The organism is Shinella zoogloeoides, from assembly GCF_030733845.1.
GTDB classification, from domain to species: domain Bacteria; phylum Pseudomonadota; class Alphaproteobacteria; order Rhizobiales; family Rhizobiaceae; genus Shinella; species Shinella zoogloeoides_C.
The window spans coordinates 3,618,013-3,674,912 of record NZ_CP132311.1; the positions used below are offsets into that span (position 1 = coordinate 3,618,013).

Sequence of the window (56,900 nt, forward strand, 5' to 3'; positions counted from 1 at the left end):
AAGACACGATCGCTCTGCTGCGCGATCTCCATTTCGATACCGAGCAGGTCCATGGTCGACGGAATGATGGACAGGTTCGGTACGGCGGTCTCAAGCGCCGTATCGGCAACACTATGGCTGCCGATCAGGAGATCATAGGACGACAGCTCGCGATTGCGGCGGTCGATTCCAAGGCCCGTGCTGGCATTGCCCTGCGGATCGAGATCGACGATCAGGACGCGCTCGCCGATTGCCGCAAGCGCCGTCGCCAAGTTGATCGCGGTCGTCGTCTTGCCGACGCCGCCCTTCTGGTTCGCGATGGTGATGATCCGGTTCTTTTCGCCTATCATGGACGCCGCCAGTCTAAGGTTTGTGCGAAAGGTTCGACACTTCGAGCACGACGGAATCCGGCTCGACGATGCTGGCATGTTTTACCAGATCGAATCTCCACCGACCAAGCGCTTTATCGACCTCGCGCTGGTAATCCCGGCCTTTATGAAGGAAAAAGCGTAAATTCCCGTTGCGCTGCACCCACGGCAGGCCGAATTGCATTAGCAGATCGAGGTCTGCCAGCGCCCGCGCCGAGATGGCGTCACAAGATTTTATCGCTTCGGGTGCGTCTTCGATTCGGATTGGATGAATGGACGCCCTGGCACCCGTCTCGAGGATGGCCGTCCGCAAAAATGCGGCTTTCTTGTTGTTGCTTTCGACAAGATGAACCCAGCCGTCCCCGATACCAGCCAGCAGAATGCCCGTCACGATGCCTGGAAATCCACCACCACTACCCAGATCAACCCATATACGGGGCCCGGAATACAGCGCATAGATCTGCGCGCTATCGACAACGTGACGGTTCCAGGTTTCTGAAAGCGTCGAAGGCGCGACGAGATTGATGGTTTTCGCCCATTTCTGGAAGAGCGAGACAAAACTGTTCAGTCGGTCCAGAGTTTCACGTGAAACATTCAGGCCGTTCAATTCGCGAGGTAGGGAATTCATGCACTTTCCGCTCGATTGCCCACATCGGTGGGAATACGCTTGAGATAGGCCAGAAGAAGGGTGAGCGCCGCCGGCGTCATGCCATCGACGCGCGCTGCCTGGGCGAGATTGGATGGGCGCGCCGCCGCCAGCTTCTGGCGAAGTTCGATGGAGAGACCGGGCAGCGCGCTGAAATCGAAGCCATCCGGAATCCATCGCTCCTCTTCGCGCCGAGCCTCGGCAATATCCGATTCCTGCCGGTTCATATAAACCGCATAACCGGCTTCGATCTCAATCGCATCGCGAACCCGGCGGGAGAAAGGCCGGAGTTCGTCCGGCCAGACATCAACCAGACGCGCAAAATCAATGTCCGGGTAGGCGAGCAGGTCATAGCCGCTTCGCCGCACGCCATCCTGATTGATCCGGATGCCATGACCAACCGCCTCATTCGGAGACAGCTTGAGCGTGTTAAGCCGATCACGCGCCTCTTTCATCTCTCCCGACCAAGCGTCAAACCGCTGTACCCGTTCAGTACCAACAATGCCGAGCCGCATTCCCAGCGGCGTCAGCCGCACATCCGCGTTGTCGGCGCGGAGAGACAGCCGGTACTCAGCGCGGGAGGTGAACATCCGGTAGGGTTCGGTAACCCCGCGGGAGGTCAGGTCATCGATCATCACGCCGATATAGCTATCCGTGCGGCTGAAGATATGGCCATCGACGCCGGCAGAAAGCCGCGCTGCATTCAGGCCGGCAACCAGACCCTGGGCTGCAGCCTCTTCATAGCCGGTCGTGCCATTGATCTGGCCCGCGAGAAAGAGGCCGGGCTGACGTTTAACTTCCAACGTGGCGGAGAGCTCGCGCGGATCGACATGATCATATTCGATCGCATAGCCCGGCTGTATGATGCGGACGTTCTCCAGCCCCGGAATGGTGCGGATGAAAGCGTCCTGCACATCAGCGGGCAGGGAGGTCGAGATTCCGTTCGGGTAGACGGTAGAATCGTCAAGACCTTCCGGCTCCAGGAAAATCTGGTGGCCGTCCCGTTCACCGAACTTGACGATCTTGTCTTCAATGGAGGGGCAGTAGCGCGGACCGACACCTTCGATCTGCCCGGAATACATGGCGGACTTTCCGATATTCTCCTCAATAATGCGGTGAGTAGCCGGCGTGGTCCGGGTGACGCCGCATTCGATCTGCGGTGTGGAAATGCGGTCCGTCATAAAGGAAAACGGCACCGGATCCTCATCCGCGGCTTGCCGCCCGACCGCATTCCAACCGATCGTCTGCCCATCCAATCGTGCCGGCGTGCCGGTCTTCAAACGCGCAAGCCGAAGCCCCAAGCGCTCGAATGTGAGCGACAATCCGAGGGACGGTTCTTCTCCGACACGGCCGGCAGGTATCTTTTCGTTACCGATATGAATTAGTCCGCGCAGGAATGTACCTGTTGTTATGACGACCGCGCGGCAAGAAAGACGGCGCCCATCCTTCATGGAAACGCCCGCAACATGTCCGTCTCGAATATCGAGATCGAAAGCATCGCCCTCAATTACATCGAGATCGGGGATCGCTGCGATCTCCGCCTGCATGGCTTCGCGATAGAGCTTTCGGTCAGCCTGTGTGCGCGGACCGCGGACAGCAGGACCCTTCCGACGATTGAGCAAACGAAACTGGATGCCGGCACGATCCGCGACACGGCCCATAAGACCATCCAGCGCGTCGACCTCGCGGACAAGATGGCCCTTGCCGAGCCCGCCAATTGCCGGGTTGCAGGACATGACCCCGATGGTGGCCGCCTTATGCGTCAACAACGCCGTGCGCGCGCCGGATCGGGCAGCGGAAGACGCTGCTTCGACACCGGCATGGCCACCGCCCACCACCACAACATCATATGTGTTCATTGCATTCATATCGCACCTACCTGTTTCACGTGAAACGCCTGAAGCGACTCGCACACGTTGCAGTGTTTCACGTGAATCATTTGCCTATGCAGAATTCCGAAAAAATGACGTCGAGAAGATTTTCGACATCGACGCGTCCAGTCACACGCCCGAGCGACTGACCGGCAAGCCGAAGGTATTCAGCCTGGATATCAAGCCCATTGGTCGCCTCAATAGCACGACGGATATTTTCCCTGGCCGTCGACAAATTGAGGATATGGCGTTGCCGGGTCGGTAATGCCAGCGCACTGCCGGCCTCAAGGTTGGGAAGATGGCGGCCAATGGCATCCAGCAGGTCGGATACCCCGTCGCCCGATTTTACCGAGATCGTAACATCTGCACCATCCTCAGGCCAAGGTGTTTTCACTTGGTCTGACTTGGTCCTCACGCGAAGCGTCTGGCCGTCATAGATCCCGTCCAATGAAGTCCATTGCGCATCCTCCGACAGCAGCAAGAGAAGGTGCGCATCGCTCATAGAGAGATGAGTCCGGCGGATTCCCTCCCGTTCGACAATGTCCTCTGTCGCCCGCAGTCCCGCCGTATCATAAAGGCGAACCGCGAAACCGGACAGATCGAGATCGACATGCAGAACGTCACGTGTCGTGCCCGGTATATCCGTCACGATGGCGACGTCACGCTTCGCCAGATGGTTCAGCAAGCTCGATTTCCCGGCATTCGGCGGTCCGGCGATAACAACCTTCAGGCCATCACGCACGATCTCGCCAGTGCGCGCATCGGCAACGTGGTTAAGAATTTCCTGCTCCAGCGCATGCATATCGCGCCAGATTGATGACGCGACGGAACCGGGCACGTCGTCTTCGTCGGCAAAATCCAGCTCTGCCTCGATCATCGCGCGTGCATGGGTCAATCGTTTCGCCCACGACTCGTAGAGCAATGACAATCCGCCCGAGGCATGTTCCGCCGCGAGGCGCCGCTGCATTTCCGTCTCCGCAGCGATAAGATCCGCCAGGCCTTCCACCTCAACGAGATCCATGCGACCGTTGAGGAAGGCGCGTCGCGAAAATTCTCCCGCCTCTGCCGGCCGCAGACCTTCCATGGATTCAAGCGCGGCGAGTACGGCTTTCACGGTGGCCCGACCGCCGTGAATCTGGAGTTCGGCGCAGTCCTCGCCGGTAAACGAGTTAGGGCCGGGAAAAACGAGAATCAGGCCTTCATCGAGTTTGTTACCATTACGATTCCGAATCGATAGTAGGGACGCGCGGCGCACCGGGGGTATGCGCCCGCACAACTCCTCGACGGCCTGCAGGCTTCTTGCGCCGCTCAAACGGATGACGGCAACCCCGGAAGGAAGGCCGCCGCTCGACAAAGCGAAGATTGTATCCGTTGCACTCATTCCATCCATTCCGGTTACGAATCGAAGTCTTCGTTTCGGAGAAGAATCGAATATTTCATTCTTGAACGAAAAATGGCCCCGTCTTGCGGCGGGACCATGTCTTAAAACGGAAAAGCACCGCGATCAGGTGTTCATCGATTCGAAGAAGTCGCCGTTGTTCTTGGTCTGCTTCAGCTTGTCGATCAGGAATTCGATCGCATCCGTGGTGCCCATGGGGGCGAGGATGCGGCGAAGAACAAAGATCTTCTGGAGATCCTGGCGCGGTACGAGGAGGTCTTCCTTGCGCGTGCCGGACTTGAGGATGTCCATGGCCGGGAAGATGCGCTTGTCGGCAACCTTTCGGTCGAGCACGATTTCCGAGTTGCCGGTGCCCTTGAACTCTTCGAAGATGACTTCGTCCATGCGGCTGCCGGTATCGATCAGGGCCGTCGCGATGATCGTCAGCGAGCCGCCTTCCTCGATATTGCGCGCCGCGCCGAAGAAGCGCTTCGGGCGCTGCAGGGCGTTTGCGTCGACACCGCCGGTCAGGACCTTGCCCGAGGACGGAACGACCGTGTTGTAGGCGCGACCGAGACGCGTGATCGAATCAAGCAGGATGACGACGTCGCGGCCGTGCTCGACAAGGCGCTTGGCCTTCTCGATGACCATTTCGGCGACCTGCACGTGGCGCGTAGCCGGTTCGTCGAAGGTCGAGGAAACCACTTCGCCCTTCACCGACCGCTGCATATCCGTCACTTCTTCCGGACGCTCATCGATCAGGAGGACGATGAGATAACATTCCGGATGGTTCGCGGTGATCGAATGGGCGATGTTCTGGAGCAGAACCGTCTTACCCGTGCGCGGCGGCGCGACGATCAGGCCGCGCTGGCCCTTGCCGAGCGGCGCGACGAGATCGATGACGCGCGGCGACAAATCCTTTGAAGTCGGGATTTCCAGTTCCATCTTGAAGCGCTCATTGGGATAGAGCGGCGTCAGGTTGTCGAAATGGACCTTGTGGCGGATCTTTTCCGGGTCGTCGAAATTGATCGTGTTGACCTTGAGAAGCGCGAAATAGCGTTCGCCTTCCTTGGGGCCGCGGATCGGGCCTTCAACAGTATCGCCGGTCTTCAGCGAGAAGCGGCGAATCTGCGAGGGGGAGATGTAGATATCGTCCGGGCCCGGCAGGTAATTCGCATTGGCCGAGCGCAAGAAGCCGAAGCCGTCCTGCAGCACTTCCACGACGCCCTCGCCGATGATTTCCACATCCTGCTCGGCCAGCATCTTCAGGATGGCAAACATCAGCTCCTGTTTGCGCATCGTGCTCGCGTTCTCGACCTCGAGCGATTCGGCGAAAGCCAGGAGGTCGGTCGGAGTCTTGTTCTTGAGGTCTTGTAGCTTCATTTCGGCCATGAATGGTCCATGCTGCGGGTCTTAGGATGGGAAAAGGCGTGCGGGTCAGGGAGGAACTGCGGGGGGTTCATGCAGTTCACTGAACGAATACACATGCCACGAAAGATGAGATGGGGCGGAAAATAGCGTTTCAGGCGCTGCCCCGCAAGGGGGCCTTGCAATTTCGTTCGATTTGTCGCGGCCGCTCAGAACGGCTTGACCACGACCATCACGACGATGAGGATCATCAGCAGCGCCGGCGCCTCGTTCCAGATGCGCCATTGCCGCCCAGTTTTCACGTTGAGATCCTCGGCAAAGGCCTTCACCGCCCGGCCATAGAACTGGTGCACGCCCGTCAGCAGCACGACGAAGGCGAGTTTGGCATGCAGCCAACCACCCTGGAAACCATAGACGGACCAGGCGAGATAGAGGCCGAGCAGCCAGGAAAGACCCATGGCCGGCTGCATGATCGTGCGGTAGAGGCGCTGCTCCATCACCTTGAAGGTCTCCGACTGGGCGGACCCGGCCGGCGCATCCGTGTGGTAGACGAAGAGCCGCGGCAGGTAGAGCAGCCCGGCCATCCAGGAGATGACGGCGACGATGTGGAGCGCCTTGATCCAGAGATAGAGATCATCCGGCGGGTAAAGAACCAGGAGGATCGCGATGAGGGCGAAGACGGCGAGGGCGACGGCGGCGCGCCGCCGCGCCCGGCGCCCCGCGCTCTCGCCCGTCTGCATCTCGCTCACCGGTTTTCCCCGCGCACTCGCGCCACCAGCCGCGTGACGTTTTCCGGGTCGGCCTGCGGCGTGATGCCATGGCCGAGATTGAAGATCAGCGGGCCGTTGCCGAGCACCTGCAGGATGGCATCGATACCCTCGTCGAGCGCCGCACCGCCGGCGACCACCCGCATCGGATCGAGATTGCCCTGCACCGGCCCTTCCTTCTGCAACTCGGCGGCAAAGGAGAGCGGCACAGACCAGTCGAGGCCGATGGCATCCGCGCCGGTTTCCTGGCGGTAGCTCTTCAAAAGCAGCCCGGCGCCTTTCGCGAACGCGATGATCTTCGCCTGCGGCCGTCGCTCTTTGACCGAGCGGATAATCCGGCGCACGGGACGGACAGCGTACTCGGCAAATTCCTTCTCCCCGAGCACACCTGCCCAAGAATCGAAGATCTGCACCGCATCGGCGCCGGCATCGATCTGTGCCACGAGGTAATCGGCGGAAAGCTCGGCCAGCACATCGAGCAGATACGCGAAGGCTTCCGGCTCCCGATAGGCAAAAAGCCGCGCGGGCGCCTGGTCCGGCGTACCGTGGCCGGCGATCATGTAGGTGGCAACCGTCCAGGGCGCCCCACAGAAGCCGAGCAGCGCCGTTTCCTCCGGCAGGGCCTGCCGGATGCGCCCGACCGCCTCTATGACCGGCTGGAGGTGTTTTGCGACGCCGTCCCCCTTCAGTGCCCGAATGCCATCCGGATCGATCGGGTCCATCCGGGGTCCATGCCCCTCTTCAAAGCGGACATTACGCTTCAAGGCATCGGGAATGACCAGGATATCGGAAAACAGGATCGCCGCATCGAAGCCATAGCGGCGGATCGGCTGGAGCGTGACCTCGGTTGCAAGGTCCGGCGCGTAACAGAGATCGAGGAAACTTCCGGCCGCTGCGCGCGTTGCCCTGTATTCCGGCAGGTATCGTCCAGCCTGACGCATCAGCCAGATCGGAGGAGGCGAAACCGTCTTGCCGTTGAGGACATCGACGATCTTCCGGTTTTTCGCAGCCAAAACGGGGTTCTCCTAATAAAGAAATAATCTCTTTTAAGAAGGTTTCTATTTCTTAGAGTCGGTGACTATCAAGGATTAAATCCTTTCCACAAAAACCCTGCGGCGCCGTGGGCGGGCAGGAAAATCGGAACCGAAAAGCGTCGTTTCGTTCGAGGAGACGGGAAAAGCGGATTCCCCGTTTGGAATCAAAAGGATTCGCGATACCGCCAAAAGCCCTTTTCTGTGGGTGGCCTGTGGACAAGCGCGACACTATGCCATGTCCATGAGTCTTTTCCACATGCGCGCCGAATTCGCCTCCCGCTGTTCGCCATTTGTGGAAAAGTCGGCATCTATCCTCTTGCCACCGACCCCCCGCCGTTCTTAGCTCACACTTGTCCCTGGCCATCAACAGGGGGCGGAGGATATTGTGGAAAGCACCAGAAACTACTTCCATCTGCACCTGATTTCGGACTCGACGGGCGAGACTCTGATCGCGGCGGGCCGCGCGGCGGCGGCGCAGTTCCAGTCCTCGCAGGCGCTGGAACATGTCTATCCGCTGGTCCGCAATCGCAAGCAGCTCATGCCCGTGCTCGACGCGATCGACGGCGCGCCGGGCATCGTGCTTTATACGGTCGTCGACCGCGAGCTTTCGGAAATCATCGACCAGCGCTGCCGGGAGATGGGCGTGCCCTGCGTTTCGGTGCTGGAACCCGTCATCGATCTCTTCCAGTCCTATCTCGGCGCGCCGTCGCGTCGCCGGGTGGGGGCCCAGCATGCGATGAACGCGGAATATTTCGCGCGCATCGACGCCCTGAACTTCACGATGGATCACGACGACGGGCAATTGCCGGCCGATCTCGAGGAGGCGCATGTCATCCTCGTCGGCATCAGCCGCACCTCCAAGACGCCGACCAGCATCTATCTCGCCAATCGTGGCATCAAGACCGCGAATGTGCCGATCGTGCTCGGCGTGCCGCTGCCGGAACGGCTGTCGGCGGCGGTCAAGCCTCTCATCGTAGGCCTCATCGCGACGACCGACCGGATCGCCCAGGTGCGGCAGAACCGGGTGCTTGGGCAGACGCAGGATTTTCGCGGCGACGATTATATAGACCGCGCGCAGATTTCCGAGGAGCTGAAATATGCGCGCGCGCTGTGCGCACGTCACAACTGGCCGATCATCGATGTCACGCGCCGTTCGATCGAGGAAACGGCCGCCGCCATCGTTGCCCTTCGTCCCAAGCTCCGTTAACCCGAAAGGGAACAGGAGATTTCCATGACGCCGCCCTTGATCCTCGCCTCGCAAAGTCCCTTTCGTCGCATGCTGATGGAAAATGCGGGATTGCCATTCCGGGCGCAGGCCGCCGAGATCGACGAGCGCGCGGTGGAAACCGAACTTGCCGCCGGCAATCCGACGCCGCAGCAGGTCGCTGAAGCGCTGGCGATCGAGAAGGCGCGCAATGTTGCCGGCCGCAATCCCGGCGCGCTTGTCATCGGTTCGGACCAGACGCTCTCGCTGGAAGGCCGCGTGTTTCACAAGCCGGCCGACATGGCGGAAGCCAAGGCGCACCTGACAGCCATGGCCGGCCGCACCCATTCGCTGAACTGCGGCATCGCGCTCGTCCGCGATGGCGAGACGCTCTGGAACAATGTTTCCGTCGCCCACCTGACGATGCGGCCTCTGTCGGAACAGTTCATCGACCGTCATCTGGCGCGCGTCGGGACGCGGGTGCTGGCGAGCGTCGGCGCCTATCAGCTCGAGGGCGAAGGCGTGCAGCTCTTCGAGCGCATAGACGGCGATTATTTCACCATTCTCGGCCTGCCGCTGCTGCCGCTGCTGGCTAAACTTCGCGATCTCGGTGCCATCGATGCATGATTCACGTGAAACATCCGCCCGCCATGCCTTCGTCACCGGCTATCCGGTGAAGCATTCCCGTTCGCCGCTGATTCATGGCTACTGGCTGGAAGCACTTGGATTGGCTGGGTCTTACACACGGCAGGAAATTTCCCCTGAGAATTTCGCCGGCTTCATTTCTCGGTTGAAAAGCGGCGAATCCGGCTTCATCGGCGGCAATGTCACCATTCCGCACAAGGAAACGGCGTTCAGGCTCGCCGATCGGCCGGACGCACTCAGCGAAGAACTCGGCGCATCCAACACGCTCTGGCTGGAAGACGGCGCGCTGTGCGCCACCAATACGGACGGCTACGGCTTTCTCGCCAATCTCGACGCGGCGGCACCGGGCTGGGACAAAACGGATCGCGCCGTCGTGCTCGGGGCAGGGGGCGCGAGCCGCGCGATCATCCAGGCGGTGCGTGACCGCGGTGTCGGCGAAATCCATGTGGTGAACCGTACCCTCGGCCGGGCGCAGGAGCTTGCCGACCGCTTCGGGCCGAAGGTGCATGCCCATGGGCTGGCGGCGCTGGCGGAGGTTTCGAAAGGGGCAGGGCTTTTCGTCAACACGACGTCGCTCGGCATGGACGGCGAGCCGGCGCCCGATTTCGATTTCTCGCCGCTGGCCGCTGGCGCGGTGGTAACCGATATCGTTTATGTGCCGCTCGTCACGCCGATCCTGCGTCAGGCGGCGGAGCAGGGCTTCGCCACCGTCGATGGGCTCGGCATGCTGCTGCACCAGGCAGCGCCGGGTTTTGAAAAATGGTTCGGCACGCGGCCGGTCGTCGATGCGCACCTGCGCAACCTCATTCTCGCGGACATGGAGAAACATCGATGATCGTGCTCGGCCTTACCGGATCAATCGGAACGGGCAAGTCGACGACGGCCGCCATGTTCCATGATCTCGGCGTGCCGGTTCACGATGCCGATGCGACGGTGCACGATCTCTACCGTCGGGAAGCGGTGGCGCCGGTGAAGGCGCGTTTTCCGCAAGCCGTGCGGGACGGCGCCATCGACCGCAAGGCGCTGTCCGCCATCCTCGCCCAGTCCCCCGAACGGTTCGGCGAACTGGAGACGATCATCCATCCTCTCGTGCGGGCGCGTGAGATGGCCTTTCTCGATGCGGAGCGGCAGAACGGTTCGGCCCTGGTCCTGCTCGACATCCCGCTGCTCTACGAGACGGGCGGCGAGGCGCGGGTGGACAAAGTCGTCGTCGTCACCTGCGATCCCGAGACGCAAAGGCGGCGGGTGCTCGCCCGGCCGGGCATGACGGAGGAGAAATTCGCGCTCATCCTGTCGCGCCAGATGCCTGATGCGGAAAAGCGGCGGCGGGCGGATTTCGTCATCGATACGGGCAAGGGGCTTGAAGCGGCGCGCAAACAGGTGGAAGAGGTGATCGACATCTTGAAGGGACGGGGCGGCTGATGCGCGAAATCATCTTCGATACGGAAACGACCGGCCTCGACAACAAGCTCGACCGCGTCATCGAAATCGGCGGCGTGGAGCTGGACAACCATTTTCCGACCGGCCGAGTCCTGCACCTCTATATCAATCCCGGCGACCGCAAGGTCCATCCGGATGCGATGGCCGTGCACGGCATCACGGATGAGTCCCTGAAGGACAAGCCGCCCTTCGCCGATGTGGCGAACCAGATCCTCGAATTTTTCGGCAATGCCCGCTGGGTGGCGCATAACGCCAACTTCGACATGGGCTTCATGAATGCCGAGTTCGACCGCCTCGGCCTGCCGCCGATCGCGTCGGATCAGGTGACGGACACGTTGGCGCTCGCCCGCCGCAAGCATCCGATGGGGCCGAATTCGCTCGATGCGCTGTGCCGGCGCTACGGCATCGACAATTCGCACCGCACGAAACACGGCGCGCTCCTCGACTCCGAACTGCTCGCCGAAGTCTATATCGAGATGATCGGCGGCCGCCAGGCGGCGCTCGGCCTCGGCACGGCGGAGAGCGGCCGCAACACGCTGGTCGAGGCGGAGGACGAAGTCATCCTGCCGCTCGGCGTGCGGCCGAAACCGCTTGCCCCCCGGCTGTCCGAAGAGGACCGGGCCGCCCATGCCGCCATGGTGGCGAAGATGGGCGGCAAGGCGATCTGGGCGAAATACGGCGATTGAATCCGGCGCACTGAAAATCGCCCAAAGAAAATGCCCGGTCACGACGTGCCGGGCATTTTGCATTCGGAAGATTGTCAGGCCTCAGTTGGCCTGGACCTTCGCCTTGACCTGCTCCTCGGCCATGCGCTGGGCAAACATCTGGGCGAAATCGATCGGGTCGATCATCAGCGGCGGGAAGCCGCCGTTGCGGGTGGCGTCGGAGATGATCTGACGGGCGAAGGGGAAGAGCAGGCGCGGGCACTCGATGAAGAGGACCGGCAGCATGTGCTCCTGCGGGAAGCCCGTGACGCGGAAGACGCCGCCATAGGCAAGCTCTGCATTGAAGAGGACCTTGTCGCCGTCCTTGGCTTCCGCATTCAGCGAGAGGATGACGTCGAAGTCATTCTCGGCGAGCGGATTGGCATTGACGTTGACGCTGATATTGATCGCCGGCGCCTTGTCGCGGGCCTGCAGCGACCGCGGCGCACCCGGATTTTCGAAGGAGAAGTCCTTCACGTACTGCGCCAGAATATTGAGCGAAGGGCTCGCGGCGTTGTTCTCGGTTGCTGCATCGGTCATGCTGTTATCCTCGGGGACTTGGAAAAGTCAGGCCATCTAACATTTCGGCAGAAGCCTTACAACCCTGGGCCCTCAGGCCCGGCCGTCGCGATGGAAGTCGTCTTCGTCGAGGTCGATCGTGCGCTGCGGGCCGGTCTCGGGCCGGCCGCCGGGGCGCATTCCGCCGATATCGACCACAACGACGTTGCGCATCAGCCGGTTCCAGAGAAAAGAGCGGACGGGCGGCAAAAACAGCGCAAGGCCGAGGATATCGGTCAGGAAGCCGGGAATGAGCAGCAGGATGCCCGCAATGAGGATCATCGCCGCGTCGAGCAGTTCCTTGCCGGGCGCGCGGCCCGTCTCGCCCGATTGCCGCAGCCGGGCAAGCACGCCGAAACCCTGGATGCGCATCAGCACGATACCGGCGATGGCCGAAAGCACGACCAGCGACAGCGTGGGCAGCAGGCCGATCCGCCGCCCGACGAGGATGAAACAGGCGATTTCCGCCAGCGGCAGCAGCAGGACGAAGAGGGGGATAAGGAGTCTGGGCATGGTTTTCTCTGTCGAACGGATTCTGGCGGGCGGAGACCTCCGGCGACGGTTCCGCGCATCTTCGCCGCATTCACGTCATCGCCATTTGAATGATGCGTCTTTGCGGACTATATGGGAAAGGAACAAAAAACAGAAACCGGCAGCGGATCGATAATGGGCTCATTCGACTTTGTAACGATTTTCTTCCTTGTGGCTGCGGTGGTCATCTTCCTGCAATTGCGCAGTGTGCTTGGCCGGCGCACCGGCAGCGAGCGTCCGCCGTTCGATCCCTATTCCAAGCGGGAAGCCGCAGGCGAGGTCGATTCGGCCGACCGCGGCAAGGTCGTGACGCTGCCGCGGCGCGACGGCACCGATGAGGACGAAAATCCCTACGCCGCCATCGACAGCTTCGCCGCGCCGGGAACGCCCCTCAACGATCAGCTGCGCACGGTCGCCAAGGTCGACGCGTCCTTCAACCCGAAGGAATTCGTCAACGGCGCCCGCATGGCCTACGAGATGATCGTCGTCGCCTTTGCCGATGGCGACCGCAAGACGCTGAAGAACCTCCTCTCCCGGGAGGTCTACGAGGGTTTTGACGCGGCCATCTCCGAACGCGAGAGCAAGGGCGAGGTCGTCCGTTCCAGCTTCGTCGGCATCGAGAAGGCCGATATCGTCGGCGCCGAGGTCAAGGACAGCGAAGCGAACGTGACGGTGCGCATCGTCAGCCAGCTGATCTCCGCCACCTATGACAAGGCCGGCGCGCTGGTCGATGGCGATGCGGATACGGTGGCCGAGGTCAACGACCTCTGGACCTTCGCCCGCGACATCCGCTCGCGCGATCCGAACTGGAAGCTGATCGCCACCGAATCGGAAGGCTGAGCGAGGCAAGCCCATGGATTACCGCCTGGTTCCGGCCCGGTTTTCGGCCCTTGCCGGCTGGGAGGAGGATGATCCGACACCCCTGATGGCGGCGATGTGCCGCTGTCGCGATCACATCCGCACCGTCAAACCCTACAAGACAGGCTCGCTCGGCATCACCGCCGGCGAGCTTTTGACGCTTCTGGATGCGGCGGAAGAGGAAAAACCCGAAGGCGCGGCCGCGGTGCGCGCTTTCTTCGAGACGCATTGCGTGCCCTTCCGCATCGAGAAGGCGGATGGCTCCCCCGGTTTCGTCACGGCATTCTACGAGCCGGAAGTGGCCGTGAAGGCCGAGCCGGATGCGGACTATCGCTTTGCCTTCTACCGCCGGCCGAAGGGTCTGGTCGACATCGACGACGCCAACCGCCCCGCCGGTTTTCCAGAGGGCTACGCCTTCGGGCTGCAGAAGGACGGCGCGGTCGTCGAGCATCCCGACCGCGGCGAGATCGAACGGGGCTATCTCGCCGGCCGCGGGCTGGAGATCGCCTATGCGCGCTCGAAGGTCGACGTGTTCTTCGCCCATATCCAGGGCGCGGCCCGGCTGGTCTATCCCGACGGATCGATGAAGCGCATTACCTATGCCGCAAAATCCGGGCATCCCTTCTCGCCGATCGGCAAGCTGCTGATCGACCGCGGTGCGATCGATGCCGCAACCGTCTCCATGGCCTCGATCCGCGACTGGCTGGCCCGGCATGAAGACCAGGTGGACGAAGTGCTCTGGCACAACCGCTCCTTCATCTTCTTCAAGGAAGCGACGGTCGATGATCCCTCGCTCGGCCCGATCGCCGCCGCCAAGGTGCCGCTGGTCGCCGGTCGCTCGCTGGCGGTCGACCGGACGATCCACACCTTCGGCCTGCCCTTCTTTATTGCGAGCGGCAGCCTCACCCACATGGACGGCGGAAAACCCTTCCGTCGGCTGATGCTGGCGCTCGATACCGGCACGGCCATCGTCGGCCCCGCGCGCGGCGATATCTTCACCGGATCCGGCGATGCGGCGGGGGCGCTGGCGGGCCATGTGCGCAATGTCGCCACCTTCCACATCCTCGTCCCCCGCGCGGCGGCGGAGCGCTACCTCCATGCCGAAGGATAAGACGCTCTCCAGCGAGGACCGCATCCTCTGGGGCAAGGTGGCGCGCAGCACGCGGGCGCTGCCCGGCAGGCTCGACGCCCTGACCGAGTTCGAGGCCGTTTTCGCCGAAGAGATCGCGCAGCCGAAACCGCCCGAGGCGGCGCCGAAGAAGGCGAAGCCCGGCAAGCCCGTTGAAGACATCGCGCTTACCCTCGGCCGCGGCAGGGAGACCCGCCATTACCCGCTGGAGCGTCCCGTCAAGCGCAAGATCGCCAAGGGGCGCCTGGCGCTCGAGGCGCGCATCGACCTGCATGGCATGATCCAGAGCGAGGCGCACGGCTTCCTGCTCGGCTTTCTCATCAAGGCGCATGAACGGGGGCTGCGCCATGTGCTCGTCATCACCGGCAAGGGCACCTCGCTCGGCAGCGATGGCGCGCTGAAGCGGGCGGTGCCGCTTTGGTTCTCGCTGCCGGAGTTCCGGCCGCTGATCTCCTCCTACGAGCCGGCGGCGCGCAATCATGGCGGGGAGGGCGCGCTTTACGTCCGCCTCGCCCGCCAGCCGGGAGACCGGTCGTGACGACACCCTTCGGCAAGGCCGTCCGGCACCTGCGCGACCGCAAGGGTGTCTCGCAGAAGGAGATGGCCGCGGCGCTCGGCGTCAGCCCCGCCTACCTCTCGGCGCTGGAGCATGGAAAGCGCGGCATGCCGAGCTTCGATTTCCTCCAGCGCGTCGCCGGCTACTTCAACGTCATCTGGGACGAGGCCGAGGAACTCTTCCGCATCGCGGAGATTTCCGACCCGCGCATCGTGGTGGATACCGCCGGCCTGCCGCCGGAATATACGGCCTTTGCCAACCGCCTCTCGGCCGAAATTCGCAACCTGCCGCCCGAGACGGTGCGCCGGCTTGCCGGCATCCTCGAAAAAGCATGCAATTCCCGGGTAAAACCCGGTTGATCCCCTGAATTCTGCCGTGTTTGCGGGCTCTCTGGTTTGGAACTTCAGGGCAAAATCCCTATATTCAAGGAATCCGGAAAGCCGTGATTCGCCCCGCTTTCCCAGCCTGCCGCGAAAACTCTGGAAAGACTTTTGTATGACTGAGACACCCGAGACCGAAAACGGCCCGGCCGAGTATGGCGCAGATTCGATCAAGGTCCTCAAAGGGCTTGATGCGGTGCGCAAGCGCCCGGGCATGTATATCGGCGATACCGATGACGGTTCGGGCCTGCACCACATGGTCTACGAGGTCGTCGACAACGCGATCGACGAGGCGCTGGCCGGCCATGCCGACATCGTGACGGTGACGCTCAACGCCGACGGCTCCGTGACGGTGACCGACAACGGCCGCGGCATCCCGACCGACATCCACAAGGAAGAGGGCGTCTCGGCGGCCGAGGTCATCATGACCCAGCTCCACGCCGGCGGCAAATTCGACCAGAATTCTTACAAGGTCTCGGGCGGCCTGCACGGCGTGGGCGTTTCGGTGGTGAACGCGCTTTCCGTCTCGCTCAAGCTGAAGATCCGCCGCGTCGGCAAGATCCACGAGATGAGCTTCACCCATGGCGTCGCCGATGGCCCGCTGACTGTGACGGGCGACTGCGGCGAGGAGACCGGCACGGAAGTGACCTTCCTGCCCTCGCCGGAAACCTTCTCCAACATCGAATTCGTCTATTCGACGCTGGAGCACCGCCTTCGCGAGCTGGCCTTCCTCAATTCGGGCGTGCGCATCCTCCTCACCGACCGCCGCCATTCGGACGTCAAGCAGGACGAGCTGATGTATGAGGGCGGCCTCGAGGCCTTCGTCACCTATCTCGACCGCGCCAAGAAGCCGCTGGTCGACAAGCCGATCGCCATCCGCGGCGAGAAGGACGGCATCACGGTCGAAGTCGCCATGTGGTGGAACGACAGCTACCACGAGAACGTGCTGTGCTTCACCAACAACATCCCACAGCGCGACGGCGGCACGCATATGGCCGGCTTCCGCGGCGCGCTGACCCGCCAGGTCGTCTCCTATGCCGAAAGCTCCGGCATCATGAAGAAGGAGAAGGTCACGCTGACGGGCGACGACTGCCGCGAAGGCCTGACCGCCGTTCTCTCGGTCAAGGTTCCCGACCCGAAATTCTCCTCGCAGACCAAGGACAAGCTGGTCTCCTCGGAAGTGCGTCCGGTGGTCGAAAGCCTCGTCAACGAAGCGCTCAACACCTGGATGGAAGAGCACCCGGCCGATGCGAAGACCCTCATCGGCAAGGTCGTGGAGGCCGCAGCGGCCCGCGAGGCGGCGCGCAAGGCGCGCGAACTGACACGGCGCAAGGGCGCGCTCGACATTTCCTCGCTGCCCGGCAAGCTGGCCGATTGCTCCGAGCGTGACCCGGCTAAATCGGAGGTCTTCCTCGTCGAGGGTGATTCGGCCGGCGGTTCGGCCAAGCAGGGCCGTTCGCGCGAGAACCAGGCAATCCTTCCCTTGCGCGGAAAGATCCTCAACGTCGAGCGCGCGCGCTTCGACAAGATGCTGTCCAGCCAGGAGATCGGCACGCTGATCACCGCGCTCGGCACCTCGATCGGCAAGGACGAGTTCAACGCCGACAAGTTGCGCTACCACAAGATCATCATCATGACGGACGCCGACGTCGACGGCGCGCATATCCGTACCCTGCTGCTCACCTTCTTCTTCCGGCAGATGCCGGAGCTGATCGAGCGTGGCCATCTCTACATCGCCCAGCCGCCGCTCTATAAGGTGGCGCGCGGCAAATCGAGCCAGTACCTGAAGAACGAGAAGGCGCTGGAAGACTACCTGATCGGCTCCGGCCTGGACGATGCGGCGCTGGAGCTGGGCTCGGGCGAGGTTCGCGTCGGCCAGGACATTCTCGAGCTGATCCAGGATGCGCTGCGCCTGCGCACGCTGCTCGACGGCCTGCATTCGCGCTACAACCGCTCGATCATCGAGCAGGCGGCGATCACGGGCGCGCTGAACCTCGAACTCAGCCACGACCGCGAGGCCTTCGCCGCCAAGGCCGAGGAGGTCGCGCGCCGCCTCGATCTCATCGCCGAGGAGACGGAGCGCGGCTGGGAAGGCTCGGTCGCGACGGATGGCGGCCTGCGCTTCGAGCGCATGGTGCGCGGCGTCAAGGAATTCGCCCATGTCGACATGGCGCTGATCGGCTCGTCCGACGCGCGCCATATCGATCAGCTCTCGGCCCGCTTCAAGGAAACCTATTCGGTGCCGCCGGTGCTGCGCCGAAAGGACGGCCAGATCGAAATCACCGGTCCGCGCGCGCTGCTCGATGCCGTGTTCGCGGCCGGCCGCAAGGGCCTGTCCATGCAGCGCTACAAGGGCCTTGGCGAAATGAACGCCGAGCAGCTCTGGGAAACGACGCTCGATCCGAACGTCCGCTCGCTGCTGCAGGTGAAGGTGACGGACGCGACGGACGCCGACGGCCTTTTCGCCCGCCTGATGGGCGACGAGGTGGAGCCGCGCCGCGACTTCATCCAGGAAAACGCGCTCAGCGTCGCCAATCTCGACATCTGACGAAGAGAGCCGCCGAAAGGCGGCTCTTTGGTTTCAGGGGTCGTCAGGAGACGAACCGCCCCTCCGAGATGAACTCGTCCACCGGCTTGCGCGTGCTCGGCACCTCGCGCTTCATGAGGTCTTCCGGCAGCGTCTCCTTCGGCGCGATCTTGCCGATGGCAAGACCGGCCTCGACGCGAAACCCGTCGGGAATGCCGAGGACTTCCATCGCCTTCGCGCGATCGATGCCGCCCATGCCGTGGGCGTGGTAGCCGGCACGCGTCGCCTGCAGGGCAAGATAGGCCCAGGCCGCGCCGGTATCGAAGGCGTGGGTATAGATGGGCCGCATCTCGCCGTCGGCGTTTTTGCGGTGGGTCTGCGAGACGATGACGGCAAGTACGGAAGCCTTGTCGGCCCAGCGGCGGTTGCCCTCGTCCAGCGTGTTGTAGATCGTGTCGAAGGCCACAGTGCCGCGATGGCCGTAGATGAAGCGCCAGGGCTGGCCGTTGCCGGCCGAGGGCGCCCAGCGCGCCGCTTCGAACAGCGACAGCAGCGTGTCCTGCGGCATCGCCTCGCCGGTGAAGGCGCGGGGCGACCAGCGGTCGAGGAAAATGGGGTCGATGGCGTGGTCCGCCGAGCGGCCGGTGGGGTGGGTCATTGCAAGCCTCGCATGTCATGTCTGCGCGGCGACCTTAGACCCGCCGGCCCGCGCGGCGAAGCGGTAAAATCGCCGCTCTGTCGCATTGTCGAACGGGTGGCTGACGCAATATAACCCTTGCGACACATCACACGGCATCGCGAAAATGGGAGATATCGATGAGCCTCAAAGACCCGAGCCTGCTCCGCCAGGCAGCCCTTGTCGGCACGCGCTGGATCGAAGCTGACGCCAGCGGCATTGCCGTGAAGAACCCGGCGACGGGCGAGCTCGTCGGCCATGTCCCGAAGCTCGGCGCCAAGGAAACCAGGGAAGCGATCGATGCGGCCGCCGAGGCCCAGAAGGGCTGGGCCGCCCGCACCGCCAAGGAACGCTCGGCCGTGCTGCGCAAGTGGTTCGAGCTGATGATCGAGAACAAGGACGATCTCGGCCGCATCCTGACCATGGAACAGGGCAAGCCGCTGGCCGAAGCCACCGGCGAGATCGTCTACGGCGCCAGCTTTGTCGAATGGTTCGCCGAAGAAGCCCGCCGCCTCTACGGCGACATCGTGCCCGGCCACCAGAAGGACAAGCGCATCCTCGTGATGAAGCAGCCGATCGGCGTCGTCGCGGCCATCACGCCCTGGAACTTCCCCAACGCCATGATCACCCGCAAGGCCGGCCCCGCCTTCGCCGCCGGTTGCGCCATGGTGCTGAAGCCCGCCTCGCAGACGCCCTTCTCGGCGATCGCCATAGCCATCCTCGCCGAGCGAGCCGGCCTGCCCGCCGGCCTCTTCTCGGTCATCACCGGCTCGGCCCGCGAGATCGGCGCGGAAATGACCGCCAACCCGACCGTGCGCAAGCTCACCTTCACCGGCTCGACGGAAATCGGCGCCGAGCTCTACAAGCAGTGCGCGCCGACCATCAAGAAGCTCGGTCTGGAGCTGGGCGGCAATGCGCCCTTCATCGTCTTCGACGATGCAGATCTCGACGCCGCCGTCGAAGGCGCGCTGATCGCGAAGTTCCGCAACAACGGCCAGACCTGCGTGTGCGCCAACCGGCTCTACGTGCAGGAAGGCGTCTATGACGCCTTCTCGGAAAAGCTCGCCGCCGCCGTCGGCAAGCTGAAGACCGGCAACGGGTTCGACGAAGGCGTCATCCTCGGCCCGCTGATCGACACGGCGGCGCTGGAAAAGGTGGAGGAGCACGTTTCCGACGCGCTGAAAAAAGGTGGCCGCGTCGTACAGGGCGGAAAGCGCCATGCGCTCGGCGGCACCTTCTACGAGGCGACCGTTATTGCCGACGTCACGCCCGACATGGCCGTCGCCCGGGAAGAGACGTTCGGCCCCGTCGCCCCGCTCTTCCGCTTCAAGGACGAGGACGACGTCATCGCCCAGGCCAACGACACGGAGTTCGGTCTTGCCTCCTATTTCTACGCCAAGGAGCTGTCGCGGGTCTTCCGCGTCGCCGAGGCGCTGGAATACGGCATGGTCGGCGTCAATACGGGTCTCATCTCGACGGCTGAAGCACCCTTCGGCGGCGTAAAACTCTCCGGCCTCGGCCGCGAGGGCTCGCGCTACGGCATCGAGGAATTCACCGAGATCAAATATGTCTGCCTCGGCGGCATCGCCTGAGCGCAGTGACTCATAAGATCCGGCCGGCATCGTCCGGCCGGATGTCTTTTTGCGGAAGAGGAAAGATCGTGGCAGCACCGAAAAACACCTTCAAGGCCGCACTTCGCGAGGGCCGTTTCCAGCTCGGCCTGTGGGCGGCGCTCGGTAGTGCCTATGCGACGGAAATCCTCTCCACCAGCGGCTATGACTGGCTGCTGATCGACGGCGAGCACGGCCCGAACGATATGCCGCTGATCAGCGCGCAGATCGGGGCGCTGCGCCATTCGCAAACCCATGCCATGGTGCGCCCGCCGATGGGCGAGGCCTGGATTCTCAAGCAGCTGCTCGACCAGGGCGCCCAGACCTTCCTGATCCCGATGGTCCAATCGGCGGCAGAGGCGCAGGCGCTGGTGCGCGCCCTGCGCTATCCGCCGCACGGCATCCGCGGCGTGGGTGCCGGCCTCGGCCGGGCGAGCGATTTCAACCGCACGCCTGATTACATCACGACCGCCAATGACGAAATCTGCCTGATCGTGCAGGTGGAGAACCGGGCGGGCCTTGCGGCGGTCGACGAGATCGCCGCCGTCGAGGGCGTCGACGGTATCTTCATCGGCCCGTCGGACCTCGCCGCCGACATGGGCCATCTCGGCAATCCCGGCGCGCCGGAGGTTCTGGAAGCCGTCACCCACATCTTCGAGCGCACAAGGGCGCACGGCAAGGCTCGCGGCATCATGACCGTCTCGCTGCCGCAGGCCGAGGTCTACCGCGATCTCGGCGCGGACTTCATGGCGATCGGCACCGACGTCAACTGCCTCGTATCGGCGGTGGACAATCTGCGCCGCCGCTTCCTTGGCGAAGAGATGGCGAAAAGCGGTGGCGGTTACTGACCGCTGGCGATATCCAGAAGCACCGGCATCGGCACGTCCGGCGTCCATGCGTGGAAGTCCACGATGCGGCGAACCAGCTTTTCGGCGTGATGGTTGGCGATGTCGCGCAGGCGATGCTCGAGGAAAGGATTGTCGAAGCGCTCAAGCGTTGCGGCGACATAGGCTTCAGCCTCTTTCGCCAAACCTTTAGCCGCAAAACCGGGAACGACCTCGTCGCGATAGATCGAAAGCAGCCGCTGCCGGACGTCGCCGTCACGCAACATCGCCTTCACCGTCTCGCTCGCCGGCCGGTTCTCCTTCATCCAGATATCCGCCAGCACCGTATGGCCGAGATTGAGGATATGCAGCTTGAGCTTCTCATAGGGCGTCAGGTCATCGACAAGGAGAATGGCCGGGTGCCTGCACGGCATCGTCAGGCCCGGCTGCTGTTCGATCGCCCAGAGCGCATAGGGTTCCGCCACTGCGCCGGCCGGTTCGATGGGTTCGGAAACGATCCGGTCCACCAATGTGTTTGCCCAGACCACATCCCTTGACAGCCAATCCCTGAAGTCAGACTCCGGGTAACGATCGGCCTGAAGGTCGAGGATCAGTTTCTTCAAGACCTCGCCGTTCCGCGAAACGAGTTCGCAGGGCAGCACGGTCAGCCCGCGGCGGTTCGCCTGAAATCGATCGTGGAGAAGCGCAAGCAGCTTGCCGGGAAAGGACGCCGGCACCGGACCGGCGCAATCACCCGTTTCCACCTTGTAGCCGGTATCGCCCGTATTCGACAGGACGACTTCGGCCTCCTCGCTGAAAACCCGTTTCACCGCGTCCCAGTCGGTTGCCGTGGAAAGTGCGCGCGCGACACTGGTGATCTTTTGCTCCCGCTCGATATCCCGGCCATCCTGGCGACCGCGGATGATCACCGGATAGCCGCCGGGGACCGCGAAGGCGGCCAGCCGGCCGGCGCGTTCCGGCGACCCGGTGGTCTGGATGATGGTGATGCGGCCGAGCGCCTCGCCCCGTTCCAGCGCCTCGCTGACGAAAAGGTCCGCATGGGCCTGCAGGAAGCGGCTGGTTCCGAATTGCAGGATGGGCGTCGCCATGGCGTCCTCGTCAGTTGATGGATTGCAGCAGGGTTTCGCGGGCGGATTTCAGGTGCTGCCGGCAGGCATGTTCGATTTCGTCCCGGTCACGGGAACGCAGCGCCGCGATATAGGCGAGATGCTCTTCCAGCGCCCGCGCGTTGCGTGCGCGCGCATTCGTCTTGTTCCACTGGTAGTGATAGTGGAAGACGATGGCGATGACGTCGTAGAAATCCACGATGAAGCGGTTCTTCGAGGCGCGGTGCACCAGCAGGTGAAAGCGTTCGTCCAGTTCGGAGAAATCCAGGTAACGATTGTCGATATCGGCAAGAATGGCGTGGTGCACCGCCTCGATCGCGTCGAGTTCCCGCCAGGCCGGATGATCCTCCGGCAGATGCGCGAAGGCGGCGGCCGAGCGCAGCTCGAACATTTCGCGCACCTCCGTCAGTTCCAGCGCGAACTCGCGCGTGAAACCCTTCAGCACCCAATGGCTGTTCGGCCGCTTCTCGATGAGCCCGAAGCGGCTGAAGCGGATCAGGAATTCGCGCACGCTCGTCGTGCCGATGCCGATCTCGCGGGCGAGCTCCAGCTCGTTGATCTGCATGCCCGGCTGGGCGCCGCCGTCGAGAATCCGGCGCATGAAGCTGCGTTCGATGATCTCGGAGAGCGAATCCGTCTCCTCCGTCGGAAAGTAGTCGGCGGCGACGGGCTGGCGCAGCACGATCTTGCGCCGCTTCTCCCAGGCGATCAGCCCGACGTCCTCGAGCCGGGTCAGGATCGCCCGCACGGTGGTGCGGCTGACGCCGAGCGTCGCGCCGAGTTCCGGCTCGGACGGCAGGCTCGCCGTCTGCTCCAGCAGCTTGACGCAGCGATTGAAGGCGTCCTTGAAGACGGTGTTTTGCTTGGCCATGAATACCGCCGGTTGTTGTGTTTCGCGGTGCCTTACGGTCTGGCCGGGTAAATGACCAGCCAACCGGCCGCATGCCCGCTTCCACCTTTTTGCATAATAGCCATTGACGCCGATCTGTCTATTGTCGATAAAAGACAAATTGGGAGCGCGAGGAAGTCAGGCGCGGAGGAGCGATGAAGACGCGGACGATCGGCAGGACGGACCTCGCCGTGACCGAGTACAGTTTCGGCACGGCCCCGCTCGGCGGCCTCTACCGGGCCTGCCCGCGCGATGTCGCCATGGCGACGCTTCAGGCCGCCTGGGACGAGGGCCTGCGCTACTTCGACACCGCGCCCTGGTACGGTTTCGGCCGGGCGGAGCGCACGGTCGGCGATTTCCTGGGTGACAGGCCGAAGGGCAGCTATGTGCTGTCCACGAAGGTCGGGCGGGTGATGATGCCGGTGCCCGACGACAAGGTTCCCGATTACGGCTTCGTCGATCCGCTGCCCTTCGATGCCCGCTACGACTACAGCTATGACGGCATCATGCGCTGCGTCGAGCAGAGCTATGCCCGGCTCGGGCTGAACCGGATCGACATCCTCTATGTGCACGATATCGGCGTCTACACCCATGGTGCGGAGCGCAATGCCGTCTACCTCCGCCAATTGTTCGAATCCGGCTTGAAGGCGCTTGCCGAACTCAAGTCGTCAGGCACGATCAAGGCTTACGGGCTCGGCGTGAACGAGGTGCCGGTCTGCCTTGACGTGATGCGCGAGGCCGACATCGACTGCATCCTGCTTGCCGGCCGCTACACGCTGCTGGATCGCTCCGCCGTGAAGGAACTGCTGCCGCTTTGCGAGACGAAGGGCACGTCGCTGGTCGTCGGCGGCGTCTTCAATTCGGGCATCCTTGCGACCGGGCCGGTCGAGGGCTCGCATTTCGACTACATGCCTGCAACGCCGGAGGTCGCCGGCAAGGTCGGTGCGATGATGGAGATAGCGGAAAGGAACGGCGTGCCGCTGGCGGCGCCCGCTCTGCACTTCCCGCTGCAGCATCCCGCCGTCGCCTCGGTGCTGCTGGGAACGGCGCGGCCGGAGAGCCTGCGCCGCAACATGGCGCTCGCCCGGATGGCGCTGCCGAACGATATTTATCCGGCTTTTGAGCCCTATACGCTGGTGGCGCCAGCGCTCGGGCTTGACGCCGTCAGGCAATAGCGGCCGGAAAGGATCGGACCATGTTGAAAGGCATTCATCCCCTGCTCGGTCCCGATCTCCTGCATGCGATGCGGACCATGGGTCATGGCGACGACATCGTCATCGCGGACGCCAATTTTCCGGCGGGCCTCCTCGGCCCGAAGGTCATCCGGGCGGACGGCGTGGATGCGGTCTCGATGGCCGAGGCGATCCTTTCGCATATGCCACTCGATACCTTCGTGCCGCAAGCCGCCTGGCGCATGGAAGTCGTCGGAGATCCCGCGGCGGTGCCGAAGATCTGCGTGACCTTCCAGGCGCTTGTTCATCGTCTGGCCGGCGATTTCACGGTCCACGCGGTCGAACGCTTCGCCTTTTACGAAATGGCCAGGAAGGCCGCCTGCATCGTCGCAACCACCGAATTCCGCCTCTATGGCAATCTTGTCTTGAAGAAGGGTGTGCTGCACCCGCATGAGGTCTTCCGGGCCTAGCATCCGGCCGTCAACGCCCGCCCTTTGGCAGGGCCGCACGAAGCTTGCCGCATTGAATGTCTTTTATCGATAAGGATCGTCCCGTCCGCTTCCTGCGGCACGATCCGGCAAGGAGGACAGGGAGCACCAGAGAGGAGAATCCAGATGAGCATTGTAAGATCGCTTCTGTCTCGCCGCGCCTTCACGGCGCTTGGCTGTGCCGCCGTCCTCGCCACCATGACCCCCGGCGCGTCCCTCGCGCAGGACGTCACCATCCCCATCATCGTCAAGGACACGACGTCCTTCTACTGGCAGATCGTTCTGGCCGGCGCGCGCGCCGCCGGCAAGGATCTCGGCGTCAACGTGCCGGAACTCGGCGCGCAGTCGGAATCCGACATCAACGGCCAGATCAGCATTCTCGAAAACGCCGTTGCCGGCAGCCCGGCCGCCGTCGTCATCTCGCCGACGGAGTTCAAGGCGCTCGGCAAGCCGGTCGACGAAGCGGCCAAGTCCGTGCCGATCATCGGCATCGACTCGGCGGCCGATTCCAAGGCCTTCACCTCGTTCCTGACGACCGACAACGTGCAGGGCGGCCGCATCGCGGCCGACGGCCTTGCCGCCGCCATCAAGGCGGCGACCGGCAAGGAAGAGGGCGAGATCGCCATCATCACCAGCCTGCCGGGCGTCGGCTCACTCGACCAGCGCCGCGAAGGCTTCCTGGATCAGATCAAGACGAAATATCCGGGCTTCACGGTGGTCGCGGACAAATATGCGGACGGCCAGGCCACCACCGGCCTCAACATGATGACCGACCTCATCACCGCCAATCCCAACCTTGTCGGCGTCTTCGCCTCCAACCTCATCATGGCGCAGGGCGTCGGCCAGGCGATCGCCGAGAACAAGCTTGGCGACAAGATCAAGGTCATCGGTTTCGACAGCGACGAGAAGACCGTCGGCTTCCTCAAGGAAGGCGTGCTCGCCGGTCTCGTCGTGCAGGACCCGTACCGCATGGGTTATGACGGCGTGAAGACGGCGCTCGCGGTCTCCAAGGGCGAAAAGGTCGAGGCCTTCGTCGATACCGGCGCCAATCTCGTGACCAAGGACAACATGGCCGATCCGAAGATCGACGCGCTGCTGAACCCGAAAATCTGATCGTTTGACCATGACCCGCCCGGACCCGCATGATCCGGGCGGCACGCTTTGCGCCTGAGCCACGGAGGACAGAACGATGAGCAGCCTGGAAGCGCTGAGCCATCGGCATGAAGACGAGGCGAAGCTTGCCGAATCCGACGCGGTGCCGCCCGGCGCGCCCATCCTCGAATTGCGCGGGCTCCAGAAGAAATACGGCCTCGTCGAGGCGCTGAAGCCGGCGACGATCACCTTCCTTGCCGGCGAGATCCACGCCATCGTCGGCGAGAACGGCGCGGGCAAATCCACCCTGATCAAGCTTCTGACCGGCGTCATCCGCCGCACCGCCGGCGAGGTGTTCTGGTGCGGCAAGCCGGTCCAGCTCGCCACGCCCAACGAGGCGATTTCCCGCGGCATCAACGCCGTGCACCAGGAGGTCGTGCTGTGCCCGCATCTCTCGGTGGCGGCGAACATGTTCCTCGGCGACGAGATGAACCGCTACGGCCTGATGCGCAAGGTCGCCATGCAGCGCGCCGCGCAGGCCGTGCTTGACGATCTCGGCTTCCAGCTTCCCGCCGCTGCGATGCTCGGCAGCCTCACCATCGGCCAGCAGCAGCTCGTCGCGACGGCCAAGGCGGCCATGCGCGGCATCCGCTTCCTCATCTTCGACGAGCCGACCGCCTACCTCACGCGCCAGGAATCCGCCCAACTCTTCCGGCTCATTCGCCGGCTACGCGATCAGGGCGTCACCATCGTCTATATCAGCCACCGCATGGAAGAGGTCTTCGAGCTGGCCGACCGCGTCTCGGTCCTGCGCGACGGCGCTCATGTCGGCACCCGCCTCATCGGCGCGACAAACGAGAACGAGCTGATCGCGCTGATGATCAACCGCTCGATCGAGCAGATCTACCACAAGGAAAAGGTGCCGGCCGGCGCCGTCATCCTGGAGACGCGGGGCCTGTCGGGGCCAGGTTTCACGGATGTCTCGATGACGGTGCGCGCCGGCGAGATCGTCGGTCTCTACGGCCTCATCGGCGCCGGCCGCAGTGAATTCGCGCTCGGCCTCTACGGCCGCCAGCCGCTGACGTCGGGCGAAATCTTCTGGGACGGCAGGAAGGTCGATATCCGCAATGAGCGCACCGCGATGGGCCTCGGCATCGCGCTCGCGCCGGAAAGCCGCCGCGACCAGGGCCTCTGCCTCAACCTGCCCATCGGGCTCAACATCAACCTGCCGGTCCTGGAGCGGCTGAGTTCGGGCCTGGTGATCCGCAAGGGCGACGAGGCGAAAAACGCCGACCGGCAGATCCGCGACCTCCGCATCAAGACGCCGTCGCGCCGGGTGCTGGCCTCCGCCATGTCCGGCGGCAACCAGCAGAAGATCGTCATCGGCAAGTGGCTGAGCCATGGCGCACGGCTCTTCATCTTCGATGAGCCGACGGTCGGCGTCGATGTCGGCACCAAGGCGGAAATCTACCGCCTGTTCGGCGAGCTCCTGAAGGGCGGCGCCGGCATCATCCTCATCTCGTCCTACCTGCCGGAAGTCTATGAGCTGGCCGACCGGCTGCACGTCTTCCGCGGCGGACGGCTCGTCGCCAGCCACGACCACCGGGCGGCAAGCCATGAAGACGTCCTGACCCAGGCCATCGGCATCTGAAGAGCCGCGCGAAAGAAGGAGAAGACCATGAGCGTGGAGACGACGACGGAAAGCGCACCGGCGCCGAAGAAGGGCACGAACATCCTGCTCGGCCTGACGCTGCTCGGGCTGCTCCTGGCGCTCTGGCTGGCGCTGGGCCTTGCGACCCATGCCTTCTGGACGCCGAACAATATCAGCAACCTGCTGCGCCAGGGCGCGATGACGGCGATCCTAGCGGTCGGCCAGACCTTCGTGATCATCACGGCCGGCATCGACCTGTCCGTCGGGGCCATCGTCGGCTTCACCAGCGTCATCGTCGCCTGGCTGCTGCAGGCGGGCGTGCCGCTCTGGCTCGCCATCGTGCTGACGCTGCTGATCGGCGTCGCCATCGGCGCCTTCCACGGCTTCGGCATCGTGCATATGGGCCTGCCGCCCTTCATCATCACGCTGGCGACGCTCACCTCGCTGCGCGGCATCGGCCTGCTGCTGACGAACGGCTCGACCATCTCGATCAGCCACGAAGGCTTCACGAACTTCTCGCGCGCCGACTTCCTTGGCGTGCCGAGCCTGTTCTGGATGGTCGTTCTGGTGGCGATCCCGGCCTTCGTCTTCCTGCATCTCAGCCGCTTCGGCCGCTATCTCTTCGCAGTCGGCTCGAACAAGGAGGCGGCGCGGCTTTCCGGCGTCAATGTCGATCGCACGATCTACCTTGCCTATATCCTCTCGGCCACCTGCGCGGCCTTTGTCGGCCTGCTGCTCGCCTCGCGCATCGGCATCGGCAATGCCACGCAGGCGGAAGGCTGGGAGCTGCAGGCCATCGCCTCCTCGGTCATCGGCGGCACCAGCCTGTTCGGCGCGGTCGGCTCCGTGCACGGCCCGTTGCTCGGCGCCTTCATCCTCGCGACGATCAACAACGGCGCGAACCTGCTCAACGTGAACTCGTTCTGGCAGCGCATCATCACCGGCCTTCTGATCATCGTCATCGTCTATTTCGACCAGCTGCGCCGCCGGGGAAGCCGCTGAGATGAAAGCCGTCGTCTGTAGCGAGCCGGGCCGCCTCGAAATGGCCGAAAGGCAGAGCCCGACCGGGATGCCGGAGGGCTGGGTGCGGCTCGCCGTCAGCCATGTCGGCATCTGCGGCACCGATTACCACATCTTCGAGGGCAAGCACCCGTTCCTCGACTATCCCCGCATCATGGGCCACGAGGTCTCGGCGACGGTCGTCGATCCGGGCAAGAGCGCGCTTTCGGCCGGCGCGCCCGTCGTTGTGAATCCCTATATTTCCTGCGGCACCTGCATCGCCTGCCGAAAGGCCAAGCCCAACTGTTGCACGGCGATCCGCGTGCTCGGCGTGCACACCGACGGCGCCTTGTGCGAGGAGATCCTGATGCCGGCCGGCAATCTTTACCCGGCTGACGGCCTGTCGCTGGAAGCGGCCGCGACGGTGGAGTTCCTGGCGATCGGGGCCCACGCGGTCCGCCGTTCCCTTGCACCGGAAGGATCGCGCGCCCTCGTCATCGGTGCCGGCCCCATCGGCCTCGGCACCGCGCTGTTTTCCCGCATCGCCGGCCATGCGGTGACGCTGATGGACACGTCTGCCGAACGCCTCGCCATGGCTGCGGAACGCTTCGGCTTTGAAAGCGGCATTGTCGCGGGGGACGCTGCCTCCGGCGAGGTGGACAAGGCAACAGGCGGCGACGGCTTCGACGTCGTCTTCGATGCAACCGGCCATGGAAAATCCATGGAGGCGGCCTTCGCCCATGTCGCCCATGGCGGCGCGCTGGTGCTGGTCAGCGTGGTGAAGGACGAGATCCGCTTTTCCGATCCGGAATTCCACAAGCGCGAGATGATGCTGGTCGGTAGCCGCAATGCAACGCTAATCGACTTCGAGCATGTCATGGAAAACATCCGCACCGGCCAAATTCCGGTGGAAGCGCTCGTCACCCATCGCACCACGCTTGACCGTGTCCCCGTCGATCTTGCCCGCTGGGCAAGGGAAAAGTCCGGCCTTATCAAGGCCATCGTGCGTGTCTCCCCGACCGCGGCAGAAGACTGAAACCCGTTCATCCCCGCGAAAGGTTCGCGGCGTTAGGATGATGACATGACTTGTTGCCACGCAGCGAAAACCTGTTAGTCTTTTCGCACTGCGGAAACCGGGGAAGGACGGTGCGGCCAGCGCGAGCCCCGCACCGAGGAAATGGGATAACGCGTCTATGTATTATCAGCTCTACGAACTCAACCATGCGGTGATGGCGCCCTGGCGCGCCGTGGCGGACCAGATGCGGATCGCCTTCCGCAATCCGCTCAACCCCCTGGCGCATACCTATTTCGGTCGCACCATGGCTGCGGGCTTCGAGGTCCTGGAGCGTACGACGCGGCGCTACGGCAAACCGGAATTCGGCCTTCCCACCACGCTCATCGACGGTCAGGACGTTTCCGTCCATGAAAAGGTCGTCTGGAAGCGCCCCTTCTGCAACCTCATCCATTTCGAACGCTGTCTGCCGGCCGGCCACCGCAAGGACCCGAAGATCCTCATCGTCGCGCCGATGTCCGGCCACTATGCGACGCTTCTGCGCGGCACCGTCGAGGCGCTGCTGCCTCATGCGGAAGTGCACATCACCGATTGGGTGGACGCCCGCATGGTGCCGCTATCGGAAGGCAGCTTCGATCTCGACGACTATATCGACTACGTCATCCAGATGCTGCACGCGCTGGGGCCGGATACCCATGTGATCGCCGTCTGCCAGCCGGCCGTGCCCGTTCTCGCCGCCGTTTCGGTTATGGAGGCGGACAACGACCCGCTGTCGCCCTCCACCATGACGCTGATGGGCGGGCCGATCGATACCCGCATCAACCCGACGGCCGTCAACCAGCTTGCCAAGGAAAAGCCGCTCGAGTGGTTCCGCGACAATGTCATCATGCCGGTGCCGTGGCCGCAGCCGGGCGTTATGCGCCAGGTCTATCCGGGCTTCCTGCAGCTTTCCGGTTTCATGTCGATGAACCTCGACCGCCACGTCGTCGCCCATAAGGAATTCTTCGCCCATCTCGTGAAGAACGACGGCGACGCGGCGGAAAAGCACCGCGATTTCTACGACGAATACCTCGCCGTGATGGATCTCACCGCCGAGTTCTATCTCCAGACGGTCGAAACCGTGTTCATGAAGCACGCGCTGCCGAAGGGCGAGATGATGCACCGGGCGCGTCCCGTCGATACGACGGCGATCCGCAAGGTGGCGCTGCTCACCGTCGAGGGCGAGAACGACGACATCTCCGGCGTCGGCCAGACCAAGGCGGCGCAGACCATCTGCACCAACATCCCGGATGACATGCGCATGCACTACATGCAGCCGGATGTCGGCCATTACGGCGTCTTCAACGGCTCGCGCTTCCGCAAGGAGATCGCGCCGCGCATCCTGTCCTTCATCGGCCAGCACGGCAAGGCCGCGAAGGCAAAGCCGGTGCCACGCGTCATCAAGGGCGGCAAGGCCGGTGGCGGGGCCTGATTTTTCGGGCTCCTTTCAGGCACTTGCCCGAATTCACGACGCATCGTCTTGAACGCGATGGGCGGTCTAACCACATCGGATTCACCGGAAACCTTGGTGGTTTCCGCCGATCGTGAGGAAGATTGCACATGAACCAGTCAGCACTGATCCGTCCGGACTGGACGCCTGCGACCATCGCCCTGATGGTGCTCGGCTTCGTGGTGTTCTGGCCGCTCGGCCTTGCCATGCTTGCCTACATCATCTTCGGCGACCGCCTGAAAAACTTCAAAAAAGACGCCAACGACACCATGGACGGCATGTTCGCCTCCTGCCGGGGCAAGTTCCGCGGCGGCCGCGGCTCCGCCTTCCGCAGCGCCACCGGCAATGTCGCCTTCGACGACTGGCGTGACGCCGAGCTCTCCCGCCTCGACGAGGAGCGCCGCAAGCTCGACGAGATGCGCGAGGAGTTCGACAGCTACGTCCGCGAACTGCGCCGCGCCAAGGACCAGGAGGAGTTCGACCGCTTCATGCGCGAACGCCGCGCCAATGGCCAGGGCGACGTCCCGGGCTTCCCGGCGACGTAAGGACGCTTGGGGTATTCCGTTGCCCCACTCTCCGTCATCCTCGGGCTTGACCCGAGGATCCACGCCCCACCCGCGGCATGGATGGTCGGGTCGAGCCCGGCCCCCGTTAAAATCCGACCGGCGCCCCGTGCGCCGGTTTTTCGTTGGGCCGTTTCAGTCGCGGCCGAATCGGCTATGAAGGACAGCATGTTTTCCTTGGCTCGCAAGCCCCGCAAGGCCCTTAAGGCTCCGCCCCCGCCGGAACGGCGCGAGGTGGACGTCAATGGCAGGGCGCTGCCGCTCACCATCAAGCGTGATCTGCGCGCCACGCGCCTGACGCTGCGCATAGAGCCCGGTGGCCGGGCGCTGCGCATGACCGTGCCGAACGGCATTCCCGAACGCGACATCCGCGATTTTCTCGATCGCCATCAGGGCTGGCTGATGACGAAGCTCGCCAAGTTCCGCTCGACGAACGAGCTGGCCCACGGCGGCTATGTCATGATCCGCGGCGTCTCCCACCGCATCGAGGCGACTGGCCGGCTGCGCGGGTTGACGGAGGCGATCATTGTCGATGACGAGGCGGTGTTGCTCGTCGGCGGCATGGAAGAGAGCATTCCCCGCCGTATAAGCGACTTCCTGAAGAAGGAGGCGCGGCTGGAGCTCGAACGGCTCGTCGCCGTGCATGCCGGCCGCATCGGCAGGAAGGTCAAGTCCCTCACCTTGCGCGACACCCGTAGCCGCTGGGGCTCCTGCTCGGCGGACGGCGCGCTCAGCTTCTCCTGGCGCATCGCCATGGCTCCGCCCGGCGTGATCGATTATCTCGCGGCCCACGAAGTGGCGCACCTGCGCGAGATGAACCACAGCCCGGCCTTCTGGACGCTGTGCGGGCAGCTCTGCCCGACGACGGAGGACGCCAAGCGCTGGCTGAAGCGCAATGGCAGCCTGCTGCACGCCGTCGATTTCGGCTGACGCTCCGTTTTAGCGGCCCCTGTCGGCCAGCGCGTCGCGGATCTTCTTGTCCGTATTGTACTGCCCGAGCGCGTAGACGGCCCAGATCGCCGCCGGCAGCCAGCCGATCAGCGTGATCTGCAGGATGAGGCAGATAATGCCCGCGATCGGCCGCCCGATGGTGAAAAACACGAGGAAGGGCAGGAGGATGGCGATGATGAGCCGCATGGTTGTCTCCGGTCTTGGTCCACCCTCCATATGGGCCTCCCGTTCATCCATGCAAGGGCCGGCGTTTGCGGGCGAACCGGTGCCGTCTTTCGGCTCGACTCTTCGCAGGATTCATGCGACTCCCTGCGCCATGACACTCGACATCAAGATCTGCGGATTGAAGACCGGGGAGGCCGTCGACAAGGCCGTATCCCTCGGCGCCAGCCATGTCGGCTTCATCTTCTTTCCGAAAAGCCCGCGCAACATCGAGCCCTCCGATGCCGGCCGGCTTGCCGACTGCGCCCGCGGCCGCGCCAAGATCGTCGCCGTGACCGTGAACGCCGACAATGACCTGCTCGACGAGATCGTCGACCAGCTTGCGCCGGATATCCTGCAGCTGCACGGCAGCGAGAGCCCGGAACGGGTGCTGAACCTCAAGGCGGTCTACGGCCTGCCGGTGATGAAGGCCTTTTCGGTGCGCGAGGCGGACGATTTCAAGAAGATCGAGCCCTATATCGGCATCGCCGACCGGTTCCTGTTCGATGCCAAGCCGCCGGCAGGCTCGGACCTGCCGGGCGGCAACGGCGTCACCTTCGACTGGACGCTCATGCATCTGCTTGACGGCGGCGTCGATTACATGCTTTCGGGTGGACTGAACAAGGATAACCTCGCCGAGGCCATCCGGCTGACCGGCGCACCGGGCATCGATCTCAGTTCCGGGGTCGAGAGCGCGCCGGGCGTCAAGGATCTCGGCCTGATGGAAGCGTTTTTTGAAGCGGCACGGAAAGCGGAATGCGAGACCGCCGTCGGAGGGAGAGGCAAGTGAACCAGTCACCCAACCTGAATTCGTACCGCGAGGGTCCGGACGAGGACGGCCGCTTCGGCATCTTCGGCGGTCGTTTCGTTGCCGAAACCCTGATGCCGCTGATCCTCGACCTCCAGGAAGAATGGAACAAGGCGAAGACCGACCCCGCCTTCCAGGCGGAGCTCAAGGACCTCGGCGCCCACTATATCGGCCGCCCGAGCCCGCTCTATTATGCCGAGCGCCTGACGCAGCATCTCGGCGGCGCGAAAATCTATTTCAAGCGCGAGGAGCTGAACCACACCGGCTCGCACAAGATCAACAACTGCATCGGCCAGATCCTGCTCGCCAAGCGCATGGGCAAGACGCGCATCATCGCGGAAACCGGCGCCGGCCAGCATGGCGTGGCCTCGGCCACGGTCGCCGCCCGCTTCGGATTCCCCTGCGTCGTCTATATGGGCGCGACGGATGTCGAGCGTCAGGCGCCGAACGTCTTCCGCATGAAGCTGCTCGGTGCCGAGGTAAAGCCAGTCACGGCCGGCAGCGGCACGCTGAAGGACGCCATGAACGAGGCGCTGCGCGACTGGGTCACCAATGTCGACGACACCTATTACCTGATCGGCACCGCCGCCGGCCCGCATCCCTATCCCGAGCTGGTGCGTGACTTCCAGGCCGTCATCGGCACGGAAGCGCGCGAGCAGATGCTGGCCGCCGAAGGCCGCCTGCCGGACATGGTGATCGCCGCCGTCGGCGGCGGCTCCAACGCCATCGGCATCTTCCATCCGTTCCTTGACGACAAGGGCGTGCAGATCGTCGGCGTCGAAGCCGGCGGCAAGGGCCTCGACGGCGAGGAGCACTGCGCCTCGCTGACCGCCGGTTCCCCCGGCGTGCTGCACGGCAACCGCACCTACCTCCTGCAGGACGCCGACGGCCAGATCAAGGAAGGCCACTCGATCTCCGCCGGCCTCGACTATCCCGGCATCGGCCCGGAACACGCCTGGCTGCACGAGATCGGCCGCGCCGAATATGTGCCGATCATGGACGACGAGGCGCTGGAGGCCTTCCAGCTCCTGACGAGGCTCGAAGGCATCATCCCGGCGCTGGAGCCGAGCCATGCCGTCGCCGAGGTGATCAAGCGCGCACCCAGGATGGGCAAGGACCAGATCATCCTGATGAACCTCTCCGGCCGCGGCGACAAGGATATCTTCACCGTCGGCAAGATCCTCGGCATGGAGCTCTAAGATGACCGCACGCATGGACAAACGCTTTGCGGACCTTTCCGCCGAAGGCCGTCCGGCCCTCGTCACCTATTTCATGGGCGGCGATCCGGACTATGCCAGCTCGCTGGAGATCATGAAGGCCCTGCCGAAGGCAGGCTCCGACGTTATCGAACTCGGCATGCCCTTTTCCGATCCGATGGCCGACGGCCCGGCGATCCAGCTCGCCGGCCAGCGCGCGCTGAAGGGTGGCCAGACGCTCGCAAAGACGATCCAGATGGCCCGCGACTTCCGCAAGGAAGACGACGCGACTCCGATCGTGCTGATGGGCTATTACAACCCGATCTACATCTACGGCGTCGAGCGCTTCCTCGACGAAGCCCTCGAAGCCGGCATTGATGGCCTGATCGTCGTCGACCTGCCGCCGGAAATGGACGACGAACTGTGCCTGCCCGCCATCGCCAAGGGCATCAACTTCATCCGCCTCGCAACGCCGACGACGGATGAGAAGCGCCTGCCGGCGGTCCTCAGGAACACGTCGGGCTTCGTCTACTACGTCTCGATGAACGGTATCACCGGCTCGGCCCTGCCGGACCCCTCGCTGGTCGGTGGCGCGGTCGGCCGCATCAAGGCGCATACCAAGCTGCCGGTCTGCGTCGGCTTCGGCGTCAAGACGGCCGAACATGCCCGCGCCATCGGCGCCTCGGCGGATGGCGTCGTCGTCGGCACGGCCATCGTCAACCAGATCGCCTCCAGCCTCACGGCGGATGGCAAGGCCAGCGCCGCCACCGTCGCCGGTGTCGAGACGCTGGTGATGAGCCTCGCATCGGGCGTGCGCGGCGCGCGCCTTGCGGCGGCGGAGTAAAGTTCCCACATGGGAACCACCATTATAACGGAGTTGAGACCGTGAACTGGATTACGAATTACGTTCGGCCGAAGATCAACTCGATGCTCGGCCGCCCCGACCGGGATGTGCCCGACAATCTCTGGATCAAGTGCCCGGAAACCGGCGAGATGGTGTTCCACCGCGATCTCGAGGAAAACAAGTGGGTCATCCCGGCGTCCGGCTACCACATGAAGATGCCGGCGAAGGCCCGCCTCAAGGACCTTTTCGATGACGGCGTCTTCGAGGCGCTGCAGCAGCCGAAGGTCGCGCAGGACCCGCTGAAATTCCGCGATTCGAAGAAGTACACGGACCGCCTGAAGGACAGCCGCGCCAAGACTGAGCTGGAAGACACCATCCTCGCCGGCGTCGGCAAGGTCCGCGGCGTCAAGCTCGTCGCCGTCGTGCATGAATTCAACTTCATGGGCGGCTCGCTCGGCATCGCCGCTGGCGAGGCGATCATCAAGGCCTTCGAACGCGCCATCGCGGAAAAGTGCCCGCTCGTCATGTTCCCCGCCTCCGGCGGTGCGCGTATGCAGGAAGGCATCCTCTCGCTGATGCAGCTGCCGCGCACCACCGTCGCCGTGGAGATGCTGAAGGAAGCGGGCCTTCCCTATATCGTCGTGCTCACCAACCCCACGACGGGCGGCGTGACGGCGTCCTACGCCATGCTGGGCGATATCCATCTCGCCGAGCCGGGCGCCGAAATCTGCTTTGCCGGCAAGCGCGTCATCGAGCAGACCATCCGCGAGAAGCTCCCCGAGGGCTTCCAGACCTCGGAATACCTTTTGGAACACGGCATGGTCGATCTCGTCGTCAAGCGCCATGACATTCCCGCGACGCTGGCCCGCCTTCTCAAGATACTGATGAAGAAGCCGGCGAGCGTTGCCGCGACGAACGGCGCCGTCGCCATCGCGGCCCAGTAGGCCGATCGGCGAGGGCGGCATGGCGATGGTGACGGTCAGCGAAGCGGCAACGGAGATCGAGAAGCTTCTCGGCCTCCATCCCAAAGGGTTCGATCTCTCGCTGGACCGCATCACGCGGCTGCTTGCCGCGCTCGGCGATCCGCATCTGCGGCTGCCGCCGGTCATCCATGTGGCCGGCACCAACGGCAAGGGCTCGGTCACCGCCTTCTGCCGTTCGATCCTCGAGGCAGCCGGCCTCAGTGTGCACGTCCACACCTCGCCCCATCTCGTCAACTGGCACGAGCGCTACCGCCTCGGCGTCAAGGGCGGGCGCGGGCAGCTCGTCGCGGACGCGGTCCTCGCCGATGCCGTGCGCCGCGTGGCCGAGGCCAATGGCGGCGAGAAGATCACCGTCTTCGAAATCCTGACGGCCGTCACCTTCCTGCTGTTTTCCGAGCATCCGGCGGATGTGGCGATCATCGAGGTCGGCCTCGGCGGCCGCTTCGATGCGACGAACGTCATTCCACGCCCCGCCATCTCGGTCATCATGCCGATTTCGCTCGATCACCAGGCCTATCTCGGCGACCGGGTGGAGCTCATCGCTGCGGAGAAGGCCGGCATCATGAAGCGGGGCGTACCCGTCGTCATCGGCTACCAGTCGGAAGACGCCGCCCGCGACGTGCTGGTCGAGACGGCCGAGCGGCTCGGCTGCCCGCATGCCGTCTACGGCCAGGATTTCATGGCGCATGAGGAATATGGCCGCCTCGTCTACCAGGACGAGTTCGGCCTTGCCGACCTGCCCCTGCCGCGCCTGCCCGGTCGCCATCAATATGCCAATGCCGCCGCGGCCATCCGCGCCGTCAAGGCGGCGGGCTTCACCCTTTCCGATCATGCGCTGGAACGGGGCCTCGCCCAGGTCGAATGGCCCGGCCGCCTGCAGCGCCTGACGGACGGCGCGCTGGTGCGGCTTGCCCCGCGCGGCAGCGAGATCTGGGTCGATGGCGGGCACAATCCCGGTGCCGGCCAGGTCATTGCCGAAACCATGGCCAATTTCGAGGAGCGCGATCCGCGCCCGCTCTTCCTCGTCACCGGCATGATCAACACAAAGGATCCGGTCGGCTATTTCGAGCCGTTCCGCGGCCTTGCCGAGCGGGTCTTCACCGTGCCGATCCGCGGCTCGGATGCCGGCCTCGATCCGGTGTCGCTGGCCGATGACGCGGCCCGCGCCGGCCTGGAGTCGGAACCCCTGTCGATGGTCGCCGACGCGCTTGCCGAGATTGGCCGCATCACCGCGGAGGACTCGGTTCCCCCGCGCATCCTGATCGGCGGCTCGCTCTATCTCGTCGGCGACGTGCTCGCCGACAACGGCACGCCGCCCACTTGAAACCTTGCCGGAACGAAAAAGCCCGGCGCGAAGGCCGGGCTTGATCTTGTCCAGTAGCGGGCCGATCAGGCGGCGCTGGAAATCCACGAGGAGAGGGCCGTCTTCGGCGCGGCGCCGACCTTGATGTCGGCCACTTCGCCGCCCTTGAACAGGGCGAGGGTCGGGATCGAGCGCACGCCGAACTTGGCGGCGAGTTCCGGGTTCTCGTCGATGTTCAGCTTGGCGACCTTCACCTTGCCGGCCAGCTCGGAAGAGATTTCCTCCAGCGCGGGCGCGATCATCTTGCACGGGCCGCACCATTCGGCCCAGAAATCGACGACGACCGGCTCTGCGGAATTCAGCACTTCGGCCTCGAAATTGGACTGGTCGACTTTAACGGTAGCCATCAGGCTCTCCTTGAATGGTGATTGTTGTAGAGGATGTGGCGCTGCCGGTGCCCGGTTTCAAGGCCCGGCCGGCAGCGGATCGTCCCGTCCGGTATCTCATTTCGAGGCGAGTTCGGCAAGGCTCGCGTCCATAAGCCCGCCATCCAGCCAGTAGGTTTTCGCCGCTTCCGTATAGATCAACCCGCAGCGGATCTGCCGTCCGGGATAGAGCGGCGCGAGGATCGCGCGATAGATTGCAAGCTGCGCCCGGTGCTCGAAAGGAATCTCCTGGACAGAGGCCGGCGGCGCGCGGTTCGTCTTGAAATCGACGATCTCGACCGCATCGTCGTTCACGGCCATGCGGTCGATGCGCCCGGAGACGGCAAAGTCCCGGCTGCCGAGCGTCAGCGTGCCCATGATCGAGACTTCCGCCCGCGCCGCGGGCGAGAAGATCGCGGCAAGGCTGCCATCGCCGATCACGGCCAGCGCCGCCGCGACGAGCGCCGTGCGCGCGCTTTCCGGCCAGTGCGCCGCCGCCCGTTCGAGATAGCGGCCCGCCGCCGCCGGCCGCTCCGCCGGGTCGAAGGCGGGCAGGACCTGCAGGAAGCGGTGCAGGATGCGCCCCCGTTCCAGCGCAAGGCCGGCGCCGGGAGCGCCGCCCTTCCTGCCGAACAGCGCCGAGGGCACCAGGAGGTCCGCCTTGTCCGTCTCGATCACCGCCGCCGCGCCCGAGGGGCTGAGCGGCCGCGGCAGGGATTTCTGCGGCGGCAGCGGCCGCCCGAGCGCGTCCGGCAAGACCGTCCTCGCCTTTTCCTCGGCGGCCGCCACGACGACGTCGCCGGCCGCCGCCGCGCCCGCTTCCCGCCAGGAAAAACCCTGCCAGCTTTCGCCGGCCGTCGAAAAGGCCGTTTCCACGCACCGTCCGCCCCCGGCGGCAAGCGCGGCGGCGATCATCGGATGCCAGGTGTCCTTGTTCTCCAGCCGGCCGCGATAGCCGCAGACGACGAGCCGGTCGGCGGCGCGGGTCATCGCCACGTAGAGCAGGCGGCGATATTCCTCTTCCGCCGCCGCCTTGATGCGGTCCGCGTCGGCCCCGGTCATGTCGTTGCCGAGATCCTTCAGCGGCAGCCAGACCGGCAGGCCGCCGGCAAGGCTTGGCGCCGGCAGGAAGCGGAGCTGCGGCATGTGGCTCGGGCTGAAGGCCTTCGCGCCGCCGTCGACGAGGAAGACGACAGGCGCTTCCAGGCCTTTGGCGGCATGCACGGTCATGATGCGGATCTCGCCGCGCGCCTTGTCCTGCTCGCGCTTGACGGTCGGCGCTTCCAGTTCCAGCGTCGAGACGAAGGCCTGCAGGCCTGGCAGGCCGTTCTCCTCCTGGTCCAGCGCGAAGGTCAGGAACTCGTCGATGATCTCCCCGGCCTCCACGCCGAGCCGCGCAAGGAACGCCCGCCGCCCGCCGCCCGCGCCGAGGATCCGGGCATAGAAATCGTGCACGGACTGGCCGCGCGCATCGCGGATCATGGTTTCGAGCCGGCGAACGACGGCGGAAAGCGCCGCCTCGGTCTCGGCCATCTCCCGCAACCGCATCCAGAGGCTCTGTTTTTCGCCGCGCCGGGCGGCCAGCGTGAACAGTGCCTCCTCGTCGAGGCCGAAGAGCGGGCTTTTCAGCAGGGAAGCCAGCGAAAGATCGTCCTCAGGCAGCACGGCGAAGCGGCCGAGCGCCATCAGGTCCTGCACGGCGATGTGCTTTGTCAGCACCAGCCGGTCGGCGCCGGCGACGGGCAGGTTGTGCCGCTGCTTCAGCGTGCGGGTCAGCGCGTTGACGAAGGCGTCTCGTTTGCGCACCAGCACGATGATGTCGCCGGCCTCCATCGGCCGCGTCCTGCCCTTCTCCGTCACCGTCTCGCGGCTGATCCAGCCGGCGAGCGTATCGGCGATGCGGCGCGCCAGCACATTGATCGGCGCTTCCTCGGCGACCGCGTCGAAGGGCGCCGTCCAGTCCTCCTCGTCGAGGCCCGGCGGCGCGGCGATCACCTCCCAGATGTCGACCGCGCCCGGCTCGCGTCCGCGATTGGAGGCATGCACGATCTCCCCGCCGCCAGGCGAAAGGCCGCGCGCATTGGCGGGGTCGAGAAAGACCTGATCTACGGCCGAAAGCACGTCGCGCGTCGAGCGGAAGGAGAGCAGCAGGCGGATCGGGCTGAAGGCCGCGTCCGCCGCCTGCGTCCGCCTCGCGACCGCGCGGCCTTCCTCCGCGAATCGTTCCGGCCGCGCGCCCTGGAAGGAATAGATCGACTGCTTCTCGTCGCCCACGGCGAAGATCGTGCGCCCCGTCACGCGCGCCGTTTCGCCGGCGAAGAAGTCGTCGGTCAGCGCTTTCACGATCTGCCATTGCCGCGGGCTGGTGTCCTGCGCCTCGTCGACGAGGATGTGGTCGATGCCCTGGTCGAGCTTGTAGTGCACCCAGGCGCTCACCTTGTCGCGCGTCAGCAGCGTCGCGGTGCGGTCGATCAGGTCGTCGAAATCGAGCAGGCTGCGCGCGCGCTTCAGGTCCTCGTAGTCGCCGATCAGCCGCTCGGCGATGGTGAGCGCGGCTAGCGTCGCCTCGACCATGCGCAGGCGCCGCAGCCGGTCGTCGCAGGCGATCACATGGGCCTGGGCGGTAAGCAGCGCCGCTTCCAGTTGCTGAGCGCTGTCCTTGACCTTCTTCGAGAGGAAGGAGCGGTCGATGCTGCGCGGCGCACCGGCCGCGGTGAAGAAGAGGTCGGTCAGCGCCGCCCGCCGAGCCTGCGGGTCGCTCAGCCGCGCGAGCCCGCGCAAGGCGGCGGCCGAGGTCTTCACCGTATCGCTGCCGAGGCTTTCCGCAGCCGCGAGATAGGAATCCAGCACGGCGCCCTGCAGGCCGTCGAGCGGCCAGTAGGCGGCGAGGATGTCCTCTGCCGTCTCATGGGGGCCGAGCCCGGTCTCGCGCCGCAGCACCGCCTCCACGCCGTCCGCCCGTCCGGCCGATTCGAGGAAGTCGCGGATCGGTCCGCGGCTGGCGACGATATCCGAAATCAGCCGCTCCAGCCCCGTATCATCGGCAATGTCGAGCACGGTCGCGAAAGCGCCCGCAAGCGCCTCGTCTTCTTCGCTCGTTGTCGCGGTCAGGAGGGTGCGGCGCGCATCCGCCAGCAGCACGGCCGCCGCCCGGTCGTCGAGCACGGAGAAATGTCCGGCGACATTGGCTTCCAGCGGAAACTGGTGCAGCAGTGCCTCGCAGAAGGCGTGGATGGTCTGGATCTTCAGGCCGCCGGGCGTTTCCAGCGCCCGGGCGAAGAGGCGGCGCGCCTCGGCGAGCTTGAAGAGGTCCGGCCGCGCGCCTTCGATCGCCGTCACGCGGTCGGACAGCGCCTCGTCGGATAGCGTCGCCCAGTCGGCAAGCCGCTCGAAGACGCGGTTCGACATTTCGGAGGCCGCCGCCTTGGTATAGGTGAGGCAGAGGATGGCGGACGGCCGGCAGCCGGCCAAAAGCAGGCGGATGACCCGCTGGGTCAGGACATGCGTCTTGCCCGAGCCGGCATTGGCCGAGACCCAGGCGGAGCGGCCGGGATCGGAGGCCGTCGCCTGCTTCTGCGACGTCCAGCTCAGCCAGGCGGCTGGATCCGTGGAGGCCGGCCGGTCTTCCGCGGGAATCCCGTTTTCAGGCATCCTCGCCCTCCTCGCCGTTTTCCGCCGAAGACCATTCGGCGACGCGCGCCAAGTGGTCGTATTCGCCGCCATAGCTGCGTTCCTGCTCGGGAATGAGCCGCGAGGCGAAGCCGTAGCGCCCCTCGATCAGGCCCGTCAGCAGCTTTTCCAGCTCCGCCAGCGATTCCTCGGCAAGGTCGGCGGCGGATTTCGGTATCGCGCTTGCGGATTTCGAATGCTCGTTGTTGACCTGCTCGGCCTTGAACCGTTCGCCGGGTTTGAGGCGCACATAGAGAAGGTTCGCCGGCTGGCGAATGCCGGGGCCGCGGAACGCCCCGCGCCTGATCGCCGCCGCCTCCAGCGCGAGCTGCGGGTCGAGCAGGGCGCGCGCCACCTTCAGCGACGGCGTGCTGCCCGTCTTGTAGTCGATGAGGTCGGCGCTGCCGTCGGGCAGGATGTCGATGCGGTCGGCGATGCCGGTGAGCCGGATGCCGCCGACGGAGAGGTCGAGCGAGGCCGGCACCTCCGTCAGGCTCTCGCGCACGTCGCCGGCCCGTTTCAGGTGCCAGTCGACGAAGGCGCGGCCGACGGCGGCAAAACGCGGCCGCCAGACGGCGTCGATATGCGGCGGCAGCGCTACCGCGTCGAATTCCTCGTTGAGAATCCGGCTTATCAATGTCAGCGGCTCGCCGGTTCCTTCCTCGCGCACGAAGCGGTCGACGATCCGGTGATAGAGCGAGCCGCGCTCGGCCGGCCCCGGATCGAGGTTGAAGGGCGCGATCGGATCGAGCCGCAGGATATGCCGGGCATAGATCGCATAGGGGTCGCGGCGCAGCCGACCCACTTCGCTGAAGGAATATTTCCTCGGCTGCAGGTCTGCCGGCGGGCGCGGGGCGGGGCGGGGGGCGTTCGGCACCGGCGCGCTTTTGTCGATCGCGCCTGCCCAGTCGATGAAATTTTTGCCGCGGGCGCGAAGATCGCCTGCCAGCGCCGGGCCGCCGACGGCGAGCAGCCGTTGCAGCCAGCGCGAGGCGACGGTCGGCGCGGTGCCGTTGCGCAGCGCCCGCGTCAGCACGACCTTCGGCGCGCCGGCCGCCATCTGCAGGTCGTGGCCGAGCTGGCCGATGCGCCGTTCCGGCGGCTCCAGGCCGATCTCCACCTTCATGATGCGCGACAGGAAGGCGTCGTTTGCCGCCTGTCCTGGCCAGGTGCCTTCGTTGAGCCCGCCGATCACCACCGTATCGACGCTCTGCAGGCGCGATTCGAGCGCCCCGAAGATGAAGACGCGCGGATGGCGCATGGAGCGCGGCTTGACGCTTTCGCTCGCCGCCAGCGCCTCGATGATGTCGCACCACTGCGGCCCGTCGGCCTCGATCTGCCCGTCCGTCTCGATGACGCTTTTCAGGAGGTTGGCAAGGCTGTCGCCGGCTTCCCCCGACCACAGCGCCGCAAGGTCGCCGCGCTCGTCCCTTGCAACGGCCTCCAGCGCACGGCCGGTCCGCTCCGACCAGTCGGAGAGCGGCAGTTTCGAAGAGAAGCGCCGCCCCGCGCGGCTTTGAAGCAACGCGCCCGCCAACGGCTCGACGGCTTCCGCAACCCGGCGCGCCAGATCGCGGGCCGACGAGACGGCCTCGCCCGGCAACGCCGAGCGCCACACGGGCGGGTGGCGATCCCCGGCCTGCTGCGCGATGGCGGCCTCCAGCAGGGGTCCGAGCGTCGAAATGTCGATCTCCGCCGTGCCGCCGCGCAGCGCCGTCAGCTCCAGCGCGGTCACAGCCTCGCGCATCGCCGCCTCGTCGAGGCCGAAGCGGGCCAGCGGATGCTTGAGCAGGGCGACGAGTGGCACCGGATCGCCGGGACGCAGCGCCGCCTCGGCAAGGAGGCGCAGCAGCGTGCCCTGCGGCGTCGAGAGCAGCGGCGTGCCGGCCGAATCGTCCGCCTCGATGCCGAACCGGGCCAGCTCCGCGGCGACGCGCCGGCCGAGCTTGCGGTCCGGCGTGATCAGGGCGGCCTGCGCTTCTTCGCCGTCTTCCAGCGCCAGGCGCAGCGCGATCGCGATCCCCAGCGCCTCCTCCCGTTCGTTGGCCGCCTCGACCAGCGAGACGTCGCGGAAGGCCTCTGCCATCAGGCCGCTGTCGAGCGTGCCGCGGATCTCGCCCCAGCCGGCCGTCGCCTGCGTCGGCAGGAAGGCGCTGGAAAGGATCTGCGCGCGATATTCGAGATGTTTGGGCGGCGTGCCGAGCGTTTCCACGTCGGCCCGGGTGCAGCCCATGCGGGTGAGCAGGCGGTGGAGGCCGTATTGCGGGTGGCTGCGCGAGGCCGCGTCCGGTTTCTGCGCGCCGCCGCCCTGATGGCCGACGAGCAGCCATTCGGCATCCGACATGAAGCGGTCGAGCCCCGGCAGGATGACGACGCCGTTCGGCAGGTTCGCCACGGCCGCGATCAGCCCTGATGTTGCGGGGATGGAGCCGGTGGAGCCGGCGATGATCACCGGTCCTGTGGGCGGCGAATGGCGGTAGCGCTCCGTCTCGGCATGCAGCGTCGCGTTGCGCCGCAGCGAGGGCGAGGAGCGGCCAAGCTCGGCAAGCCGCGCCGGCCAGTAGTCGCTGGCGATCTTCAGGAATTCGGCGGTGAGCTGCCACCAGAGCGCATGGTTGGAGACATCGAGATTGTCCAGCGCCGACCAGTCGAGCTCCTCCGTCTCCATCGCATCGATGATTTCGGCGAGGTTGCGGGCAAGCCAGACGGCATCGGCCGGGCTCGCCGGGGCGACGAGCGGGCTTTCGGCATGGATGGCGGTGACGGCGGCGGGCAGGCGGTTGCGCCAGGCGAGCACGAGCCGGGCAAGCTCCAGGAGCCGCGTCGGGCCGGACAGCGGCTCGGCCATGTCTAGGAGCGCCGGCGCGACCTCGTCGAAGAAGCCGCTGTCGTCGTCCGTCTCGCCGAGCGCGCGGATCGTCGGCAGGATCGCCGAGCGGCCGCCGAAGAGATCGACGAATTCCGAGCGGATGACGCGGGCCGAACGGCGCGTCGGCACGTAGATCGTCACGTCGGCCAGCGCGAGCGGATCGGCGGGATCGTAGCTGAAGCCGGGAACCAGCCGGCCGTCGACGAGGTTCTGCGCGACCGTCCTGAGGAAGGGCAGGCTCGCCGGGATCGAGTAGATGCGGCCGCCCCGGCCGCCGGTCACGCCGCCGCCTCGCGGAAGCTGCCGATGACGGCTTCCGCCGCGCCGATGGCGTCCGGCGTGCCCACCGTGATCCAGTGGCCCTCCAGCATGAGGCCGAAGAGCCGGCCCGTTTCGATGGCCCGGTCGAAATAGATGTTGAGGTTGAAGGCGTCATCCGGCGCGTCGTCGAACAAAGCCGGCATCATGGCGATGGCGCCGGCATAGACCACCGGATTGCCGCTCTCCTCCCGATAGCGGGCAAGGCGGCCTTCCCCGTCCATCGAAAAGTCCTTCTTGCCGTTGTGGCCGGTCGTGTCCTCCAGCCGCACGCAGAGCATGAGCATGTCCATGCGCTGCGGGTCGAAGTGTTCCGCCAGCCGCTGGAGATTGGTCTTCTCGCCGGGCGTCTCGCCGATCCAGAAGAGGTCCGCATTCATGACGAGCACTGGCCCGCGGCCGAGCAGCTTCAGGCCTTTGGCAAGCCCCCCGCCGGAATTCATCAGCCGCTCCGCCTCGTCGGAAAGGATGATCTCGGGCACCGTGCGGTTCGCCAGGTGCGCCGTCATCTGGTCGGCGAAATGATGCACGTTGACGACGGCGCGCTTGACACCCGCCGCCGCCAGCGCGTCGAGGCCGTAGTCGATCATCGGTTTTCCCGCGATCGGCACCAGCGGTTTCGGCATCGTGTCGGTGATGGGGCGCAGGCGCGTTCCCAGGCCCGCGGCCAGCACCATGGCGTCTTCGATCTTCATCGGCATCTCGCGCTTATGATTCGGTCGCGAGGATTCCAGCCTTTTCGCACCAGTCGCGCAAGGGGGCGAGGTCGGGGTGGGAAAGCGCCCGCGTGAGATAGCGGAAGGTGCGCGGCATGTGGCGCATATAGGCGGGCTTGCCGTCGCGCTGCATCAGGCGGACCCAGAGGCCGGCGAGCTTGCAGTTGCGCTGCGCCGCCATGACGTGCCAGTCGCGCACGAATCGCTCGCGGTCGAAGCCGCCCTGTTTCTCGCGCAGCGAGAGATAGTGGGTGAGAACGTCTTCGGCGACGGCATCCGGCATATCGACGCGCGCATCCTGCACCAGCGAGGCGACGTCATAGGCCGAGGAGCCGATCATCGCGTCCTGGAAATCGATGATGCCGACCCGGTCGGTGCCGGTCGCCTTCGGCCGCCAGATGATGTTCGGCGAATGGAAGTCGCGCAGAAGCAGGTTGTGCTCGGCCGCCGAAAGGCTCCCGATCAGCCCGTCCCAGATGGCGACATAGGCGCGCCGCTCCTCCTCGCTCGCCGGTGTGCCGCGCTTCCAAGGCAGGTACCAGTCGGTGAGGAGGCTCACCTCGATCTGCATGGCGTCGCGGTCGAAATCCGGCACGCTATGGACGAGGCCGTCCGCCACGGGCAGGTCGCGCACATAGAGCTGGCCGTGCATGTGGGCAAGGCAGGCGGCGCTTTCGCGGTAGCGCTCGGCGATCGGCGCGCCGTCCGCGTCAAGAACGCCGTCGCTGCCGAGGTCCTCGATGAGGAGAATGCCTTGGTCGATATCGGTTTCGTGGATGGCAGGCGCGCTGAGGCCGCGCGCGACAAGGTGCCGGCCGATCGCGATGAACGGCTTCACGTCTTCGGCAATATGGGCGATCTGCTGGTAATATTTGCCATGGGCGAGGATCGGGCCGGGCGCATGGCGCGGCGCATCCATCAGCACGAGGCGCGTGCCGCCGGCGTAGACATGTTCGTAAGCACGCACCGAGGCGTCGCCCGTCAGGTGCCGCCGCGTTGCATCCCGGTAGCCGGCTTCGTCGAGGAAGGCGCGGATCGCCAGCGAGCGGCGGATGCGGGCAAGCGCCGGCGCCGGGCCGTCGATGGAGACGCGCCGACCGTCGCCCTCATGCACGAAGGTCAGCCAAATCCCTTCCGCCGGCAGCGCGCCAAGACCCTTTTCCGGCCATTCGACGAGACAGACGCCCTCGGAAAGCGCCTCGTCGAAGCCAAGCTCGTCGATCTCGGCGGCATCGGCGATGCGGTAGAGGTCGAAATGGGCGACGGGGATGCGGAGGTCGTAGCTCTGGACCAGCGTGAAGGTCGGGCTCGGCACTTCCAGGAAGGCATCGTCCGCGATGGCGCGGAGCAGCGCGCGCGAAAAGGTCGACTTGCCCGCGCCGAGATCGCCCGACAGCGCGATATAGTCGCCGCGCCTGACGGCGAGCGCCATGTCCTCACTGAGCCGGATTGTCGCGGCTTCATCGGGAAGGAAAATGTCGAGCGCCATGACGGCCTATTCCGCCGCCGCGAAGGAGGTCATCGTCGCGGAGGGGATGCGCACGGTGACGTCGGTGCCGCGGCCCTCGTGGCTGTCGATGGTGACGGTGCCGTGATGCAGGCTGACGAAGCTCTCGACGATAGAGAGGCCGAGCCCCGCCCCGCCGTGCCGGCCGTGGCTCTCGAAGCGGTCGAACACCGTCTTCAGCACGTCCTGCGGAATGCCCGGTCCCCGGTCGGAGACGGTGAAGACGAGGTCCCGGCCCTCGCGCCAGCATCTGAGGCCGATGGAGGTGCCTGATGGCGCGAAATTCGCGGCATTGGCAAGCAGCTTGATGAGGATCTGCTTGAGGCGCTGCTGGTCGGCGACGATGGTGCCGAGATTGTCCGGCGCGGTGATCTCCAGCGTCACCTGCGCATCGTGCAGCCGGTCGGCGAACTGCATCGACACGTCGTCGATGAGGTCCGTCAGGTTGATCTCGGTATAGTCGAGCTCCATGATGCCGGCATCGACGGTCGCAAGGTCGAGGATGTCGTTGACGATGGTCAGCAGCACCGCCGAGGAGGTCGCGATATGGTCGACATATTCGGCCTGGCGGTCGTTGAGCTCGCCCATGGTCGGCGTCTTCAGGAGGTCCGCGAAGCCGATGATGTTGGTGAGCGGCGAGCGCAGCTCATAGGAGACGTGCTGGACGAAATCGTTCTTCAGCGCGTCCGCCTTGCGCAGCGCCTCGTTCTTTTCCGTCAGCGCCCGGCTGACGCGCACGCTGTCGGTGATGTTGACGAAGGTCAGCATCGTCTGGGCGTTGGAGAGTGGGATGACGGCGAAGTCGAGCACCAGCCCGGTGCGCAGTTCCAGCATGCCCTGGCAGGAGGGGCGCTCGTCGTCGAAGCTGGTGATCATGTGCGCGAAGCGCTTCCAGCCGTCCGGCCTGTCGTAGGACGGGGCGCAGGCCTGCTCGATGGCGCGGATATGCGTGCCGGATTTCGCCTCGGCCTCGCTGATGCCCCACAGCGCCCGGAAGGCCGGGTTGGACAGGCGGATGCGCCCGTCCGGGCTGAACACCGCGACGCCCTCGGCCAGATGGTCGATCGTCTCGTCCTGCACCTGCACCAGCGTGTTGTAGCGCGTTTCGAGATCGACCTTTTCCGTCAGATTCTCGAAGACCCAGGTGGCGCCGCCCTGCGGGCGGGCGGTGGCGAAGACGCGCAGCGTCTGGCCGTTCGGCAGGTGCCAGAGATCGCTCTGCGTCTCGATGGCGCGGTAGACGGACAGCGCCGTTTCCTTCCACTGTTTCCAGTTGAGCTGTTCGGGCAGTTTTCCGCCGGCACGCAGGCGGTCGAGCAGCTCGCCGTTGCCGGGCTTGCTTTCGAGGAACGCCGTCTCGATCTCCCACATGCGCTGGAAGGCCTGGTTGTAGAATTGCAGGCGCTGCTCGCCGTCGAAGATCGCGACCGGCGTTGCGAGATGGTCGAGCGTCTCGGCATGGCTCTTCAGCGTGCGCACTAGTTCCTCGCGCACCGCCTCGGCATCGGAGATGTTGACGGCGATGCCGGCCGAACCCGTCGCGCTTCGCGCGTCGACGACGTCGAAGAAGCTGCGGTTGCCGTGCACGACGGTGGAGACCTTGTCGCGGAACGGCGTGTCGTAGGTGCTCGTCGCGCGGATCTTTTCGCGCGCGATCGTCGGCAGCAGCTCGCGGCCCTCGGCGACGGCGCCGGCCGCGTCCTTGGCCTCGACGGCCTCGGCATAGGCTTCGTTCACCCAGGCGAGCGAGCCGTCGGCGGCGCGCTGCCAGACGGGAAGGTCGATCTGGTCGAGCAGGCCCTGCAGCGTGGTGAGCGCGGCGACGAGGCGGTCGCGCTCCAGTTTGAGTTCGGCGGCTTCCGCGCGCAGGTTGTTGAGTGCCACGAAGCGCACGAAGGCCTGTCCGCCGGAAACGCGCCCCTGCGCCTCCAGCACTTCCTCCCGGCTCGTCTCGACGACGAGGTCGAAGCTCTGGGCTTGCGAGCGCAGCTTTTCGACGGCGCGCTCGATCTCGAGGGCCGAGTTCGGCTTCATCCAGCGGCCGAAGGCCAGGAATTCGCGGTCGGCCTGCGGCGCGCCGGTCTCCGGCGGCAGCTGGCCCAGGAATTCCGGCTTGCCGGAAAGCCCGTCCCACATGACGATGCGGCGGTTCTTGTCGCCGATCAGCGCTTGCAGGCGGGAAACGGTGTGGCGGGCATCAGAAAGATGGGCGCGCAACTCGCGGTGCTCGGCCTCCATGCGGCCGCGCTGGCGGATCATCCAGATGGCGGAGACCATCGTCGCCGACATCACGCCGAGCAGCATGGAAACGGTGACGATCTCGGTAGTGGCGAGGTAGGGGCCGGCGGCGTGGGCCGGGCCGGCAAGAGCAAGCGACGTCAACGCCGAGCCGGCCGCCAGAAGGCGCCTGCCATGCCGCGTCAACCAGCCGTTAACCATATTCGCATTTTGCGGCGCACATGCATGCGCCCCATCCCGCTCCGGCGGGCAAAAAGCCTGCCCGGAACGGCCTCGTTTCAGTTCCGCCATCATCCCCGGTATGTCTCCGTCCGTTTGCCGCCTGATCGACAAGACATCCCAATCCGGCGCAAAGGGTCCGCATCTCCACGCCGAATCAACGCGTTAACGATACTTGTTTCCCGAATCGTCGGGAAGGGACGGGCCCAAAAAAGAGGCGGCGCGCCTTGTCAAGCGCGCCGCCTCTAGATGTTGTGGATAATCCGGGTAAGGATCAGTACCTGTAGTGCTCGGCCTTGAACGGACCCTGCGTCGTCACGCCGATATAGCCGGCCTGCTCCTCGGAGAGCTCGGTGAGCCTTGCGCCGAGCTTGGCGAGGTGCAGGCGGGCGACCTTCTCGTCCAGCTGCTTGGGCAGGACGTAGACCTCGTTCTTGTAGTTCTCGCCCTTCGTGTAGAGCTCGATCTGCGCCAGCACCTGGTTGGAGAATGAGGCGGACATGACGAAGGACGGGTGGCCGGTGGCGTTGCCGAGGTTGAGCAGGCGACCCTCGGAGAGCAGGATCATGCGGTTGCCCTTCGGGAACTCGATCATGTCGACCTGCGGCTTGATGTTCGTCCACTTGAAGTTCTTCAGCGATGCGACCTGGATCTCGTTGTCGAAGTGGCCGATATTGCCGACGATCGCCATGTCCTTCATCTCGCGCATGTGCTCGACGCGGATGACGTCCTTGTTGCCGGTCGTGGTGATGAAGATGTCGGCGCTGGAGACGACGTCCTCGAGCTGCACGACCTCGAAACCGTCCATGGCGGCCTGCAGGGCGCAGATCGGGTCGATCTCGGTGACCTTGACGCGCGCGCCCGCGCCGCGCAGCGAGGCGGCCGAACCCTTGCCGACGTCGCCATAGCCGCAGACGACGGCGACCTTGCCGGCCATCATCACGTCGGTGCCGCGGCGGATGCCGTCGACCAGCGATTCCTTGCAGCCGTACTTGTTGTCGAACTTCGACTTGGTGACCGAGTCGTTGACGTTGATCGCCGGGAAGGGCAGCAGGCCCTTCTGCTGGAGCTGGTAGAGACGGTTGACGCCGGTGGTCGTCTCCTCGGTCACGCCCTGGATGGCGTCGCGCTGCTTGGTGAACCAGCCCGGGGAGGCGGCAAGGCGCTTCTTGATCTGCGCGAAGAGGATTTCCTCTTCTTCCGAGCCGGGGTTGACCAGGATGTTCTCGCCGGCTTCGGCGCGCGCGCCGAGCAGGATGTACATCGTGGCGTCGCCGCCGTCGTCGAGGATCATGTTGGAGAGGCCGCCATCGGCCCACTGGAAGATCTTGTCGGTATATTCCCAGTATTCCGTCAGCGTCTCGCCCTTCACGGCATAGACCGGGATGCCGGCGGCGGCGATCGCGGCGGCGGCGTGGTCCTGCGTGGAGAAGATGTTGCACGAGGCCCAGCGCACATCCGCGCCGAGCGCCACCAGCGTCTCGATGAGCACGGCGGTCTGGATGGTCATGTGCAGCGAGCCGGTGATGCGCGCGCCCTTGAGCGGCTTTGCGGCGCCGAACTCTTCGCGGCAGGCCATCAGGCCCGGCATTTCGGTCTCGGCGATCTGAATTTCCTTGCGGCCGAAATCGGCAAGCGCGATGTCGGCGACGTGATAGTCCTGCGTGGTGGTCATGAAAATCTCCAGTCTTGATGGCGCTTCCTATCAGGAAACCGCTGCTGGAGCAACTGGATATAAAGAAGTCTTTATATCCTTATATCAACGGGAAGCCTACATTTCCTCGCCGAACCGGTCGGCGATGAGCGCGTCGAGCGCGTCGAGCACCCGCTGGGCGTCGGTGCCCGTCGCGGTGACGAAGACGCTGCAGCCCGGGCTGGCGGCCAGCATCATCAGGCCCATGATCGAGGTGCCGCCGACGGTCATGCCGTCCTTGGAGACCGTGACCTCCGCATCGAAACCGTCGACTGTCTGCACGAATTTCGCCGAGGCGCGGGCGTGAAGCCCCCGCTTGTTGATGATGAGAAGCTCTTTCGAGACGGTCATGGACGGCGGGGAACCCTATTTGCCGCTGAGCACGCGGCTTGCCACGTTGATATATTTGCGGCCCGCCTCGGAGGCGTCGATCAGCGCCTTTTCCATGTTGTTCTCGCCGCGGATGCCGGCGAGCTTGATCAGCATGGGAAGGTTGACGCCGGCGATCACCTCGATGCCGTTGCCGGTCATCACCGAAATGGCGAGGTTCGACGGCGTGCCGCCGAACATGTCGGTGAGGATGATGACGCCATGGCCCTGGTCGGCCTTCATCACCGCTTCCAGGATATCCTGGCGACGCTGGTCCATGTCGTCCTCGGGACCGATGCAGACGGTTTCGATGGCCTTCTGCGGACCGACGACATGTTCGAGGGCGTGCCGGAATTCCTCCGCCAGCTTGCCATGGGTGACAAGCACCAGTCCGATCATCAGCAGTCGCTCCAGTTTCCCGACACAAACGGACGGCCCATTACCGCAACGCAACAATTCCGTCCACCGTTGGGGTGGCCATCATGTCAATGAAAAGCCCAAGTGCAAGCCCAAAATGCCCGTTTTCGCTTTTTGCGGGGGCTTTCCCGGTCAACTTTGCAGGATTTCCGGGTGGAGTGCGGCCAATGTCGTGAAAGCCGTGCAGCCGGCAAACAGCGGCAGCCGGGTCAGCGGCAGGAAAAGCGAAGGAAGCACCTCGAAGGTTTCCCCGTCCGGGGGCAGGCGCTCGGCAAATGGCGGCTCGATCGGGCGGATGGCGCGGTGCAGTTCGGCCGCCTCGACCGTCTCCACGGTGATGATGCCCGCCCCGCGCACCTCCATCAGGCCGGCAATGCTGGCCGGCGCGCGGGCGACAAGGCGGCCGTCGGCGATGGAGACCAGCACCTGGTCGTCGCTGACGAGGGCGGCGAACAGCCCGCGCGCCCGCGCTTCCCCGATGCAGTGCAGCGCGACGGCGCTCTTGCCCGCGCCGGACGGCCCGACGAACAGCAGTCCCGTCGTGCCGATCACGATCGCCGTTCCGTACACATTCAAGGCAGCCGACTTTGTCATAACCCCCTCATCCGCCTGCCGGCACCTTCTCCCCGAGGGGAGAAGGGAAATGCGGCGCGCGTGGTCGTCCCCTTCTCTCCTCGGGGAGAAGGTGGCCCGAAGGGCCGGATGAGGGGGTTATCGCACGCCGTCCCGTCAGGCGCCAAGGCCGGTCATTTCTGCGGGCCGGCGGGAAGGGCGAGGGTGAAGCGGGCGCCGGCAAGCTCGCCGGTCGCCTTGTCGGTGATGTTTTCCGCCTTCAGCGTGCCGCCATGCGCCTCGGCGATCTGCCGCGAAATGGAAAGGCCGAGGCCGGAATTCTGGCCGAAATCCTCGGTCGCCGGGCGATCCGTGTAGAAGCGTTCGAAGATGCGGTCGATGTCTTCCGCCTGGATGCCGGGGCCGTTGTCCTCGACCTGGATGATGCAGCGGTCGCCCCGCCCGCGCGACAGGCGCACGACGATCCGCCCGCCCGGCTCCGGCACGAAGGAGCGCGCATTCTCGATGAGGTTGGTGACGATCTGGCCGATGCGCAGCTCGTAGCCGGAAATCTCGAACTTGGTCTTCGGATTGTCCTTCCGGTCGACGACGAAATCGAGCGTGACGGGCTTCTTGCGGGTGTTGACCTGGCGCGAAATGTCGATGAGGTCGCCGAGCAGCTTTTCGAGGTCGACGGTGCGCGCGTCGCTGCGGGCAAGCTCCGCGTCGAGCCGCGAGGCGTCGGAAATGTCGCTGATCAGCCGGTCGAGGCGGCGCACGTCGTGCTGGATGATGTCGAGCAGGCGCTTCTTCGAATCGTCCGTGCGGGCGAGCGGCAGGGTCTCCACGGCGCTGCGCAGCGAGGTGAGCGGGTTCTTCAGCTCATGGCTGACATCGGCGGCAAAACTCTCGATCGCGTCGATGCGGTCGTAGAGCGCCGTCGTCATCTGGCGCAGCGCGATGGAAAGATTGCCGATCTCATCCTGGCGCGCGGAGAAGTCCGGGATCTCCTCGCGCTCCTTGGCGCCGCGGCGCACGCGGATCGCCGCCGCCGCAAGCCGGCGCAGCGGATTGGCGATGGTGCTGGACAAGAGCAGCGAGAGCGCGATGTTGACGAGGCCGGCGACGCCGGCGACGCGCATGATGGCAAGCCGCTCGGCATGCACGATCTTGTCGATGTCGCCTGCCTGCGTCGACAGCAGCAGCACGCCCAGCACCGCGCGGAAGCGCTGCACGGGCACGGCGACCGAGACGATCAGCTCGCCCTTGTCGTTGACGCGCACGACGGCGCCGCGCACGCCCGTCAGCGCGTTCATCACCTCGGGATAGATCGAGCCGTCGCCGCCGGGCGCTTCCTTGTATTGCGGCAGGTTGCTCGGCTGGAGGATGCGGTTGAACCAGACGTTCAGGCGCTCGATGAGGCTGGGGGTCTCGGGCTCCACCGGCGGCAGGTCGAAGCGCAGCACCTGGCCCTGCGTGTAGAGGTGCCGCGAATCGAGCAGCAGGTTGGCGTCCGTGTCGTAGATGCGCGCGCGCGTGCGGGTCGGCGAGATCAGCCGCCTGAGCACGGGGGCCACGCGCTCCGGATTGATCGGGAATTCGAGGTCCTCGTCGTTCGGCAGCGGCGTGATGCTCTGGCCGGCCTGCAGCTCCAGCAGCTTTTCCGGGTCGATGGTGATCGAATTGGTGTCGACCGAGGCGGAGGCGGAGATCGCGCCGGCGATGATCTCGCCCTGCGTCAGGAGGCTTTCGACGCGCGCGTCGATCAGCCCCTCGCGGAACTGGTTGAGATAGAGGATGCCGGCGACGAGCACGACGAGCGCGACGAGGTTGAAGAAGAGGATGCGGCGCGTCAGGCTGGAGAAGACGGCATTGCCGAAGATGCGGCGGGCGAGCGTGAAGGGGTGGGTCCAGCGGCGCCGGAACGAGCGCGGCGCGGGCCGGCCTTCGGCCTCGCCTCCATCCCTTTCGAGCACGTTCTGCGACACGCGGTTCATCCTTGGCTGCGGGGCGGCGCCGTCACGCCGCCGGGACTGCGGCATGCCATCGCCGCCGCAGTCGATGCAAGCAAAATCGCTTCCCGCGCCCCGTCAGGCCATTTCGCGGAAGCGGTAGCCGACGCCGTAGAGCGTTTCGATCATGTCGAAATCGTCGTCAACCATCTTGAACTTCTTGCGTAGCCGCTTGATGTGGCTGTCGATCGTGCGGTCGTCGACATAGACCTGCTCGTCATAGGCGGCATCCATCAGCGAATCGCGGCTCTTCACCACGCCGGGGCGCTGGGCGAGCGAATGCAGGATGAGGAATTCGGTGACGGTCAGCGTCACCGCCTCGCCCTTCCAGGTGCAGGTGTGGCGCTCCTGGTCCATGACGAGCTGGCCGCGTTCCAGCGAGCGGGCCGCCACTTCCCCTGCCTTGGCCGCGCCGCCGGTGCCGGCGGATGCCGCCGCTTCGCGGTTCGAAGCGCGGCGCAGGATCGCCTTGACGCGCTCGACCAGCAGGCGCTGCGAGAAAGGCTTGGTGATGAAGTCGTCGGCGCCCATCTTCAGGCCGAACAGTTCGTCGATCTCCTCGTCCTTCGAGGTGAGGAAGATGACGGGGATGTCCGACTTCTGGCGCAGGCGGCGCAGAAGCTCCATGCCGTCCATGCGCGGCATCTTGATGTCGAAGATGGCAAGCTGCGGCGGGCGGGCGAGAAGGCCGTCGAGCGCGGACGCGCCGTCCGTATAGGTTTCCACCTTGTAGCCTTCCGCCTCCAGGGCGATCGACACGGATGTGAGGATATTCCGGTCGTCGTCAACGAGTGCGATCGTCTGCATCCTGCTAGTCTCCATATTCATGGGCGCCTTTCCCGACCTCGGATCGTATTCCTGTCCTGGATGAATGAAGCGCCTCTCTGGGGGTAAAGGTGGAACAAATTGTGGCGAAGATAAAGGGAGACGTTTCAGCCGCGGTTTTCGACTCGTTTTTAAATCGATTATTCAAACGATTAAAAAAGTAGTACAATTCTTTAAATCGATTAAATAATTGATATTATTGCCTAATTTCGATTCCCCTCTTGTTTTTGTGACACCGGCAGATTAGCTTCCCCAAAACTTCACCTGGGTCTTCGTCCATGGAGGGAAACTGGACCATGCAGGAACTTGGCGTTCGCAACCCCACTCTGGGGCTCACCGCGATGGGTATCCACACCAACGGCACGGTCCGGTACAACTTTGCAGCAGAGGCTCTTTATGAAGAGGCGCTCGGCCGCGGCGAAGCTGTCAAGACCGCCCACGGCGCACTTCGCGCGCTGACCGGCCAGCACACCGGCCGCTCGCCCAAGGACAAGTTCGTCGTGCGCGACGAAAACACCGAGGGCGCGATCTGGTGGGACAACAACAAGGCTGTGTCGCGCGAGCATTTCGACGCGCTCCATGCCGACATGCTGGCCCATGCCGGCACGCGCGATCTCTTCGTGCAGGACCTCGTCGGCGGCGCCGATGCCGCATACGCCCTGCCGACCCGTGTCGTCACGGAACTCGCCTGGCATTCGCTGTTCATCCGCAACCTGCTCATCCGCCCGGAAGAGAAGGACCTTGCCGGATTCGCGCCGAAGCTCACCATCATCGACCTGCCGACCTTCAAGGCCGATCCCGCCCGCCACGGCGCGCGCACGGAAACGATGATCGCCTGCGACCTGACGCGCGGCATCGTGCTCATCGCCGGCACCTATTATGCCGGCGAAATGAAGAAGTCGGTCTTCACCGTGCTGAACTGGCTGCTTCCGTCGGAAAAGGTCATGCCGATGCACTGCTCGGCCAATGTCGGCCCGGCCGGCGATGCCGCCGTGTTCTTCGGCCTTTCCGGCACCGGCAAGACGACGCTGTCGGCCGATCCGAACCGCACGCTGATCGGCGACGACGAGCACGGCTGGGGCGAAAACGGCATCTTCAACTTCGAAGGCGGCTGCTACGCCAAGACGATCCGCCTGTCGGCCGAAGCCGAGCCGGAAATCTACGCCACCACCCAGCGTTTCGGCACCGTTCTCGAGAACGTCGTGCTCGATGCCAACGGCGTACCGGATTTCAACGACGGCTCGCTGACG

The 56,900-nt window shown here is 64.9% G+C and carries 52 protein-coding genes (2 of these 52 only partly in view); 27 read left to right on the top strand and 25 right to left on the bottom strand.

The features are described 5' to 3' along the window. From Q9316_RS18735 to hemE, 7 genes are all read right to left on the bottom strand, one after another. Positions 1 to 329 carry the 5' end (the start) of a ParA family protein gene (locus tag Q9316_RS18735; protein WP_306033071.1) on the bottom strand. Its footprint begins 466 nt before the window's first position, so only the first 329 of its 795 coding nucleotides appear in the window; the start codon lies at positions 327 to 329; the stop codon falls past the left edge of the window. Positions 330 to 342: 13 nt separating this feature from the next. Continuing rightward, positions 343 to 975 (bottom strand): 16S rRNA (guanine(527)-N(7))-methyltransferase RsmG, encoded by a 633-nt coding sequence (gene rsmG, locus Q9316_RS18740; protein ID WP_306033072.1) that lies wholly within the window; start codon positions 973 to 975, stop codon positions 343 to 345. Then, positions 972 to 2,852 carry a tRNA uridine-5-carboxymethylaminomethyl(34) synthesis enzyme MnmG gene (mnmG, locus tag Q9316_RS18745; protein ID WP_306035358.1) on the bottom strand — a complete coding sequence of 627 codons (1,881 nt, stop codon included), beginning with the start codon at positions 2,850 to 2,852 and terminating at the stop codon, positions 972 to 974. Before mnmG ends, rsmG begins: the two co-directional genes overlap by 4 nt. Positions 2,853 to 2,928: 76 nt before the next feature. Continuing rightward, positions 2,929 to 4,245, bottom strand: coding sequence for a tRNA uridine-5-carboxymethylaminomethyl(34) synthesis GTPase MnmE (mnmE, locus tag Q9316_RS18750; protein ID WP_306033073.1), 1,317 nt, complete (start codon positions 4,243 to 4,245; stop codon positions 2,929 to 2,931). Positions 4,246 to 4,368: 123 nt separating this feature from the next. Next, positions 4,369 to 5,634, bottom strand: coding sequence for a transcription termination factor Rho (gene rho, locus Q9316_RS18755; RefSeq protein ID WP_306033074.1), 1,266 nt, complete (start codon positions 5,632 to 5,634; stop codon positions 4,369 to 4,371). A gap of 185 nt (positions 5,635 to 5,819) precedes the next feature. After that, positions 5,820 to 6,350: a protoporphyrinogen oxidase HemJ gene (gene hemJ / locus Q9316_RS18760; RefSeq protein ID WP_306035359.1), complete on the bottom strand. Its 531-nt coding sequence runs from the start codon at positions 6,348 to 6,350 to the stop codon at positions 5,820 to 5,822. Positions 6,351 to 6,355: 5 nt separating this feature from the next. Beyond that, on the bottom strand, positions 6,356 to 7,390 hold the full coding sequence (gene hemE / locus Q9316_RS18765; protein ID WP_306033075.1) for a uroporphyrinogen decarboxylase: 1,035 nt from the start codon (positions 7,388 to 7,390) through the stop codon (positions 6,356 to 6,358). 406 nt (positions 7,391 to 7,796) lie between these two features. Here hemE and Q9316_RS18770 point away from each other — a divergent pair, with 406 nt between their 5' ends. Genes Q9316_RS18770 through dnaQ form a run of 5 tightly spaced genes read left to right on the top strand, consistent with a single transcriptional unit; the run spans position 7,797 to position 11,386 of the window. Then, positions 7,797 to 8,618 carry a pyruvate, water dikinase regulatory protein gene (locus tag Q9316_RS18770; protein WP_306033076.1) on the top strand — a complete coding sequence of 274 codons (822 nt, stop codon included), beginning with the start codon at positions 7,797 to 7,799 and terminating at the stop codon, positions 8,616 to 8,618. 24 nt (positions 8,619 to 8,642) lie between these two features. Further along, positions 8,643 to 9,242, top strand: a complete 600-nt coding sequence (locus Q9316_RS18775; protein ID WP_306033077.1) for a Maf-like protein — start codon at positions 8,643 to 8,645, stop codon at positions 9,240 to 9,242. Further along, the gene (locus Q9316_RS18780) at positions 9,235 to 10,095 is read left to right on the top strand and encodes a shikimate dehydrogenase (RefSeq protein WP_306033078.1); all 861 of its coding nucleotides are present in this window, start codon (positions 9,235 to 9,237) and stop codon (positions 10,093 to 10,095) included. Before Q9316_RS18775 ends, Q9316_RS18780 begins: the two co-directional genes overlap by 8 nt. Next, positions 10,092 to 10,682, top strand: a complete 591-nt coding sequence (gene coaE / locus Q9316_RS18785; protein WP_306033079.1) for a dephospho-CoA kinase — start codon at positions 10,092 to 10,094, stop codon at positions 10,680 to 10,682. The genes Q9316_RS18780 and coaE overlap by 4 nt, the downstream gene beginning before the upstream one ends. After that, complete coding sequence (gene dnaQ, locus Q9316_RS18790; RefSeq protein ID WP_306033080.1) at positions 10,682 to 11,386, top strand: DNA polymerase III subunit epsilon; 705 nt, start codon at positions 10,682 to 10,684, stop codon at positions 11,384 to 11,386. The genes coaE and dnaQ overlap by 1 nt, the downstream gene beginning before the upstream one ends. 81 nt (positions 11,387 to 11,467) lie before the next feature. Here dnaQ and secB read toward each other — a convergent pair whose 3' ends face one another. Together secB and Q9316_RS18800 are read right to left on the bottom strand one after the other, a co-directional pair. Beyond that, positions 11,468 to 11,944, bottom strand: coding sequence for a protein-export chaperone SecB (secB, locus tag Q9316_RS18795; RefSeq protein WP_306033081.1), 477 nt, complete (start codon positions 11,942 to 11,944; stop codon positions 11,468 to 11,470). A gap of 72 nt (positions 11,945 to 12,016) precedes the next feature. Continuing rightward, positions 12,017 to 12,475: an FxsA family protein gene (locus Q9316_RS18800; protein WP_306033082.1), complete on the bottom strand. Its 459-nt coding sequence runs from the start codon at positions 12,473 to 12,475 to the stop codon at positions 12,017 to 12,019. A 153-nt stretch (positions 12,476 to 12,628) separates the two neighbouring features. Between Q9316_RS18800 and Q9316_RS18805 the strand changes: the two genes are divergently transcribed. The 5 genes from Q9316_RS18805 to gyrB all read left to right on the top strand — a co-directional run bounded on the left by Q9316_RS18805 (position 12,629) and on the right by gyrB (position 17,964). After that, entirely contained in the window at positions 12,629 to 13,333 is a 705-nt protein-coding gene (locus Q9316_RS18805) for a Tim44/TimA family putative adaptor protein (protein ID WP_306033083.1), read from the top strand. 13 nt (positions 13,334 to 13,346) lie between these two features. Continuing rightward, complete coding sequence (mltA, locus tag Q9316_RS18810; protein WP_306033084.1) at positions 13,347 to 14,462, top strand: murein transglycosylase A; 1,116 nt, start codon at positions 13,347 to 13,349, stop codon at positions 14,460 to 14,462. Then, positions 14,449 to 15,018, top strand: a complete 570-nt coding sequence (locus Q9316_RS18815; protein ID WP_306033085.1) for a Smr/MutS family protein — start codon at positions 14,449 to 14,451, stop codon at positions 15,016 to 15,018. Before mltA ends, Q9316_RS18815 begins: the two co-directional genes overlap by 14 nt. Continuing rightward, positions 15,015 to 15,395 (top strand): helix-turn-helix domain-containing protein, encoded by a 381-nt coding sequence (locus tag Q9316_RS18820; protein WP_306033086.1) that lies wholly within the window; start codon positions 15,015 to 15,017, stop codon positions 15,393 to 15,395. The genes Q9316_RS18815 and Q9316_RS18820 overlap by 4 nt, the downstream gene beginning before the upstream one ends. A gap of 136 nt (positions 15,396 to 15,531) precedes the next feature. Further along, a complete protein-coding gene (gyrB, locus tag Q9316_RS18825) occupies positions 15,532 to 17,964 on the top strand; it encodes a DNA topoisomerase (ATP-hydrolyzing) subunit B (protein WP_306033087.1) in 2,433 nt (810 codons plus the stop codon). Between the two features lie 43 nt (positions 17,965 to 18,007). On the opposite strand, the gene Q9316_RS18830 is transcribed toward gyrB, so the two are convergent. Then, complete coding sequence (locus Q9316_RS18830) at positions 18,008 to 18,601, bottom strand: nitroreductase family protein (protein ID WP_306033088.1); 594 nt, start codon at positions 18,599 to 18,601, stop codon at positions 18,008 to 18,010. 158 nt (positions 18,602 to 18,759) lie between these two features. Here Q9316_RS18830 and gabD point away from each other — a divergent pair, with 158 nt between their 5' ends. Both gabD and Q9316_RS18840 read left to right on the top strand, forming a co-directional pair. Next, positions 18,760 to 20,211 (top strand): NADP-dependent succinate-semialdehyde dehydrogenase, encoded by a 1,452-nt coding sequence (gene gabD, locus Q9316_RS18835; protein WP_306033089.1) that lies wholly within the window; start codon positions 18,760 to 18,762, stop codon positions 20,209 to 20,211. A gap of 68 nt (positions 20,212 to 20,279) precedes the next feature. Continuing rightward, a complete protein-coding gene (locus Q9316_RS18840) occupies positions 20,280 to 21,077 on the top strand; it encodes an HpcH/HpaI aldolase family protein (RefSeq protein WP_306033090.1) in 798 nt (265 codons plus the stop codon). On the opposite strand, the gene Q9316_RS18845 is transcribed toward Q9316_RS18840, so the two are convergent. Further along, a complete protein-coding gene (locus Q9316_RS18845) occupies positions 21,071 to 22,162 on the bottom strand; it encodes a mannitol dehydrogenase family protein (protein WP_306033091.1) in 1,092 nt (363 codons plus the stop codon). The genes Q9316_RS18840 and Q9316_RS18845 overlap by 7 nt on opposite strands. 10 nt (positions 22,163 to 22,172) lie before the next feature. After that, a complete protein-coding gene (locus Q9316_RS18850; RefSeq protein ID WP_306033092.1) occupies positions 22,173 to 23,051 on the bottom strand; it encodes a GntR family transcriptional regulator in 879 nt (292 codons plus the stop codon). Positions 23,052 to 23,224: 173 nt separating this feature from the next. Here Q9316_RS18850 and Q9316_RS18855 point away from each other — a divergent pair, with 173 nt between their 5' ends. The 9 genes from Q9316_RS18855 (at position 23,225) to Q9316_RS18895 (ending at position 32,465) form a co-directional block, all read left to right on the top strand. Then, positions 23,225 to 24,244 (top strand): aldo/keto reductase, encoded by a 1,020-nt coding sequence (locus Q9316_RS18855; RefSeq protein ID WP_306033093.1) that lies wholly within the window; start codon positions 23,225 to 23,227, stop codon positions 24,242 to 24,244. A gap of 20 nt (positions 24,245 to 24,264) precedes the next feature. Then, positions 24,265 to 24,711, top strand: a complete 447-nt coding sequence (locus tag Q9316_RS18860; protein WP_306033094.1) for an RbsD/FucU family protein — start codon at positions 24,265 to 24,267, stop codon at positions 24,709 to 24,711. A gap of 144 nt (positions 24,712 to 24,855) precedes the next feature. Continuing rightward, the gene (locus Q9316_RS18865; RefSeq protein WP_306033095.1) at positions 24,856 to 25,842 is read left to right on the top strand and encodes an ABC transporter substrate-binding protein; all 987 of its coding nucleotides are present in this window, start codon (positions 24,856 to 24,858) and stop codon (positions 25,840 to 25,842) included. A 76-nt stretch (positions 25,843 to 25,918) separates the two neighbouring features. Beyond that, positions 25,919 to 27,472, top strand: a complete 1,554-nt coding sequence (locus Q9316_RS18870) for a sugar ABC transporter ATP-binding protein (protein WP_306033096.1) — start codon at positions 25,919 to 25,921, stop codon at positions 27,470 to 27,472. Between the two features lie 27 nt (positions 27,473 to 27,499). Further along, positions 27,500 to 28,474, top strand: coding sequence for an ABC transporter permease (locus Q9316_RS18875; protein WP_306033097.1), 975 nt, complete (start codon positions 27,500 to 27,502; stop codon positions 28,472 to 28,474). Between the two features lies 1 nt (position 28,475). Further along, the gene (locus Q9316_RS18880; protein WP_306033098.1) at positions 28,476 to 29,507 is read left to right on the top strand and encodes a zinc-binding alcohol dehydrogenase family protein; all 1,032 of its coding nucleotides are present in this window, start codon (positions 28,476 to 28,478) and stop codon (positions 29,505 to 29,507) included. A gap of 157 nt (positions 29,508 to 29,664) precedes the next feature. Beyond that, positions 29,665 to 30,954 (top strand): polyhydroxyalkanoate depolymerase, encoded by a 1,290-nt coding sequence (gene phaZ, locus Q9316_RS18885; protein WP_306033099.1) that lies wholly within the window; start codon positions 29,665 to 29,667, stop codon positions 30,952 to 30,954. 128 nt (positions 30,955 to 31,082) lie between these two features. Then, complete coding sequence (locus Q9316_RS18890) at positions 31,083 to 31,517, top strand: DUF2852 domain-containing protein (protein ID WP_306033100.1); 435 nt, start codon at positions 31,083 to 31,085, stop codon at positions 31,515 to 31,517. A gap of 186 nt (positions 31,518 to 31,703) precedes the next feature. Then, complete coding sequence (locus Q9316_RS18895; protein WP_306033101.1) at positions 31,704 to 32,465, top strand: M48 family metallopeptidase; 762 nt, start codon at positions 31,704 to 31,706, stop codon at positions 32,463 to 32,465. A 9-nt stretch (positions 32,466 to 32,474) separates the two neighbouring features. On the opposite strand, the gene Q9316_RS18900 is transcribed toward Q9316_RS18895, so the two are convergent. Next, positions 32,475 to 32,672 (bottom strand): YqaE/Pmp3 family membrane protein, encoded by a 198-nt coding sequence (locus tag Q9316_RS18900; RefSeq protein ID WP_306033102.1) that lies wholly within the window; start codon positions 32,670 to 32,672, stop codon positions 32,475 to 32,477. A gap of 130 nt (positions 32,673 to 32,802) precedes the next feature. On the opposite strand from Q9316_RS18900, the gene Q9316_RS18905 reads away from it, so the two are divergent. The 5 genes from Q9316_RS18905 to Q9316_RS18925 are packed head-to-tail and all read left to right on the top strand — an operon-like array spanning position 32,803 to position 37,842. Continuing rightward, positions 32,803 to 33,477, top strand: coding sequence for a phosphoribosylanthranilate isomerase (locus tag Q9316_RS18905; RefSeq protein ID WP_306033103.1), 675 nt, complete (start codon positions 32,803 to 32,805; stop codon positions 33,475 to 33,477). Beyond that, positions 33,444 to 34,694: a tryptophan synthase subunit beta gene (trpB, locus tag Q9316_RS18910; RefSeq protein ID WP_371877936.1), complete on the top strand. Its 1,251-nt coding sequence runs from the start codon at positions 33,444 to 33,446 to the stop codon at positions 34,692 to 34,694. The genes Q9316_RS18905 and trpB overlap by 34 nt, the downstream gene beginning before the upstream one ends. A 1-nt stretch (position 34,695) precedes the next feature. After that, positions 34,696 to 35,535 (top strand): tryptophan synthase subunit alpha, encoded by an 840-nt coding sequence (trpA, locus tag Q9316_RS18915; RefSeq protein WP_306033105.1) that lies wholly within the window; start codon positions 34,696 to 34,698, stop codon positions 35,533 to 35,535. A 41-nt stretch (positions 35,536 to 35,576) separates the two neighbouring features. Next, positions 35,577 to 36,479: an acetyl-CoA carboxylase, carboxyltransferase subunit beta gene (accD, locus tag Q9316_RS18920; RefSeq protein WP_306033106.1), complete on the top strand. Its 903-nt coding sequence runs from the start codon at positions 35,577 to 35,579 to the stop codon at positions 36,477 to 36,479. Between the two features lie 19 nt (positions 36,480 to 36,498). Beyond that, positions 36,499 to 37,842, top strand: coding sequence for a bifunctional folylpolyglutamate synthase/dihydrofolate synthase (locus tag Q9316_RS18925; RefSeq protein ID WP_306033107.1), 1,344 nt, complete (start codon positions 36,499 to 36,501; stop codon positions 37,840 to 37,842). A 65-nt stretch (positions 37,843 to 37,907) separates the two neighbouring features. On the opposite strand, the gene trxA is transcribed toward Q9316_RS18925, so the two are convergent. The 12 genes from trxA to Q9316_RS18985 all read right to left on the bottom strand — a co-directional run bounded on the left by trxA (position 37,908) and on the right by Q9316_RS18985 (position 55,632). Next, on the bottom strand, positions 37,908 to 38,228 hold the full coding sequence (gene trxA / locus Q9316_RS18930) for a thioredoxin (protein ID WP_203316971.1): 321 nt from the start codon (positions 38,226 to 38,228) through the stop codon (positions 37,908 to 37,910). 96 nt (positions 38,229 to 38,324) lie between these two features. Further along, positions 38,325 to 41,897 (bottom strand): double-strand break repair helicase AddA, encoded by a 3,573-nt coding sequence (gene addA, locus Q9316_RS18935; RefSeq protein ID WP_306033108.1) that lies wholly within the window; start codon positions 41,895 to 41,897, stop codon positions 38,325 to 38,327. After that, a complete protein-coding gene (addB, locus tag Q9316_RS18940) occupies positions 41,890 to 45,066 on the bottom strand; it encodes a double-strand break repair protein AddB (protein WP_306033109.1) in 3,177 nt (1,058 codons plus the stop codon). Before addB ends, addA begins: the two co-directional genes overlap by 8 nt. Beyond that, on the bottom strand, positions 45,063 to 45,797 hold the full coding sequence (locus Q9316_RS18945; protein WP_306033110.1) for a nucleotidyltransferase family protein: 735 nt from the start codon (positions 45,795 to 45,797) through the stop codon (positions 45,063 to 45,065). Before Q9316_RS18945 ends, addB begins: the two co-directional genes overlap by 4 nt. Positions 45,798 to 45,810: 13 nt before the next feature. After that, positions 45,811 to 47,307, bottom strand: a complete 1,497-nt coding sequence (gene tsaE / locus Q9316_RS18950; RefSeq protein WP_306033111.1) for a tRNA (adenosine(37)-N6)-threonylcarbamoyltransferase complex ATPase subunit type 1 TsaE — start codon at positions 47,305 to 47,307, stop codon at positions 45,811 to 45,813. A gap of 6 nt (positions 47,308 to 47,313) precedes the next feature. Next, a complete protein-coding gene (locus Q9316_RS18955; RefSeq protein ID WP_371878017.1) occupies positions 47,314 to 49,854 on the bottom strand; it encodes a PAS domain-containing sensor histidine kinase in 2,541 nt (846 codons plus the stop codon). Between the two features lie 202 nt (positions 49,855 to 50,056). Next, positions 50,057 to 51,457, bottom strand: a complete 1,401-nt coding sequence (ahcY, locus tag Q9316_RS18960; protein WP_306033113.1) for an adenosylhomocysteinase — start codon at positions 51,455 to 51,457, stop codon at positions 50,057 to 50,059. Positions 51,458 to 51,553: 96 nt separating this feature from the next. After that, positions 51,554 to 51,826: an HPr family phosphocarrier protein gene (locus tag Q9316_RS18965; protein ID WP_306033114.1), complete on the bottom strand. Its 273-nt coding sequence runs from the start codon at positions 51,824 to 51,826 to the stop codon at positions 51,554 to 51,556. Positions 51,827 to 51,841: 15 nt separating this feature from the next. Next, positions 51,842 to 52,243, bottom strand: a complete 402-nt coding sequence (locus tag Q9316_RS18970; protein ID WP_306033115.1) for a PTS sugar transporter subunit IIA — start codon at positions 52,241 to 52,243, stop codon at positions 51,842 to 51,844. Between the two features lie 150 nt (positions 52,244 to 52,393). Beyond that, entirely contained in the window at positions 52,394 to 52,855 is a 462-nt protein-coding gene (locus Q9316_RS18975) for an HPr kinase/phosphorylase (protein ID WP_306033116.1), read from the bottom strand. Positions 52,856 to 53,007: 152 nt separating this feature from the next. Continuing rightward, entirely contained in the window at positions 53,008 to 54,810 is a 1,803-nt protein-coding gene (locus Q9316_RS18980; RefSeq protein ID WP_371878018.1) for a stimulus-sensing domain-containing protein, read from the bottom strand. Between the two features lie 93 nt (positions 54,811 to 54,903). Further along, complete coding sequence (locus Q9316_RS18985; protein WP_306033117.1) at positions 54,904 to 55,632, bottom strand: response regulator transcription factor; 729 nt, start codon at positions 55,630 to 55,632, stop codon at positions 54,904 to 54,906. Between the two features lie 314 nt (positions 55,633 to 55,946). Here Q9316_RS18985 and Q9316_RS18990 point away from each other — a divergent pair, with 314 nt between their 5' ends. Continuing rightward, positions 55,947 to 56,900, top strand: partial view of a phosphoenolpyruvate carboxykinase gene (locus Q9316_RS18990; protein ID WP_306033118.1) — the 5' portion only. The gene runs 657 nt beyond the window's last position; 954 of the gene's 1,611 nt are visible here — the first part of the coding sequence; its start codon is at positions 55,947 to 55,949; the stop codon falls past the right edge of the window.

Bases quoted from the DNA above. Each gene is read 5' to 3' on its own strand.
- rsmG (WP_306033072.1), bottom strand. From the start codon at position 975: ATGAATTCCCTACCTCGCGAATTGAACGGCCTGAATGTTTCACGTGAA.
- mnmG (WP_306035358.1), bottom strand. From the start codon at position 2,852: ATGAACACATATGATGTTGTGGTGGTGGGCGGTGGCCATGCCGGTGTC.
- mnmE (WP_306033073.1), bottom strand. From the start codon at position 4,245: ATGAGTGCAACGGATACAATCTTCGCTTTGTCGAGCGGCGGCCTTCCT.
- rho (WP_306033074.1), bottom strand. From the start codon at position 5,634: ATGGCCGAAATGAAGCTACAAGACCTCAAGAACAAGACTCCGACCGAC.
- hemJ (WP_306035359.1), bottom strand. From the start codon at position 6,350: ATGCAGACGGGCGAGAGCGCGGGGCGCCGGGCGCGGCGGCGCGCCGCC.
- Q9316_RS18775 (WP_306033077.1), top strand. From the start codon at position 8,643: ATGACGCCGCCCTTGATCCTCGCCTCGCAAAGTCCCTTTCGTCGCATG.
- Q9316_RS18780 (WP_306033078.1), top strand. From the start codon at position 9,235: ATGCATGATTCACGTGAAACATCCGCCCGCCATGCCTTCGTCACCGGC.
- coaE (WP_306033079.1), top strand. From the start codon at position 10,092: ATGATCGTGCTCGGCCTTACCGGATCAATCGGAACGGGCAAGTCGACG.
- dnaQ (WP_306033080.1), top strand. From the start codon at position 10,682: ATGCGCGAAATCATCTTCGATACGGAAACGACCGGCCTCGACAACAAG.
- secB (WP_306033081.1), bottom strand. From the start codon at position 11,944: ATGACCGATGCAGCAACCGAGAACAACGCCGCGAGCCCTTCGCTCAAT.
- Q9316_RS18800 (WP_306033082.1), bottom strand. From the start codon at position 12,475: ATGCCCAGACTCCTTATCCCCCTCTTCGTCCTGCTGCTGCCGCTGGCG.
- Q9316_RS18805 (WP_306033083.1), top strand. From the start codon at position 12,629: ATGGGCTCATTCGACTTTGTAACGATTTTCTTCCTTGTGGCTGCGGTG.
- mltA (WP_306033084.1), top strand. From the start codon at position 13,347: ATGGATTACCGCCTGGTTCCGGCCCGGTTTTCGGCCCTTGCCGGCTGG.
- Q9316_RS18815 (WP_306033085.1), top strand. From the start codon at position 14,449: ATGCCGAAGGATAAGACGCTCTCCAGCGAGGACCGCATCCTCTGGGGC.
- gyrB (WP_306033087.1), top strand. From the start codon at position 15,532: ATGACTGAGACACCCGAGACCGAAAACGGCCCGGCCGAGTATGGCGCA.
- Q9316_RS18830 (WP_306033088.1), bottom strand. From the start codon at position 18,601: ATGACCCACCCCACCGGCCGCTCGGCGGACCACGCCATCGACCCCATT.
- gabD (WP_306033089.1), top strand. From the start codon at position 18,760: ATGAGCCTCAAAGACCCGAGCCTGCTCCGCCAGGCAGCCCTTGTCGGC.
- Q9316_RS18845 (WP_306033091.1), bottom strand. From the start codon at position 22,162: ATGGCGACGCCCATCCTGCAATTCGGAACCAGCCGCTTCCTGCAGGCC.
- Q9316_RS18850 (WP_306033092.1), bottom strand. From the start codon at position 23,051: ATGGCCAAGCAAAACACCGTCTTCAAGGACGCCTTCAATCGCTGCGTC.
- Q9316_RS18855 (WP_306033093.1), top strand. From the start codon at position 23,225: ATGAAGACGCGGACGATCGGCAGGACGGACCTCGCCGTGACCGAGTAC.
- Q9316_RS18860 (WP_306033094.1), top strand. From the start codon at position 24,265: ATGTTGAAAGGCATTCATCCCCTGCTCGGTCCCGATCTCCTGCATGCG.
- Q9316_RS18865 (WP_306033095.1), top strand. From the start codon at position 24,856: ATGAGCATTGTAAGATCGCTTCTGTCTCGCCGCGCCTTCACGGCGCTT.
- Q9316_RS18870 (WP_306033096.1), top strand. From the start codon at position 25,919: ATGAGCAGCCTGGAAGCGCTGAGCCATCGGCATGAAGACGAGGCGAAG.
- Q9316_RS18875 (WP_306033097.1), top strand. From the start codon at position 27,500: ATGAGCGTGGAGACGACGACGGAAAGCGCACCGGCGCCGAAGAAGGGC.
- Q9316_RS18880 (WP_306033098.1), top strand. From the start codon at position 28,476: ATGAAAGCCGTCGTCTGTAGCGAGCCGGGCCGCCTCGAAATGGCCGAA.
- phaZ (WP_306033099.1), top strand. From the start codon at position 29,665: ATGTATTATCAGCTCTACGAACTCAACCATGCGGTGATGGCGCCCTGG.
- Q9316_RS18890 (WP_306033100.1), top strand. From the start codon at position 31,083: ATGAACCAGTCAGCACTGATCCGTCCGGACTGGACGCCTGCGACCATC.
- Q9316_RS18895 (WP_306033101.1), top strand. From the start codon at position 31,704: ATGTTTTCCTTGGCTCGCAAGCCCCGCAAGGCCCTTAAGGCTCCGCCC.
- Q9316_RS18900 (WP_306033102.1), bottom strand. From the start codon at position 32,672: ATGCGGCTCATCATCGCCATCCTCCTGCCCTTCCTCGTGTTTTTCACC.
- Q9316_RS18905 (WP_306033103.1), top strand. From the start codon at position 32,803: ATGACACTCGACATCAAGATCTGCGGATTGAAGACCGGGGAGGCCGTC.
- trpB (WP_371877936.1), top strand. From the start codon at position 33,444: ATGCGAGACCGCCGTCGGAGGGAGAGGCAAGTGAACCAGTCACCCAAC.
- trpA (WP_306033105.1), top strand. From the start codon at position 34,696: ATGACCGCACGCATGGACAAACGCTTTGCGGACCTTTCCGCCGAAGGC.
- Q9316_RS18925 (WP_306033107.1), top strand. From the start codon at position 36,499: ATGGCGATGGTGACGGTCAGCGAAGCGGCAACGGAGATCGAGAAGCTT.
- trxA (WP_203316971.1), bottom strand. From the start codon at position 38,228: ATGGCTACCGTTAAAGTCGACCAGTCCAATTTCGAGGCCGAAGTGCTG.
- addA (WP_306033108.1), bottom strand. From the start codon at position 41,897: ATGCCTGAAAACGGGATTCCCGCGGAAGACCGGCCGGCCTCCACGGAT.
- Q9316_RS18945 (WP_306033110.1), bottom strand. From the start codon at position 45,797: ATGAAGATCGAAGACGCCATGGTGCTGGCCGCGGGCCTGGGAACGCGC.
- tsaE (WP_306033111.1), bottom strand. From the start codon at position 47,307: ATGGCGCTCGACATTTTCCTTCCCGATGAAGCCGCGACAATCCGGCTC.
- Q9316_RS18955 (WP_371878017.1), bottom strand. From the start codon at position 49,854: ATGGCGGAACTGAAACGAGGCCGTTCCGGGCAGGCTTTTTGCCCGCCG.
- ahcY (WP_306033113.1), bottom strand. From the start codon at position 51,457: ATGACCACCACGCAGGACTATCACGTCGCCGACATCGCGCTTGCCGAT.
- Q9316_RS18965 (WP_306033114.1), bottom strand. From the start codon at position 51,826: ATGACCGTCTCGAAAGAGCTTCTCATCATCAACAAGCGGGGGCTTCAC.
- Q9316_RS18970 (WP_306033115.1), bottom strand. From the start codon at position 52,243: ATGATCGGACTGGTGCTTGTCACCCATGGCAAGCTGGCGGAGGAATTC.
- Q9316_RS18975 (WP_306033116.1), bottom strand. From the start codon at position 52,855: ATGACAAAGTCGGCTGCCTTGAATGTGTACGGAACGGCGATCGTGATC.
- Q9316_RS18980 (WP_371878018.1), bottom strand. From the start codon at position 54,810: ATGAACCGCGTGTCGCAGAACGTGCTCGAAAGGGATGGAGGCGAGGCC.
- Q9316_RS18985 (WP_306033117.1), bottom strand. From the start codon at position 55,632: ATGCAGACGATCGCACTCGTTGACGACGACCGGAATATCCTCACATCC.